Source organism: Candidatus Berkiella cookevillensis (assembly GCF_001431315.2).
GTDB classification, from domain to species: domain Bacteria; phylum Pseudomonadota; class Gammaproteobacteria; order Berkiellales; family Berkiellaceae; genus Berkiella_A; species Berkiella_A cookevillensis.
In genome coordinates, this window is the sequence record NZ_LKHV02000001.1 from 288,357 (window position 1) to 346,027 (window position 57,671).

General features: G+C 39.3%; 50 protein-coding genes and 1 tRNA gene (2 of these 51 cut by a window edge). 33 read left to right on the top strand and 18 right to left on the bottom strand.

All coding sequences use genetic code 11. From position 1 onward, the window contains the following. The 3 genes in view from hldE to CC99x_RS01240 are tightly spaced (at most 3 nt apart) and all read left to right on the top strand, a layout consistent with a single transcriptional unit that may run on beyond the window. Positions 1 to 1,258, top strand: the 3' portion of a protein-coding gene (gene hldE / locus CC99x_RS01230; RefSeq protein WP_057623747.1) for a bifunctional D-glycero-beta-D-manno-heptose-7-phosphate kinase/D-glycero-beta-D-manno-heptose 1-phosphate adenylyltransferase HldE. The gene continues 191 nt to the left of window position 1, outside the view; only the last 1,258 of its 1,449 coding nucleotides appear in the window; the start codon falls outside the window, past its left edge; it ends in the stop codon at positions 1,256 to 1,258. Beyond that, positions 1,255 to 2,205, top strand: a complete 951-nt coding sequence (rfaD, locus tag CC99x_RS01235; RefSeq protein ID WP_057623391.1) for an ADP-glyceromanno-heptose 6-epimerase — start codon at positions 1,255 to 1,257, stop codon at positions 2,203 to 2,205. The genes hldE and rfaD overlap by 4 nt, the downstream gene beginning before the upstream one ends. A 3-nt stretch (positions 2,206 to 2,208) precedes the next feature. After that, positions 2,209 to 2,433, top strand: coding sequence for a hypothetical protein (locus CC99x_RS01240; protein ID WP_057623393.1), 225 nt, complete (start codon positions 2,209 to 2,211; stop codon positions 2,431 to 2,433). A 3-nt stretch (positions 2,434 to 2,436) separates the two neighbouring features. Here the strand turns inward: CC99x_RS01240 and CC99x_RS01245 are convergent, their stop codons facing one another. Both CC99x_RS01245 and CC99x_RS01250 read right to left on the bottom strand, forming a co-directional pair. Beyond that, the gene (locus CC99x_RS01245) at positions 2,437 to 3,015 is read right to left on the bottom strand and encodes an ankyrin repeat domain-containing protein (protein WP_057623396.1); all 579 of its coding nucleotides are present in this window, start codon (positions 3,013 to 3,015) and stop codon (positions 2,437 to 2,439) included. A 230-nt stretch (positions 3,016 to 3,245) separates the two neighbouring features. Then, positions 3,246 to 4,034: a hypothetical protein gene (locus tag CC99x_RS01250; RefSeq protein WP_057623398.1), complete on the bottom strand. Its 789-nt coding sequence runs from the start codon at positions 4,032 to 4,034 to the stop codon at positions 3,246 to 3,248. A 212-nt stretch (positions 4,035 to 4,246) separates the two neighbouring features. Here CC99x_RS01250 and CC99x_RS01255 point away from each other — a divergent pair, with 212 nt between their 5' ends. Beyond that, entirely contained in the window at positions 4,247 to 6,151 is a 1,905-nt protein-coding gene (locus CC99x_RS01255; protein ID WP_057623400.1) for a DUF294 nucleotidyltransferase-like domain-containing protein, read from the top strand. On the opposite strand, the gene CC99x_RS01260 is transcribed toward CC99x_RS01255, so the two are convergent. Then, positions 6,103 to 6,849: a polysaccharide deacetylase family protein gene (locus CC99x_RS01260; protein WP_158003190.1), complete on the bottom strand. Its 747-nt coding sequence runs from the start codon at positions 6,847 to 6,849 to the stop codon at positions 6,103 to 6,105. The two genes, CC99x_RS01255 and CC99x_RS01260, sit on opposite strands and share 49 nt — an antisense overlap. Then, entirely contained in the window at positions 6,846 to 7,598 is a 753-nt protein-coding gene (locus CC99x_RS01265) for a glycosyltransferase family 2 protein (protein ID WP_057623404.1), read from the bottom strand. The genes CC99x_RS01260 and CC99x_RS01265 overlap by 4 nt, the downstream gene beginning before the upstream one ends. A 132-nt stretch (positions 7,599 to 7,730) precedes the next feature. Between CC99x_RS01265 and waaA the strand changes: the two genes are divergently transcribed. Together waaA and CC99x_RS01275 are read left to right on the top strand one after the other, a co-directional pair. Then, complete coding sequence (waaA, locus tag CC99x_RS01270) at positions 7,731 to 9,029, top strand: lipid IV(A) 3-deoxy-D-manno-octulosonic acid transferase (protein WP_057623406.1); 1,299 nt, start codon at positions 7,731 to 7,733, stop codon at positions 9,027 to 9,029. A 100-nt stretch (positions 9,030 to 9,129) separates the two neighbouring features. After that, on the top strand, positions 9,130 to 9,918 hold the full coding sequence (locus CC99x_RS01275; RefSeq protein ID WP_057623408.1) for a leucine-rich repeat domain-containing protein: 789 nt from the start codon (positions 9,130 to 9,132) through the stop codon (positions 9,916 to 9,918). Here CC99x_RS01275 and CC99x_RS01280 read toward each other — a convergent pair whose 3' ends face one another. The 3 genes from CC99x_RS01280 to CC99x_RS01290 form a co-directional block, all read right to left on the bottom strand. After that, positions 9,919 to 12,036, bottom strand: coding sequence for a protein kinase domain-containing protein (locus CC99x_RS01280; RefSeq protein ID WP_057623410.1), 2,118 nt, complete (start codon positions 12,034 to 12,036; stop codon positions 9,919 to 9,921). 208 nt (positions 12,037 to 12,244) lie between these two features. Continuing rightward, positions 12,245 to 13,543, bottom strand: coding sequence for a TolC family outer membrane protein (locus CC99x_RS01285; protein ID WP_057623412.1), 1,299 nt, complete (start codon positions 13,541 to 13,543; stop codon positions 12,245 to 12,247). Between the two features lie 10 nt (positions 13,544 to 13,553). Next, positions 13,554 to 14,213, bottom strand: coding sequence for a protein-L-isoaspartate O-methyltransferase family protein (locus CC99x_RS01290; RefSeq protein WP_057623415.1), 660 nt, complete (start codon positions 14,211 to 14,213; stop codon positions 13,554 to 13,556). 165 nt (positions 14,214 to 14,378) lie between these two features. On the opposite strand from CC99x_RS01290, the gene CC99x_RS01295 reads away from it, so the two are divergent. The 4 genes from CC99x_RS01295 to parC all read left to right on the top strand — a co-directional run bounded on the left by CC99x_RS01295 (position 14,379) and on the right by parC (position 19,767). Further along, entirely contained in the window at positions 14,379 to 15,008 is a 630-nt protein-coding gene (locus CC99x_RS01295) for an NUDIX domain-containing protein (RefSeq protein WP_057623417.1), read from the top strand. Next, positions 15,001 to 15,426, top strand: a complete 426-nt coding sequence (locus tag CC99x_RS01300) for a DUF1249 domain-containing protein (protein ID WP_057623419.1) — start codon at positions 15,001 to 15,003, stop codon at positions 15,424 to 15,426. The genes CC99x_RS01295 and CC99x_RS01300 overlap by 8 nt, the downstream gene beginning before the upstream one ends. Before the next feature lie 18 nt (positions 15,427 to 15,444). Further along, entirely contained in the window at positions 15,445 to 17,340 is a 1,896-nt protein-coding gene (parE, locus tag CC99x_RS01305) for a DNA topoisomerase IV subunit B (RefSeq protein ID WP_057623422.1), read from the top strand. A 180-nt stretch (positions 17,341 to 17,520) separates the two neighbouring features. Further along, positions 17,521 to 19,767, top strand: a complete 2,247-nt coding sequence (parC, locus tag CC99x_RS01310; RefSeq protein WP_057623424.1) for a DNA topoisomerase IV subunit A — start codon at positions 17,521 to 17,523, stop codon at positions 19,765 to 19,767. Positions 19,768 to 19,871: 104 nt separating this feature from the next. Here the strand turns inward: parC and CC99x_RS01315 are convergent, their stop codons facing one another. The 3 genes from CC99x_RS01315 to epmB all read right to left on the bottom strand — a co-directional run bounded on the left by CC99x_RS01315 (position 19,872) and on the right by epmB (position 23,334). Further along, positions 19,872 to 20,489, bottom strand: coding sequence for a hypothetical protein (locus CC99x_RS01315; protein ID WP_057623425.1), 618 nt, complete (start codon positions 20,487 to 20,489; stop codon positions 19,872 to 19,874). An 82-nt stretch (positions 20,490 to 20,571) separates the two neighbouring features. After that, the gene (locus tag CC99x_RS01320; protein ID WP_057623428.1) at positions 20,572 to 22,230 is read right to left on the bottom strand and encodes a cyclic-di-GMP receptor FimW-related protein; all 1,659 of its coding nucleotides are present in this window, start codon (positions 22,228 to 22,230) and stop codon (positions 20,572 to 20,574) included. A 102-nt stretch (positions 22,231 to 22,332) separates the two neighbouring features. Continuing rightward, positions 22,333 to 23,334 carry an EF-P beta-lysylation protein EpmB gene (gene epmB / locus CC99x_RS01325; RefSeq protein WP_158003191.1) on the bottom strand — a complete coding sequence of 334 codons (1,002 nt, stop codon included), beginning with the start codon at positions 23,332 to 23,334 and terminating at the stop codon, positions 22,333 to 22,335. Between the two features lie 66 nt (positions 23,335 to 23,400). On the opposite strand from epmB, the gene efp reads away from it, so the two are divergent. Together efp and epmA are read left to right on the top strand one after the other, a co-directional pair. Further along, the gene (gene efp, locus CC99x_RS01330) at positions 23,401 to 23,970 is read left to right on the top strand and encodes an elongation factor P (RefSeq protein ID WP_057623430.1); all 570 of its coding nucleotides are present in this window, start codon (positions 23,401 to 23,403) and stop codon (positions 23,968 to 23,970) included. A gap of 309 nt (positions 23,971 to 24,279) precedes the next feature. After that, the gene (gene epmA, locus CC99x_RS01335) at positions 24,280 to 25,230 is read left to right on the top strand and encodes an EF-P lysine aminoacylase EpmA (RefSeq protein ID WP_057623432.1); all 951 of its coding nucleotides are present in this window, start codon (positions 24,280 to 24,282) and stop codon (positions 25,228 to 25,230) included. A gap of 48 nt (positions 25,231 to 25,278) precedes the next feature. On the opposite strand, the gene asd is transcribed toward epmA, so the two are convergent. Then, positions 25,279 to 26,124, bottom strand: coding sequence for an archaetidylserine decarboxylase (gene asd, locus CC99x_RS01340; RefSeq protein ID WP_057623434.1), 846 nt, complete (start codon positions 26,122 to 26,124; stop codon positions 25,279 to 25,281). A 277-nt stretch (positions 26,125 to 26,401) separates the two neighbouring features. On the opposite strand from asd, the gene orn reads away from it, so the two are divergent. Genes orn through mutL form a run of 5 tightly spaced genes read left to right on the top strand, consistent with a single transcriptional unit; the run spans position 26,402 to position 32,167 of the window. Then, the gene (gene orn / locus CC99x_RS01345; RefSeq protein ID WP_057623436.1) at positions 26,402 to 26,965 is read left to right on the top strand and encodes an oligoribonuclease; all 564 of its coding nucleotides are present in this window, start codon (positions 26,402 to 26,404) and stop codon (positions 26,963 to 26,965) included. A gap of 6 nt (positions 26,966 to 26,971) precedes the next feature. Then, positions 26,972 to 28,480: a bifunctional ADP-dependent NAD(P)H-hydrate dehydratase/NAD(P)H-hydrate epimerase gene (locus tag CC99x_RS01350; RefSeq protein ID WP_057623439.1), complete on the top strand. Its 1,509-nt coding sequence runs from the start codon at positions 26,972 to 26,974 to the stop codon at positions 28,478 to 28,480. Further along, the gene (gene tsaE, locus CC99x_RS01355; protein ID WP_057623440.1) at positions 28,477 to 28,953 is read left to right on the top strand and encodes a tRNA (adenosine(37)-N6)-threonylcarbamoyltransferase complex ATPase subunit type 1 TsaE; all 477 of its coding nucleotides are present in this window, start codon (positions 28,477 to 28,479) and stop codon (positions 28,951 to 28,953) included. Before CC99x_RS01350 ends, tsaE begins: the two co-directional genes overlap by 4 nt. Before the next feature lie 34 nt (positions 28,954 to 28,987). Then, the gene (locus CC99x_RS01360) at positions 28,988 to 30,376 is read left to right on the top strand and encodes an N-acetylmuramoyl-L-alanine amidase (RefSeq protein ID WP_057623442.1); all 1,389 of its coding nucleotides are present in this window, start codon (positions 28,988 to 28,990) and stop codon (positions 30,374 to 30,376) included. A gap of 51 nt (positions 30,377 to 30,427) precedes the next feature. After that, on the top strand, positions 30,428 to 32,167 hold the full coding sequence (gene mutL / locus CC99x_RS01365; RefSeq protein ID WP_057623443.1) for a DNA mismatch repair endonuclease MutL: 1,740 nt from the start codon (positions 30,428 to 30,430) through the stop codon (positions 32,165 to 32,167). On the opposite strand, the gene CC99x_RS01370 is transcribed toward mutL, so the two are convergent. Further along, a complete protein-coding gene (locus CC99x_RS01370) occupies positions 32,137 to 33,720 on the bottom strand; it encodes a tetratricopeptide repeat-containing sulfotransferase family protein (protein ID WP_057623445.1) in 1,584 nt (527 codons plus the stop codon). The two genes, mutL and CC99x_RS01370, sit on opposite strands and share 31 nt — an antisense overlap. 186 nt (positions 33,721 to 33,906) lie before the next feature. Between CC99x_RS01370 and miaA the strand changes: the two genes are divergently transcribed. Next, positions 33,907 to 34,845, top strand: a complete 939-nt coding sequence (gene miaA / locus CC99x_RS01375; protein ID WP_057623448.1) for a tRNA (adenosine(37)-N6)-dimethylallyltransferase MiaA — start codon at positions 33,907 to 33,909, stop codon at positions 34,843 to 34,845. 17 nt (positions 34,846 to 34,862) lie between these two features. On the opposite strand, the gene CC99x_RS01380 is transcribed toward miaA, so the two are convergent. Further along, entirely contained in the window at positions 34,863 to 35,699 is an 837-nt protein-coding gene (locus CC99x_RS01380; RefSeq protein ID WP_057623450.1) for a queuosine precursor transporter, read from the bottom strand. A 124-nt stretch (positions 35,700 to 35,823) separates the two neighbouring features. Here CC99x_RS01380 and CC99x_RS01385 point away from each other — a divergent pair, with 124 nt between their 5' ends. The 7 genes from CC99x_RS01385 to CC99x_RS01415 all read left to right on the top strand — a co-directional run bounded on the left by CC99x_RS01385 (position 35,824) and on the right by CC99x_RS01415 (position 42,103). Then, entirely contained in the window at positions 35,824 to 36,540 is a 717-nt protein-coding gene (locus CC99x_RS01385) for a hypothetical protein (protein ID WP_057623452.1), read from the top strand. A 111-nt stretch (positions 36,541 to 36,651) separates the two neighbouring features. Next, positions 36,652 to 36,915 carry an RNA chaperone Hfq gene (gene hfq / locus CC99x_RS01390; RefSeq protein WP_057623751.1) on the top strand — a complete coding sequence of 88 codons (264 nt, stop codon included), beginning with the start codon at positions 36,652 to 36,654 and terminating at the stop codon, positions 36,913 to 36,915. Between the two features lie 33 nt (positions 36,916 to 36,948). After that, positions 36,949 to 38,250, top strand: coding sequence for a ribosome rescue GTPase HflX (gene hflX, locus CC99x_RS01395; protein WP_057623454.1), 1,302 nt, complete (start codon positions 36,949 to 36,951; stop codon positions 38,248 to 38,250). Positions 38,251 to 38,270: 20 nt separating this feature from the next. Next, positions 38,271 to 39,503 carry an FtsH protease activity modulator HflK gene (gene hflK / locus CC99x_RS01400; protein WP_057623457.1) on the top strand — a complete coding sequence of 411 codons (1,233 nt, stop codon included), beginning with the start codon at positions 38,271 to 38,273 and terminating at the stop codon, positions 39,501 to 39,503. Beyond that, positions 39,500 to 40,432 (top strand): protease modulator HflC, encoded by a 933-nt coding sequence (gene hflC / locus CC99x_RS01405; protein WP_057623459.1) that lies wholly within the window; start codon positions 39,500 to 39,502, stop codon positions 40,430 to 40,432. Before hflK ends, hflC begins: the two co-directional genes overlap by 4 nt. Before the next feature lie 139 nt (positions 40,433 to 40,571). Next, the gene (locus CC99x_RS01410) at positions 40,572 to 40,766 is read left to right on the top strand and encodes a DUF2065 domain-containing protein (protein WP_057623461.1); all 195 of its coding nucleotides are present in this window, start codon (positions 40,572 to 40,574) and stop codon (positions 40,764 to 40,766) included. Between the two features lie 38 nt (positions 40,767 to 40,804). Further along, positions 40,805 to 42,103: an adenylosuccinate synthase gene (locus tag CC99x_RS01415; RefSeq protein ID WP_057623463.1), complete on the top strand. Its 1,299-nt coding sequence runs from the start codon at positions 40,805 to 40,807 to the stop codon at positions 42,101 to 42,103. Positions 42,104 to 42,241: 138 nt separating this feature from the next. Here the strand turns inward: CC99x_RS01415 and CC99x_RS01420 are convergent. Then, a tRNA-Leu gene (locus CC99x_RS01420) sits at positions 42,242 to 42,328 on the bottom strand. A gap of 33 nt (positions 42,329 to 42,361) precedes the next feature. Here CC99x_RS01420 and rnr point away from each other — a divergent pair. From rnr to alr, 7 genes are all read left to right on the top strand, one after another. Then, the gene (gene rnr, locus CC99x_RS01425; protein ID WP_077065338.1) at positions 42,362 to 44,719 is read left to right on the top strand and encodes a ribonuclease R; all 2,358 of its coding nucleotides are present in this window, start codon (positions 42,362 to 42,364) and stop codon (positions 44,717 to 44,719) included. Then, positions 44,712 to 45,443 carry a 23S rRNA (guanosine(2251)-2'-O)-methyltransferase RlmB gene (gene rlmB / locus CC99x_RS01430; RefSeq protein ID WP_057623465.1) on the top strand — a complete coding sequence of 244 codons (732 nt, stop codon included), beginning with the start codon at positions 44,712 to 44,714 and terminating at the stop codon, positions 45,441 to 45,443. The genes rnr and rlmB overlap by 8 nt, the downstream gene beginning before the upstream one ends. 171 nt (positions 45,444 to 45,614) lie before the next feature. Beyond that, positions 45,615 to 45,971, top strand: a complete 357-nt coding sequence (gene rpsF, locus CC99x_RS01435; protein WP_057623467.1) for a 30S ribosomal protein S6 — start codon at positions 45,615 to 45,617, stop codon at positions 45,969 to 45,971. 14 nt (positions 45,972 to 45,985) lie between these two features. Further along, positions 45,986 to 46,225, top strand: a complete 240-nt coding sequence (gene rpsR, locus CC99x_RS01440) for a 30S ribosomal protein S18 (RefSeq protein ID WP_057623469.1) — start codon at positions 45,986 to 45,988, stop codon at positions 46,223 to 46,225. 47 nt (positions 46,226 to 46,272) lie between these two features. Beyond that, positions 46,273 to 46,725 carry a 50S ribosomal protein L9 gene (gene rplI, locus CC99x_RS01445; protein WP_057623471.1) on the top strand — a complete coding sequence of 151 codons (453 nt, stop codon included), beginning with the start codon at positions 46,273 to 46,275 and terminating at the stop codon, positions 46,723 to 46,725. Between the two features lie 39 nt (positions 46,726 to 46,764). Continuing rightward, on the top strand, positions 46,765 to 48,171 hold the full coding sequence (gene dnaB, locus CC99x_RS01450; protein ID WP_305790529.1) for a replicative DNA helicase: 1,407 nt from the start codon (positions 46,765 to 46,767) through the stop codon (positions 48,169 to 48,171). Beyond that, positions 48,161 to 49,240, top strand: a complete 1,080-nt coding sequence (gene alr, locus CC99x_RS01455; protein WP_057623473.1) for an alanine racemase — start codon at positions 48,161 to 48,163, stop codon at positions 49,238 to 49,240. The genes dnaB and alr overlap by 11 nt, the downstream gene beginning before the upstream one ends. A 15-nt stretch (positions 49,241 to 49,255) precedes the next feature. Here alr and CC99x_RS01460 read toward each other — a convergent pair whose 3' ends face one another. The 3 genes from CC99x_RS01460 to CC99x_RS01470 form a co-directional block, all read right to left on the bottom strand. After that, entirely contained in the window at positions 49,256 to 51,763 is a 2,508-nt protein-coding gene (locus tag CC99x_RS01460; RefSeq protein ID WP_057623475.1) for a hypothetical protein, read from the bottom strand. 203 nt (positions 51,764 to 51,966) lie between these two features. Next, positions 51,967 to 53,268: a hypothetical protein gene (locus tag CC99x_RS01465; RefSeq protein WP_057623477.1), complete on the bottom strand. Its 1,302-nt coding sequence runs from the start codon at positions 53,266 to 53,268 to the stop codon at positions 51,967 to 51,969. A gap of 169 nt (positions 53,269 to 53,437) precedes the next feature. Then, the gene (locus CC99x_RS01470) at positions 53,438 to 54,106 is read right to left on the bottom strand and encodes a hypothetical protein (protein WP_057623479.1); all 669 of its coding nucleotides are present in this window, start codon (positions 54,104 to 54,106) and stop codon (positions 53,438 to 53,440) included. Between the two features lie 261 nt (positions 54,107 to 54,367). On the opposite strand from CC99x_RS01470, the gene CC99x_RS01475 reads away from it, so the two are divergent. Beyond that, complete coding sequence (locus CC99x_RS01475) at positions 54,368 to 56,419, top strand: hypothetical protein (RefSeq protein ID WP_057623481.1); 2,052 nt, start codon at positions 54,368 to 54,370, stop codon at positions 56,417 to 56,419. Positions 56,420 to 56,642: 223 nt separating this feature from the next. On the opposite strand, the gene CC99x_RS01480 is transcribed toward CC99x_RS01475, so the two are convergent. After that, a protein-coding gene (locus tag CC99x_RS01480; protein WP_057623483.1) for an amino acid permease crosses the window boundary here: on the bottom strand, positions 56,643 to 57,671 show its 3' portion. It continues 375 nt past the right edge of the window; the window shows 1,029 of its 1,404 coding nt (coding positions 376–1,404); its start codon lies off the right edge, out of view; the stop codon is at positions 56,643 to 56,645.

Sequence of the window (57,671 nt, forward strand, 5' to 3'; positions counted from 1 at the left end):
GTGTACCTTGATTGCGGCTATTGGTCAAGATGAAGCAGGCGCAATGCTTAAAAAGATGCTCTTATCACAAAAAGTAGATTGTGATTTAATCGAATCTACCTATATGAGCACTATTACAAAATTAAGAGTGATTGGTCGACAACAGCAGTTACTGAGATTGGATTTTGAGAAATATTATGCGTGGTCTGCCAAATCTCTTGAGCATAAATTAGAAGCAAAATTATCGAATGCAAAAGTGTTAATTATTTCTGATTACGCAAAAGGCATGATTGCAGAGCCACAAGCATTGATTCAATTTGCCAAAGCAAGAGGCATTCGTGTGGTTGTTGATCCTAAAAATGAAGATTTATCTGTCTATCAAGGTGCTGATATTCTAACACCGAATATGAAAGAATTTGAAGCGATGGTTGGTGAGTGTCATTCCGATGATGATATTGTAATGCGAGCACAAGCTTTGATTCATCAATACAATTTTGAAGCTTTATTAATTACGCGTGGCGCACATGGTATGACTTTGGTTGAAAAACATAATAATCAATATCACCATATTCCTGCCAAAGCCAGAGAAGTGTTTGATATTACGGGTGCAGGCGATACAGTGGTTGCTGTATTAGCTACGTGTTTAGGTCTAGATAAGGATTATTTGTTTTCCGCAAAATTATCCAATGTGGCAGCCGGTATTTCCGTTGGCAAGTTAGGTACAGCGACCATTGGCGTAGAGGAGTTGGATCGTCACTTTAGTGAGACGGATATAAATCGCAGTATCAGTGGCGTTGTCAACAAAAATCAATTGCTTTTAGCACTTAAGAAGCATAAAGCGCAAAATCAAAAGATTGTGATGACCAATGGATGTTTTGATTTATTGCATACAGGGCATTTAGCCTATCTGCAAGAGGCAAAAGCATTGGGTGATTGTTTAGTTGTGGCAGTTAATGATGACGATTCTGTAAAACGATTGAAAGGCGAGTCAAGACCCTTGAATCGCTTACACGATCGTATGTTGGCATTAGCAGCACTCAAGAGTGTTGATTATGTGGTCAGTTTTTCTGAAGATACACCACGTGCATTGATCAGTGATGTTTTACCAGATGTTTTGGTAAAAGGTGGCGATTATGAGACAACTCAAATTGCCGGTGCCCAAGAAGTCATGGCCAATGGTGGTGAGGTTAAAATTTTACAATTCGTGGATGGGTATTCGACAACTCAATTGGTTGAGAGAATCCATCAAAGTAATCAGCAAGTAGGAGAAGTCGTATGATTATTGTAACAGGTGGTGCTGGTTTCATTGGGTCCAATATTGTCAGAGGTTTAAATCGCCTTGGTATTGATAATATTTTAGTAGTAGATGATCTCACGGATGGTAAGAAATTTGCTAATCTAGTGAATTTGAAAATCAAAGATTATTTGGATAAAGATACTTTTTTAGCACGTATTAAAGCCAAAGATGATTTTGGATCGGATATAGAAGCTATTTTTCATCAAGGTGCTTGCTCTACCACCACAGAATGGGATGGTCGCTATATGATGGAAAATAACTATGAATATAGCAAAACTTTATTAGACTATTGTTTGGCACGAGGCATTAATTTTCTCTATGCTTCGAGTGCGGCTGTTTATGGTGATGGAGAAATATTTAAAGAAAACGTTGAACATGAGGCGCCACTGAATGTTTATGGTTATTCTAAATATTTATTTGATCAATATGTGCGCCAAATAATAGATACGGCGAATATTCAAATTGCAGGTTTTAGATACTTTAATGTGTATGGCCCGAATGAACAACACAAAGGCTCGATGGCTAGTGTGGCTTTCCATTTGAATAATCAAATAAAAGCAAACAACGCCGTTAAATTGTTTGAAGGTTGTGATGGTTATGGGCATGGTGAGCAACGCCGAGACTTTGTCTATGTTGATGATGTGGTTGATGTTAACCTGTGGTTTTATCAACGCCCTCAATTAAAAGGTATTTATAACTTAGGCACAGGACATTCTCAGCCTTTTAATGATATTGCACATTCTGTGATTAAATGGCATGGCTTTGGTACGCTGGAATATATTCCATTTCCTGAACATTTAAAAGGAAGCTATCAGAGCTTTACGCAAGCAGATATTACTAAATTGAGAAATGTTGGTTACGAGGCACCGTTTAAGCGCGTAGAAGAAGGCGTTGCTTTGTATTTGGATCGCATTAATAAAAAGGTTTAAGCGATGCGTTACAAAGGAATGGTCGCTAAATACGAATATGTGGTTAGTGTGGGCGTGTTTGTCGGTGAGATTATCAATTGTCCAGACGTTGTTAGTTTTTCTGCGCAAACACTCGCGCAATTACAGAGTGTGATGCAAGATGCAGTTGATAATTACTTTGCTTATAAAAAGGAAGTATTGGCTTCGCAGTTTACTTTGCACGCACAAGAAATACATGCGCTTGCTTAAAAACTATAATTTGCTTTGTCGGGTGCGTTTTAATTTATAAGCTAAGAAATCTACCACTTTGCTATCTCTTTGGTAAAGTTCAGTCTTATGCAGTTGAAAAGGATAAGGTGTGATATGGGCTGTTGGACTTTGCTCTTTATTATGCATTTTTTTTGATAAGGGTAATCGTAAAGGCCAGGCAAATTTAGGCTTATAATTAGCTTGCTGATTGATTACTTTAGCGATAGCAACAAAGCCATGTTTGAGCGCTAAAGAGGCAGGGTTTAAGCCATCCCCATTTTCCAAAGTGATATCTGCCCCCCAATTTAACAGTAATCGAGCTGCAACTAAATTGCCTGTCAGTGCTGCATAGTGCATTGGTGTCATGCGATGATAGGCGCTGTCTCGTGCATAGGCATCGATGTTGGCACCATTTTCAAGCAAGGCGCAAGTAACATCGAGATAATTTTTTTGGATGGCAATATGCAGTGCGGTTTGTCCTGATTCATCATATTGGCATACTTGATAAGGGACAGAATTCTGTATCAAAGTCATTGCTAATTCTATATGCCCTTCATTCAGTGCTTTGATGATGATCGTCACAGCGCGCCTCTTGAACAAAAATACTACTTATTCTTTATATTCTAAGGGTGCCGACTAACAAAGTAAACTGGTTTTTATTCCAAAATTATAGAATTAGCTGTAAATAAATACTGAATCGTATAGTCATGGCACATGCGTTTTACCTTGAGCTACTGGAGTGTTACGAGCACATGAGGATTGCGAGGTGGACGAAGATAAACACCCTTGAATGCTCATGTGCGAAGACTATATTAATTATGCATCATCATACTGATGCCCATACCCCAAATGGGGCTTAAGCGATACTCTAGGTAATTAGGTACCTGTTGATGATCTTTGAATTTAATCTTATTCCATTCTACTAATGCATAAGGCTTCATTGTAAGGTGTGGCGTTAATACCCACACATAGGCAAGCGATAATTTTGCTTTGCTTACATCAAGATTTGTCACTGGTATAGGCACATGAATTTTAGCATTCAATTCATATTGATATAAAAACGCATAAGTCATATCAAGCCCTAAGCCAAAGCCTGTTGCAAAGAAAGAACGTTTTGATGATAAGGGGCCAGAATTAAATTCATAATGATGATCTAAAGCATGCATTGTTGCCATAGGCGCAATTGTGAAGGTATTAAATGGTTTGAAAATTCTTGCAAAATCTACTGAGTAGAGTTGATCTTCTATGTCACTAGAGAAGTATGAGCCTTGTGGAATAGTTATGCCATGCGTAATAAGCTCTGATGATAATATGGTTTGTCCATCATATCTGAGTGGAAGGTAGTTAAAATTTATTTGAAAGGGATCAAATCTGAGCCATGCACCTATGCTGGTATAAACTTTGGAGTCAATATTCAGCTCTTCAAAAGAGGGACGTTTTAAACTAGTGGTTTCAAGATGCCCACCTTTAGGGGTTTGTTGGAACCCACGAATATCTGCTTTGTTGAGTTCGGCATAGATTCCAAATTCTGATGCTGTGTTACCCATAGCGCTAAAACACATTGCTGTGCCACAGGCTATAAACTTTAAGAATGTTTTCATTATTATTTTCCTTATTGACTTCTTAGTTGTTTAGCAAAAAAACTATCTTGCGTATCAGCCCTTAATACAAATCTGAGTCTTTTGTCCCAGATAAGCGAGTGATTAATCACTTATATGGGATTTTATACCATCAATCTTACTTCATTAGGGGGAAATAAAATTTATAAGTAACATAGCAAACTCTTTTTGTTGTTATTTACTACGAGGTTTATATGTCTGGCAAAACTAAAAAGCAACCCGCAAATGGGTGGTGGCAAAACTTTACTCAAAAATTAGGTGCGGCTTTCGAAGGCTTGTGCACTTATATTCCCAATCCTTTAAAAAATTTGATTGGTTTAAAACAGGTACCTAAAGATAGAAAAGCGCTATCTGAATTTCGCACAAAATATTATGACAAAATCTGGGAAGAACATCAAAAATCAACGCCAGACTTTGTTGCACTGACTAAAAATATTTCTAATGATTTTAGAAGTCTTATTACAAAAATGATTGCAGAAGAAGTTACTCATTTAGGAAAAGCACCCTGCGAGTTTAGTTTGCTGGCTCTAGGCTCTTTAGCGAGAAAAGAATGTGGTCCTGTTACTGATTTAGAGATTGGGTTTTGCATTCAAGAAAAAACAATTGAAAGTTATGAATATTTTTACAAGCTTTCGCAACGTATTGCAGATAGACTCTTTCTTTTAGGGGAGCATCCAGATTTAGGTGAAAAAGGACTACGTTTAGATGAGGCTGATAATGCGCCGCCGTATCTGAAGTTTTTTGCTCGAAACGCAACGCCAGAGCAAACACAGCAATTATTGCAAGAAGCTATTGAAAATAGAGAGTTTGATAAAATTCCTTTTGCGGGAAGCAGAGCCTTTATTGGTACACCAGAAGATTTTGCAAATTATGCAAGAGAGGGATTTAAACAAGATAAAAAAGCACTCCGTCAGGAAAAAGATAAATTAATTGCACAGCATATTACGGGTAAGGGATTGTCTAGAGAAGAAGAGAATGCGCGTATGTTTTGGATTAATCAAATTGTGAGACCCTTTAGTGCGCGTGAAAATAGAATTGTACAAAGCTTTGGTACACAATTGGGGCGTAACATCACGCATGTCTATGGCAACAGGAAATTATATAATGCCTTCCTTGCAAAACGAGAGCGAGTATTGAGTGAGAAAAAAATCGGAGAACCGTTGACGCAACGTCAAATAATTGCGCGTAGTAAATTAATGAAAGAAGATATTGGTCAACATATTCGAAAAGGAACCAGTATTTTCTTAGAAGGCACATTGGGTAAAACGCTTGATATTAAGAGAGAGCTTTATCGCTTTGTTGAGCAATTTGTAACAAATTTGGGCTTTTACTACAAAACGCATAATCAAAATACTTTTGATGTTGTGAATGAATTGGTTGCTAGAAATATTTTGGATAGTGATTTTGGCGATCAATTAAAAGATTATATACAATTTTCTTTAGGTTTACGTTTAAAGAAACAAGCTATTTTGAAGCGACAAGGATTTGCTACTTATCTTTCTGAAGAGAAATTCTTAAAAGATAAAGAAGATTTAGAAGAGAAAATAGAAGGCTTGCAAAAATCTATAAAATACTTAACCTCAGCAGAAGCGAGCAATGATGCCATTGATGTTCAGCGTAGGCAGTTATTTAAGTTAGAGCATGATCTGGAACATATGATAGATATGCGCCCAGGTAATATCCTATCACCAGAAGATATTCAGAAGCTTGAGACAAAATATGCGCCGTTAGCCAAGATGATTTTTGATAAAGCACAAGCATGGGTGAAAGATCCAAATGCATTGAAGCCTAAAGAACAAGTTGTTGTGAAACCCCTTGAAAAAATTTCTACAGCTTCAAGGCCGCAAGATACATTAAAAAATACAGTATCACTCAATATGATTGAAAAACACAGCGTGCAAGAGATGGGCTTTAAGCTTTTTACACCTCAGTTGAACAAAGCAAGACGTGCTGCGCAGGTTGTAGCTGGCTTGACAAATTGCTCAGCAAGAAAAGCGAGGCATAATAAGCCAAAGCAAGCGGATACTAAGCATATTTCTCATCAAAGAAGCTATCTGCCACGCAAACGATTTAACCAATATTTCATATTGAGTTTATAGAAGAGTTGTGGCGTAAGCGGAAGTTTATGAGGCCAATGTTTTTCGGCATCGAGTCGATACAGTGGCCCTTTTTGCCAACCATGATTAAGCGCACTTCCAATACGGAAATCCCAAGCGTAGTGCTGTTTCACGAAATGATGTACAGTGCTATTAAAATCACCATAGGGATAAATGAAGCTATCAATGCTTTTCTGAAGTTGCTGCTCTAAGATTCTTTTAGAGCCTACGATTTCTTTATGGAGATCGCAGCTTTCTTCTGTAACATGAGGGTGAGATGCACTATGCGACGCAATAGTCACATAAGGCGAGTTGGACATTTCTCTTAATTCTTGCCAGGTACAAAAAGGCACTTTTTTATGCCAGATGCCATTTTCCATACCTTTGGGATAAGGCACGGATAGCCTTGTCTGTGCGCTTAGCGTTGTTTCTTCAACAATATAATCTGTGGATACACCTAAGAGCGCTCTTGCATTATATTTTTTTAAGAGTGGATAGGCATAAAAATAGAAATCACAATAGGCATCATCAAAGCTAAGGCAAATATTCATTTTTTGAGTAGATAGAGCGTCTCCAGGCATAGAAAAAGAGAAATTTTCTGATAAATACTGCAAATACTGCTCAAAAATATCTTTATCAAACTGCTGGCTGTTATCATGAACACGATGGAACATTAAAATAATAAGGTTAGCGTTCATCATTGGCTTGCATTTTTCCATAAATACATCAATTTAAGATATCGATAATAGGTACCTTGTGCATTAGAGAATGCAAGCATAAAACCCTCTTTGCCATCTAAAAAACCATATTTGATAATATAACCTCTGATAAATGCCCAACTTGCATGCGCAAGTGCTGTTGTAAAACCTGCCTTTTTACCAGATTCAAATTTATGGCGTGCGCTTTGGGTTGAGTAATCATTGAGCTTATGTAGTAAATGCTCAAGACTGTGAAAAGGGTGATGATGGATAGAATGCTTTAGTAGTCCGATCGAGCCATTAATCTGTGCATGACAATGAACAATATCTTCGGTGAATCTACCTTTGTCACGCCTAAATAATCGTAAATGCTTTTCATTACGCCAATCACCAAAACGAATCATCTTGCCACAATAACTGGATTGATAAGGGATTTCAAAGGCATCGAAAGAGGTATGCGTCAGTGTGGCTAAGATTTCCTGTTTTAGATTTTCGCTGACGCGCTCATCTGCATCTAAGCACAATATCCAGTCTCCTGTTGCTTTTTGCAAGGCTCTATTTTTCTGTGGGCCATCGCCTGGCCAGTCTGTAACGGTGATGTGTGGCGTATAAGCAGAAGCAATAGCAACGGTATCGTCGGTGCTGCCGGAATCAAAAATAATAATTTCATCAGCAAATTGTACAGAGGCTAAGCAGGCCTGGATATTATGGGCTTCATTTTTGGTTACGATAATGACACTGAGTCGCGACATGAAAATACAAACTCGCTGATAAAACGTCTAATTTAAATATGCTTTTCTATTCGGGTCAAGCACGATATGGCTTTAGCCCAGATTTTTAGAAGAGAAACGGGTACAATAAGCCATCTTTTACGAGGAGGGCGCATGGCTTGGCATTGCTTTCGTTGGTTGTATAGCTTGCTTATAACGCTGTTACTACCATTTATTTTTCTGCGGTTATGGCTTAGAGGCTTTAGCTTGCCTGCCTATCGCTTGCGTTGGGCAGAGCGCTTGGGCTTTGTGCCTTTTCCACCAATGGATAATTTAATTTGGGTACATGCTGTTTCTGTTGGCGAAGTGATTTCGGCTATCCCATTAATTAAAGGTTTATTGTTAAAACATCCCACGGCCTCTCTTTTGGTAACCACAACCACACCCACTGGCTCTGAACGTGTGCAAGTTGCTTTTAAAGATATTCTGGGTAAGAGAATTTATCATTGTTATTTACCCTATGATTTCCCTTTTGCGTTCCATAACTTTTTTTCTCGGCTCAAAACAAAACTGTTGATTGTTATGGAAACAGAGCTTTGGCCGAATCTATTACACAATTGTTATCGCAGAAATATTCCGGTTGTCATTATCAATGGGCGCTTATCACCAGTCTCTGTGAAGCGATATCGCTGGCTAGGCGCCATGATGAAAGAAATGTCGCGTCCGATTCAGCAAGTCGCAGCGCAAAGTGAAATGGACAAGGAGCGCTTTATTTCTCTAGGATTCGATGCACATAAAGTAAGTAATACGGGTAATATCAAATTTGATTTTGAATTACCTGCTTATTTACCACAAGAAGGTGAAAAATTAAGGCAGCTATTAGGGCAAGAGCGATTTGTGTGGATTGCGGCAAGCACACATGAAGGTGAAGAGAGCGCTGTATTAAAAGTATATCAATCCCTAAAAACACAATTTTCAAACTTATTACTTTTTTTAGTGCCGCGTCATCCAGATCGTTTTGAAAAGGTTGCAAGTCTTTGTGAAGACGCAGGCCTTCGCATCAAACGTCGTAGTAAAAAACAAATGCCGGAGCGCGATACGGATGTGTATTTAGGTGACACCATGGGTGAATTGCCCTTGTTTTATGCAGCTAGCGATCTTGCCTTTGTGGGGGGAAGTTTGCAGCCCATTGGTGGTCATAATTTACTTGAACCTGCGGCATTGGGTTTGCCCGTATTATCGGGGCCTCATTTATTTAATTTTGTTGAGATCAGTCAAAAATTAGTGACTGCGGGTGGCACTGTTGTTGTGCAGGATGCTTTGGCCTTAGAGCAGCAATTAAAGATCTTGATTGCAGATACACATAAAAGGCAATTATTAGGCCAAAATGCTAAAGAAGTTGTGCAAAATAATAAAGGTGCTTTAGAAAAAGTATTAACATTATTGAAACAAAAAATTGAAGCTGTGAAATAGGTAGTAAACAAACTTGATGTTTTGCTTTGGCGCGGTATAATGCTCAGGTTCTAAAATTTAAAATCTCTGCTTTAAAGCGTGTATGTAGCTGGAGTTGTTGATGCGTATATATGAAATAAGTGATTTTGCGATTGATGAAATTGAGCAAGGGCGCTTTGCCGCCTTGAAAGCTGAGCTTGATACATATCAGGGCCTTTCTTTAGCAGGGGTTTCGATTACAGAAGAAAACATTGGTTTATATTGCCAAGCCTTAAGCGCATTAGCGCCTCATTCACTTCGCTTTTTGGATATCAGCCGTTGCGCTTTAAGTGATGCCTTATTAGCACAACTATTACCTGTCATCCATTCATTGGAGATATCAAAGCTTAAAGTATCTTCTAATCCTTTAACAATGACGGGATATCAACAATTACTAAGCCCTATCAGCAGTGTAACGCACCTTGTGTTAAGTCATTGTGCTTTAAATGACAGTCATGCTTTGTTGCTTGTGCCAGCCATCGTTGCTTGCACAAGATTAAAGACTTTAGATTTACGCAACAATCATTTAAGTGATAATAGCTTTAACTTATTGGCAGAACAGCTTCCTGCTTTGACACTTTCTAGTTTGCGTTTAAAAGATAATCTACCGACAATCGATTGCGTATATCGTTTTGCAGAAAAATTAGTGCAGTCTGCTGCGCATACAGGATTAGCGTCTATTGATTTGTTAGAAATAAGAGACGATAACAAGATGCGCGCATTGTGTGATCGTTTTGTGAGCGAAAAGCTGGCACCCATGCGTGCATTGGTGCATGCTCTCAAGCATTTTTCACTCAGTGCGACGGTTGCAACAAGCTCATCATCTGATATGTCATCTGCGCCAACACACCGAAGACGATTTAGTCAGTAATTATTTGCCGAGCGTTGGTTTTTGGACGGCATCTTTTTTTTCTTCCTCTTGGAACTGCACTGTTTTAGGAGAGGACGTTGTTGAGTCGCTTGCATGTTTGATAAAGCTTGGAAACATTGTTGTTGAAGATCGGCGACTTAAGCTTGAAGCATGTTCTGCACTGGGATCGCTGCGTTCAATGCGTTGAGACATTCTTCGGCTTGGTGGTGGTTCATGTACTGCGCGTTTTGGAGGGGCATCGATATCTTGAGCAATGTTTGCTTTTGATGAGGGAGATTCTCCCCGTCGAATCTCGGGTGCTGCGAAACTAACTGCTTTAGCGCTACTTAAGCCCTCTAGGCTTAATGAAGGCATAGATGGGCGTTGTTGTTGTGGTTCTGCCACAGAAGAAGAGGCAACCGTTACGTCTTCTGCTTTGCGTACCACGGCCTCAGGCAGTTTCAGGCTTGCATGCATTTGAGCAAATATTTGAGAGAGTTGAGGAGGAAGAGAGAGACCTTTTTGATCTAAATCTGCTTGAATTGCCCCAATATTGTTTGAAATAACTTGTAACACTTTTGAATCTTGCAGTAGTCCTGCTTCATAGACGTGTGCGTAACGTGTTGTTAACATCTCTATTTTGTCGTGTAAATTGAGCTTCGTTAAAAATTTGGTGTTTTGTTGCATGAATTGCTCTGTTTGAAGCAATAGCATTTTGGGTTCTGACTTTAAATCATTGATTAAGCTGAGCAAAGCTTCTTTTTCCGCAACATTTTTTCTATCCGATAAGTCATTCACCTTTTTTTCCAGCGTTTGTAAAATTGCAAAGAGTTGTCTGTCATTTGCTGAATTATCGCCCATTAAATCTCGTTGTCTGGTTGTTGTTACAAGATGGTTAAGTGCTTCAGACAAGCCTCTATGTGATTGTATGAAATCACGATTATTTTCTAATATCAATTGCGCATTGTTCATAGCAATAGAAAACCTAAGATGGCTTAAAAGTTTTGCTTTTTCAGTCTCTGTAATGCCTAGTTCGGCAGCTGTACTTTTATTTAAGAAGCCAATAGTACATTTTTTGATAGCAATAGACGCATCCAGTAATGTGCCTCTTTTATTGGGATCTGCTTGCAGAATGTTGTTTACAACAGCAGCAAATAGAACTTTGCTGACAGCATCTTCACCGGGGGCCATCAATGCTTTACGAAGTGCTTCCTGCGTTTTTTCTTCTGCTTCAATATTTGAATCGCCAGCGGTTATTAACGCGTCTTTAAAAGCCATGGCATTGAAATCAGAGAATACCTCTGCTAGAACCAAACCGGCGGCAAAACTATCTGATTTTGCGCTAAAGGCTCTTGTTGCAAAGGCTGCAAGCTCAGGTGCTGCATATAGCATATTGGATAGATCTGGGCTTGGGATATGAAGCGCGTCAAAATTGTCTGGGATGGGACCTTGTACATGTAGATTTTCCCCGTAGTCGATAATAGAAAGTTTTCGTGTTGCTGAATTCCAAAAAATATTATCGGGTTTAATATCCCTATGCAAAATGCCATTTTGATGAAAGTCGCTGTGCAATGAATCTATAAACTCCATACCGATAAAAAACTTTGTTAGCATATCAAGATGCTGTTTTTCCATTGTGCCCGCATCATTTTCACGATAAAGCATCTGCTCAAGGGTTTGTCCTTGAACCAATGTCATAACGGTTAGTGCTGCATAATTATATTCGGGCATAACTGTGCTCGGGCCTGAGGCGCCTGCTTGAAGTTTGCCAAGTCTTCGGAGTGATTCTCTTTCTATATCTACAATTTTTGCTTTATCTTCTCCTAATGCACGTGGGATATTGCTAAATTTAATGGCAACTGCTTCACCCGTTTCTAAACTAATACCTTGATAAACAGAGCCAAAGCCACCTTTTCCAAGTCCTGCTGCGATCAGGAAAGGCTTGCCATTCACCAGTACAAATTCTTGATTTTCGGGGTCAGAACCTTTGAATTGGCGACTGAGTGGGGTACTGAGCGCAATGCGATAAAAGCTGCCATCTGCGGGAGGATTGCTTGCCTGTATCTGACGAATATCGTCTTCGCTGATTCCCTGTGCTTGTAATACACCAATATTTTGGGGGCTTAAAGGAATAGGCATAGCGGACTCAATGATAAATGAATAGACATATAAATAGCCTAGCACGCAAAAAAAATTAGTTAAATAACAAATTAATGTGGTGCTTTTTTAATGTAGATTAATCAATGTCTTAAAATATGTGCTTAGATGAGTTTGCAAGGAAAAGAGAGTATAAATGTGCAGGCGACAAATTGTGTTGATACACGTATTATCGCCTGAAAAATAAGGACTATTTATTGATAATGATTTGGTTTACTTGGAACAAATCATCTTGTGTTAAGTTGCCGGCAGCACGTTTTAAACGTAAGCCTTCTAGCAAATAATTGTAGCGCGATACAGAATGATCTCTGACTGCTGAGAGCAAATCAGATTCAGCATTGAGCACGTCTACAATGGTTCGCGTACCCACTTCATAGGCAGCTTGTGTTGCATTGAGCGCACTTTGATTGGATTTTACTGCCTCATTTAAAGCATTTACTTCCGAAATACGCGTTAAAACACCTCTAAAGGATTGACGTGTTTGGCTGTCTGCTGCGCGTTGTGTTGCTTCTAATTTCATTTGTGCTTCATCATAACGTGCGCTTGCTTCTTTGGTGCGAAAATATGCGCCACCGCCTTCAAACAGCGGAATGCTTACATTCAAGCTGATGGAACGGCTTAGATTTGTATTATCGAAGGGAGGTGTGCTTTTATTACGTTGCACAGAAGCTGTCGTATCCACTTTGGGGAAATGCCCAGCTGCTTGAATACCGATAACAGCCTTAAGTTGCTTGCTATTTTCGTGTGCGGCAACAACATTAAGATTTTGTACATGGGCTGTTGTGACCCATGCTTCTTGATCATTGGGTTGAGGCGCCTGTAAATCCAATGCTTGTGTACGTGGGTAAGTCACAATATCTTCTACGGGGATTTTTATAATTTCTCTTAGTTTTTCATATTCATTTGCAACTGTGTTTTCAGCCGATATTTCTCTTGCTGCGGCACTATCATGTCTTGCTTTTGCTTCGTGGACATCGGTAATAGGAATAAGGCCGACTTCAAAACGTTGTTGAGTTTGCTCTAATTGTCTTGCAAACGCTTTACGTTGACCTCTGGCAAAGAGCAAATCATCTTGCGCACCTAAAATAGCAAAATAGCGCTCAGAGACACGAATGACCAAATCTTGAATACTTGCCAAGTAAAGTGCATAAGCTTGTTTTTGAATATGATGTGCTTGAGAAACTTGTCCCCATTGCTCTGGATGGAAAATAGGTTGTGTTAAGGTGAGTCCATAGTTACGTGTATTGTAGTGATTGGACGATACTAAGGCATTATTGTTGCCTGTGGTTGTATAGCCACCGGATAAATTAGGTAACATAACAGCAATTGCTTTGGGTAGTGCTTGTTGATTTGCGCGTAGCGCATCTGCTTGCGCTTTGAGTGTAGGATCATTATCTAAGGCTAAAAGATAAATTTGTTCTAAATCGAACGTTGCTTGTGCTTGTAGACAAAGGCACATTGAAATAGCAAAAAGAAAATGTTTAAGCATAATAAAAACCTTAAAATACAAATTTCTCAGGTTGTGCGGCATGTAAGAGTGTTGGTACTGCTGTCTCAAACAAAGAGCGCGTGACAAAATTGTTTTGGTTACGCTCAATCAAGACGGCTTGTATTGCAGGCGCTTGACCACAAAAAGCAAAGAGTCGTCCACCTTTTTCATTCAGTTGTTGGCACAGTGTGTCAGGAACGCCGAGTGGCAGAGCGCCGGTGATAAAAATAGCGTCATAGGGCGCCTGAGGTTCATAGCCTTCTAAGCCATTGCCTTGCTTTAATAAAACATGTTCCATTTCTCGATTGCCAGATAATTTTCTTTGCGCAACAGTTAAGAGTGTTTCAAAAATTTCAATGCTAATGACTTGGGCTGCGAGTCTACCTAAACAGGCAGTGATGTAGCCTGTGCCTGTACCGATTTCCAAAACAGTATCAGAGGCTTGGATATTAAGTGCTTGCAAGGCACGTCCAACAATTTTAGGCGCAAGCATGGTTTGAGCTTCCGACAAGGGAATATCCGTATCGCAATAAGCTAAATTTGCATATTGGGGAGGAACAAAAGTTTCCCTAGCAATTTCTTGCATTACATTTAATACACGTGCATTTGTCACGAACCAAGGACGCACTTGTTGTTCTATCATGTTGTGTCTGGCTTGCTGGAAGTCCATCTTCTAACCTAATAATAATTTGTATGAAGTCGACGCTGAATAAGCAGGCATCCTATCATAATTTGCTTCCATAGCAGAGTAGTTTTAATTATGGTACTGGCTATGGCGACGAGGTCTCAAAAATAAGTTTGAGGTCTAATGAATTACTTTAAAGGTGAATCAAATATGAGCAAGTTACCTTGGAAACCAGCGTTTACGCCCGCAGATGTTGATATACAAGAAAGCAAGTTGGTTTACGATGGGCATTATCAGGTGTATGAGTTGCACTTAAAACATAAGGGCTTCAACCGGCAATGGGGACCTCTTGTTGTCAGAGAGCAGATTGATAGATTTGATGCGGCGTGTGTTATTTTATTTGATCCTCAAAATGATCACATTGTAATGGTTGAGCAAATTCGCATTGGTTTAATTAACCGCGCAGATAAGCCAAGTCCATGGATTTTGGAGATCGTTGCAGGACTGATAGATCAAGATGAAACGCCTGAGCAGACTGCCGTACGTGAAGCACATGAGGAAGCAGGTTGTGAGGTCATAAAGCTTATCCCCATTTGCACTTTTTACAATACACCCGGTGGTTTTACTGAATTATCACACGTTTATTGTGGCTTAATTAAACCCATTCAACATCCCTTGATCAACGAGCCTGAAGAAGATGAAGATTTGAAAATCCATGTTTTCACATGGTCTCAAGTTAAAAAGCTAAGAGATAACGCTTGGATAACCAGCGCCTCTACTCAGATCGCAGTGCAATGGTTGGAAAAAAATCGTGAGGATTTAATCGCTACTTATGGCTAGTTTGCAGCGTGCGCAAGGTTATGAGCGATATTTTTGGGAATGTAATCAGAATTACCATTTAATGTCTAAGCTGTTACCGCTCGCCTTTGAAGTGGGGACACATTTATCGCTGGGATGTATGCAAAATGGTAAATTAAAGGCTTACGTCTTGCAAAGACATGCATTTACAGATATTTTCTGTTTGCAGTCTAGCCTTATAAGTCATCTGTCTTGGTTAAAAAACTATGTTATTGAACTAAGGCTGTATCATGATGTCTCTTCGGCTGAAATCACAGGTTTTCAAGTGCATTCGGAGTGCTTGGTAGATGGATGCGCGGTTGATTTTAAGCGTTGCATTGATCTCAACCAAAAATGGCAATTAAATTTGTTTCTCTTTGAAACATTAATGTATTTTACAAATCAAAAAGCTAAAAAATAATTTTACAGTGAGCAGACAATGGCAAAACGAGCCTATACCGCTGAATCAATTGAAGTATTATCTGGATTAGATCCGGTCAAAAAAAGACCAGGAATGTATACGGATATCTCCAGACCCAATCACTTAGCGCAAGAAGTAATAGACAACAGTGTGGACGAAGCATTGGCTGGGTTTGCAAATGAAATTACTGTTACTTTGCATGCAGATGGTTCTCTATCTGTGCAGGATAATGGTCGAGGCATGCCTGTAGATAAACATCGTCAAGAAAAGATGACGGGTGTTGAATTGATATTAACGCGCTTACATGCTGGGGCTAAATTCTCAGATAAAGATTATCATTTCTCAGGTGGTTTGCATGGTGTGGGTGTATCGGTTGTAAATGCCTTATCCTCTTTATTAGAAGTGCAAATAAAGAGAGAGGGTAAAATTCATCACATCACTTTTAAAGATGGCCATAAAGCCTCAGATCTAAAAGTCATTGGAAGCTGTAAAGCTAAAGAAACTGGGACACGTGTGCAGTTTTGGCCAAATGAGCAATATTTTGACACTGTAAAGTTCTTAGCTTCTAAATTGGAGCATATTTTAAAAGCAAAAGCCGTGCTATGCGCGGGTTTAACGATACATTTTATACAAGAAGAAACCGCTTCTCATCAAACCTGGCATTATGCAGATGGTATGGAAGCCTACTTAGAAGAAGCTTGCCAGCATGAAAATAGAATGCCAGCTTCTCCCTTTACAGGCACCTTTAAAAGCGAAGAAGAAGAGGCTATGTGGGCGGTGTTATGGATGCCTCCTGGTAGTAATATCGAAGGTGTTACAGAAAGCTATGTCAATTTAATTCCGACAGCTTTAGGCGGCACGCACGTAAATGGATTACGCATGGGATTATTAGATGCGATGCGTGATTTTTGTGAAAAGCGAAATTTATTGCCTAGAGGCTTGAAATTAGCACCAGAAGATATTTGGGATAATTGCTATTACGTGTTATCAGTCAAAATGCGTGATCCACAATTTGCAGGGCAAACCAAAGAGCGTTTGGCCTCACGCCAGTCTAGTGCCTTTGTTCAGGGCGTTGTGAAAGATGCTTTTAGTTTGTGGTTGCACCAACACGTCAGTGAAGGTGAACAATTAGCACAAATGGTGATTAATATTGCAAGCGCGCGCGTGCAAAAAGGTAAAACAGTTATTCGAAAGAAAATCACACAAGGGCCTCAGTTACCAGGGAAATTGGCAGATTGTTTGGCTTCTGATATCTCTCGTTCAGAATTGTTTTTAGTAGAAGGGGACTCTGCGGGTGGTTCAGCAAAGCAAGCACGTGATCGTTCCTTCCAGGCGATTATGCCTTTGCGTGGTAAAATCTTAAATACCTGGGAAGTCACTTCTTCTCAAGTCTTAGCTTCTCAAGAAGTACATGATATTGCATTAGCCATTGGTTTAGGGCCTGGTGAAGAAGATCTCAGCAAGCTACGCTATGGTAAGATTTGTATTTTGGCAGATGCGGATTCAGATGGTTTACACATCGCAACCTTATTATGCGCTTTATTTTTGAAACACTTCCCCAAATTAGTAGAAGCTGGCCATATCTATGTTGCTATGCCACCCTTGTTTAGAATTGACATCGGCAAACAAGTTTTTTACGCCTTGGATGAAAGTGAAAAGCAAGGAATACTTGACCGTATCAGTGCAGAAAAACTAAAAGGCAAGATTAACATACAGCGCTTCAAAGGCTTAGGCGAAATGAATCCGATGCAATTGCGCGAAACAACCATTGATCCCAATACAAGAAGACTATTGCAATTATCATTACCCAATGCAGTAGAGGCAACACAACAGTTTGATATGTTATTAGCTAAAAAGCGTGCTGGGGATAGGCGGGTATGGTTAGAAGAGAAAGGGGATCTCGCCGAAATTTAGTTGTCGTAGGATTTGTTCTTTAGGGGGTGTTGCTTTGTCTCTCGCAATCCTCATTTACTTATTTGTAAACTCCGGGTGCTCGAAACAAAGCGCCTACCCTAAAAAGCAACTTCTACGACTGCCTGTATTCTTCTATTTTTCGATAAAAAAATTAAATGAGAAATTAAATAAAGGTAAAAAATGGCAAAGCAAAGACCGCCAGTCATTGAAAATATTGAACAACAAGCAATTAATTTGTTTTCTGAAAAAGCATATTTAGATTATTCCATGTATGTAATCATGGATAGAGCATTGCCGCATATTGGTGATGGTTTGAAGCCTGTGCAACGTCGAATTGTTTATGCGATGTCAGAATTGGGCTTAAATGCGAATCAGAAATTTAAAAAATCTGCGCGTACCGTGGGTGATGTGTTGGGTAAGTATCATCCGCATGGTGATTCAGCTTGCTATGAAGCAATGGTACTGATGGCACAAACCTTTTCTTATCGTTATCCCTTAATTGAAGGGCAAGGAAACTGGGGTTCTCCTGATGATCCTAAATCATTCGCAGCAATGCGATATACGGAAGCGCGTCTTTCTAAGTATGCAGATGTGTTGTTGGGTGAACTTGAACAAGGGACAGTAGACTGGAATCCAAATTTTGATGGCAGTTTAGATGAACCCAAGATCTTGCCCGCACGTCTTCCTAATTTATTGCTAAATGGTACTACGGGTATTGCTGTAGGTATGGCCACAGATTTTGTGCCACATAATCTGACAGAAGTTGCGAATGCTTGTATTGGGCTATTAGAAAATCCAGATATGTCATTTAATGACTTGATGAAGATTATGCCAGGCCCTGATTTTCCAACAGAAGCAGAGATCATTACGCCAAAAGCTGAAATCAAAGAAATATATCAGACCGGGCAAGGCTCCATTAAAGTTCGCGCTAAAATAAAATATGAAAAAACAGGCGATATTGTTATCACTGCCTTACCACATCAAGTATCGGGCGCAAAAGTATTAGAGCAAATTGCGGCACAAATGCAGGCTAAAAAATTACCCATGATTGCTGATTTACGTGATGAATCCGATCACGAAAATCCGTGCCGTTTAGTGATTGTTCCAAGATCTAATCGTTTTGATCAAGAAGCTTTGGTTTCTCATTTATTTGCCTCTACCGACCTGGAAAGAAATATTCGCGTTAATATGAATGTGATTGGCTTAAATGGTAAACCACAAGTAAAAGACATGTTGAGCTTTTTGCGAGAATGGTTGACATTTAGGACACAAGTTGTTGTTAAGCGACTTGAATATCGCTTAGAAAAAGTAAAAGCTCGATTACATATTTTAGATGGGTTATTAATTGCCTTCTTAAATTTAGATGAAGTCATTAAAATTATTCGTACAGAAGACAAGCCCAAGCAAGAGTTGATGAAACGATTTAAACTTTCTGAAATTCAAGCCGAAGCTATTCTTGAGATTAAATTACGACAATTGGCGCGTTTAGAAGAACAAAAAATAAAAGGTGAACAAAAAGAGCTGGCACAAGAACAGGATATGTTGCAAAAAACTTTACAATCTAAACAACGTTTGCAAACTTTGATCAAAAAAGAATTACAAGCGGATATTGATGCCTATGGCGATAAGCGCCGTTCACCTATTGTTGTTAGGGAACAAGCAAAAATATTAGATGTCGTAGAACGTCTTCCTTCTGAGCCAGTAACCATTATTCTTTCACAAAAGGGTTGGATTCGTTCTGCAAAAGGCCATGAAGTATTAGGGCAAGATCTTAGCTATAAAGCAGGAGATGAGTTCTTAATGCAGCTCAAAGCCAAAAGTAATTCAATGATTTATTTCTTGGATACAACGGGGCGTAGTTACTGCTTGATGGCGCATCAATTCCCATCTGCGCGCGGTTTTGGCGAACCTCTAACAACCAAAATAAAGCCACCCACAGGTGCTCTTTTCTCTGGTATGCTTTCTGGTATTGATACCGATCTTGTCTTTTTGATTTCAAATGCGGGCAATGGCTTTATTAGCAAAATAGCCGATTTAGAAACCAAAAACAAAAGTGGTAAGGCTTTACTCAAAGCAGAACCTGCCACAGCATTAAAGCCATTGTTAATTCCTGATATTAGCATGCGTGTTGCAATTCTAACCTCTGCTGGAAAATTAGCCGTGCTTGATTTGGTGGATATTGCACAGATGAGCAAAGGTAAGGGCAGTAAAATTATTAATATTACCGCTCAGAAATTTGCTGATGGCACAGAGCAAGTGATTGATCATATGATTTTTTCTCGTGGTGAAAGCATTCAGATTAAGACTAAAAATAAGAAATTAAAGCTAAGTCCTCGAGAGTTGGATCATTATTTGATTGAGCGTGGTAAATCAGGGGTTGCTTTACCCAAAGGATATCAAACAGCGACAGGGTTTGATGTCGCTTGAGATAGTTCTACTAATGAACGAAGTGAGATTTTCTTCCCTTGACGTCAAGGGAAGAGACTTGCTTAGAGAGTCGATGGATTGTTTAGAAAAAATAATGTTACAGGCTACAGTCGGTTTTTCTTATTGTCAGGCGCAGGTTCTGGTGCATCAATGACTTTATCTGCAATTTTTGTTGATTGAATCTTAAGCTCTCGCATTTGATCGAGAGAGTTTTCAGTTTTATCAAGTCCCAAGAAACCCATATAATTTCTTAATTCATCTTCGCCATCAGGATTCATGCCCAGTAATTCATATTTTTGTCGCAAGGATAAGCTGAGATCAGGATCGCTTAGATCAGTCCGGGTTGTAATGCCCTTCATTGCCAATATTTGGTTTAAGTGTGCTTCCAGTTGTGGACTTCCACCTCGTAATTCAGCATGAATCATGCTTTCTGTGCTGTTAGGATTAGGCGTTGTTTGCATTTGCTTGAGTGCAGATAATGCACCACCGGCTTGTTGAGCCAACATATTGCCGATAATTGCTCGAAACTCTGGATTATCTGCTTTCTCTTTTCCATACTGTTGTTCTAAGAACTGATAAAATTTTTGATCAGTCTGATGCAGATCAAAATTAGGGTGAAAGTGAGGGGAGCGAGAGTTGAGCGCATCACTGGCCTCTACTGTGTCAACCTGATTGTTTTTTGCTGTACGTTCAACAGCACTTAGTTCTTCTTCAGCTGCCATAATATTTTCCTTCTGCACTCATAGTCTAATAATAACCTATAAAACTAACAAAGTCATTGTTAGAGAGTGTATATAAACCTGATTAGTTGTTTGTTGAGCTTTGATTTATTTCATTATTTATCTTGGGAATCAATGACTGTTCTAAAAAATCAATTTCCCAAAAAGCATAGCAAGGAGATAGACCTAGATTTAAATTCAGCTGACAAGGATAGAGTGTATCCTCACTTTTTAACTGAAGCTGATCAGCTGCTTTAAATCTGAGAGTAGGAGTAATCAGCACTTGAGTATTGTATGGACTGTTTGCATCAGGTGTAATAAACAATGCGTCTAGCGAGCTCTGATCTCGAATGAGAATTTCAACAGCTGTAGCTTTACGCGATAAAACTTCAACACCAAAGAGTATATAATCAAAATCAGTGATTTGTACCCAGCGGATGATGGCGATTTGCCATGTTGATGCATGATTTTCGTTTTGCTCTAAAATACCCACAAGCTCACCGACTTGTAATTGTCCTGCTTTATTTTGTGCCCATTTTATGCAATAACCACTATCACTTTTATCCACCATAGAGCAGTTTAGTAAAGTGGGTGTTTCTTTAAAATTTTCAGCTAAGCTTTGAGGTAAAGGAAATGCATCTAAATTAATTTCTTCAACGCTGATCTCGTCAGGCATATTGAGTTGCGAGCTATTGGCGGTTTCGATAAAAGAGTGAATAGCATGTAAACCAACAGCCACGGTGAGTGCGCCTGGCATACGAACTCTCACTTCCTGGCGTTGACTAAAATTTTGCCAAATATGCAGCAATACGTCCAGCGTCGTTTTTGAGAGTGATAATTCTTGTGCAGTAAAGATAATATTATTTGTATGGGCGGATGCATTTTCTTTATAGTCTATGAGAAACTCAAGGCGTTCTACAATTTTATCTAATTCAATATAGCAAGGGGCTGAGCCTTCGCTTGCATCCAATGCGCAGTAATGTGGTGGGGCATCTTTTTCTAAATCAATTTTAAACAAATGGTTTTTTGACTGTTTATTAAAAGAAAGTTTTAAAAGTGGCGCCCAATTTTCTAAGGCATAATATAGCTTTATAAGATCTTGTCGATGATAGCGTAAGGGATTGGTAAGCGATAGCAAGACTAAATGCTTATAAAGATTAGAAATATTTTTGAAAATACTTTGATAAGTGTTTTTCTCTGTAGATTCATCATAATGCGCTTCTTGTGCACGAGCGATAGAATACAGTCTATGCGTTTCAAGCCAAATATAACTGGGGGGGTGACGATAAATTTCAAAAGATAAAAAAATGATTCGACAGCTTTGCTGAATGGATGCATGCACAACTTCCATGAGTGTTTCTTTCTTAGAAAGATTGGTATTTAAGTCTTCTAGTATTAGTTTATATTCGTTAAAAACCTCTAAGTGCAAACTGAGAATGATGCGATGCATTTCGATAATTTTTTTATTAAAAATAGGGTTTTTTCTGTATAATTTTAAAATAGATTCACAGAGAAAATTAACCGTTGGTTGTATAATCTCTAGCATTTCAAGCCGCTCAAGAGGAGCAACATGGCTGTTATGTAATACGATTAGAATTTCATGGCAGGACTTAATACTTTCTTTTAGATGATTAAGTGGCAAACGGGTGCGCCATTCCCTGACGTCTTGGACACTCAAAATATTATATGTGTTATCAACACGTGATGGAATAATCAGTCCTAATTTACCTTTCTCGTATTTCATAGTACACCATTAATATAAACAGTCATTGGCGCTTGCTTGCCTATGCGTTTTAGGCCTTTTTTGATATATCGGCGGTAAATGAGAAAAGGTTATATTTTTTATTTAAAGTGGAACTTTAGCCGGCTCGCCAGGTACTTCTTTTACAAATTTAGGCACTAAATAACCAGGTAAATGATGGCGCAATGATTGTTCAAGTGCAAATGCTTGTGTTTTATCCACCGCAAAATGTCCAGTGCCTTGAACAGCATCTAATAAGTGAACATAGTAAGGTAAAATGCCATGTGCAAACAGTTGCCAGCTCAGATCAATCAAGGTTTGTGCTTTATCGTTTACGTCTTTTAAGAGCACGCTTTGATTTAAAACAGGGATTTGTGCTTGCTGTAATAAGCTTACACCGGCTTTGATTGTTGCACATAATTCTTGTGCATGATTGACATGATAAATCATAATTTTTTTAAAGCGTGATTGATTTAACATATTCACAAAATGAGGGGTGACGCGTTCTGGAATGATAATAGGGAAGCGCGTATGGAAGCGAATAATTTTAATATGTTGTACATCTTCTAGATATGCTAAAAACTCACCAATACGCTCATCCGGCAGCATTAAGGGATCGCCACCGCTTAATACAATTTCTTGGATACCAGGATCAGCTTGTAAGTATGCTTTAATAGCAGGCCACGTTTTCGTGCTGACTCGATTTGCTTCATAGGGAAAGTAGCGTCTAAAACAATAGCGACAATGAACAGGACAAGATTGGGTCAGGGTGAGTAAGATACGGCTTTTGAATTTATGTAAAACGCCAGGGATGGGATTAACGGCCTTTTCTTGTAATGGATCTTCTGTGTAGTTATGAGTTGGCAAACTCTCTTCTTTTGAGGATAACACTTGACGTAGCAAAGGATCTTGTGGGTTCGCCTTTTGCATTTTTGCCGCAAAACTCATACTGACACGCAAAGGAAAGTGCTTGTCTATTTGCCAATCCAATTGTGAAGGCTGTAACTCTAGAAATTGCAGCAATGCAGTGGGGCAGGTAATCAGCTGCTTTACAGCCTCTTGCCATGTGTTCGGCTGTTCTGTTAGAGGGGATTGCGTTATACTCACGGAAATTTTTATCTCACAATAGTCAGAATCCCAATCTTAACAAGTTTTTAGGGGGCGAGCGAGCAAATGGCAACATACAGTACTAATGAATTCAAAAGTGGCATGAAAATCATGTTAGAAGGTGATCCCTATAGCATCTTGGAAAATGAGTTTGTAAAACCTGGTAAAGGGCAAGCTTTCAACCGTGTTAGATTGCGCAACTTAAAGAATGGTCGTGTTTTAGAGAAGACTTTTAAATCCGGTGATACCGTTGAAGCAGCTGATGTGGTAGACGTGGATATGCAATATTTGTATTTCGATGGTGAGCGTTGGCATTTTATGCAACAAGAAAGCTATGAGCAATATGAAGTCGATGAAAAAGTAACAGCAGATAGTGCGAAGTGGCTCAAAGAACAAGATATGTGTGTGGTTACACTTTGGAATGGTATACCTTTAGCTGTGGCACCACCTAATTTTGTTCATTTAACCGTGACAGAAACCGATCCTGGCGTACGAGGTGACACCTCTGGTGGTGGTGGCAAACCCGCAACCTTAGAAACAGGGGCCGTTGTACGTGTACCTTTATTTATTCAAATTGGTGATTGCCTTAAAGTGGATACGAGAACAGGTGAGTACGTTTCTCGTTCTAAAGAATAGTCACTCTTCACCTAAACATCCACTGCTGTTAATGCTCTTCCTTTGCAGCAAACGTTTGATATTTAGTTTAAGCTTGGAACTTGCTCGTACCTTCTCCTGTTGACGGGAGAAGGTGGCGCGAAGCGACGGATGAGGGTAGATAAAGAGTAGTTCACACGCTACATTTAATTTAACCCTCACTCGCCCTTCAAAATTGGTAGAGGGGAAAATATTCGCTACGCGAACAAATAAAAATTCTAATATATCTTTATTAGTTATATTTTCGGTTACGTTCTTACCTTTTATTTATAACTTATACATGAAAACCACATGACAGAAAAAATAACCTGGCAATCTGCCGCTACCAATACTGCACTTAAGCAAAGAGCACAATTTTTAAGAGATATCCGAGGCTTTTTTGAATCTCGCAATGTCTGTGAGGTGGACACACCCGTATTGATGCAAGGCGTGAATACAGATCCCTTTATTGATGCTTTTAATGTAGCAGATAGATATTTGCAAACCTCTCCAGAGTTTGCAATGAAGCGTTTGCTTGCCCAAGGAATAGGATCTATTTATTACTTAGGCAAAGCTTTTCGTAATGAAGAAATGGGACGCTATCATAATCCTGAATTTACGATGTTAGAATGGTATAGGCCAGGTTGGGATCATCAAGCGTTGATTGAAGAAGTAAATGCGCTCTTTATGCAACTTCTAGATACACCTAAGGCACAGATCCGATCCTATGCACAATTGTTTGAAAGCATAGAGGTCAATCCACATCAGGCAGATGTAGCAACTTTAAAAGAAGCGGCGTTGCGTTTGCAACTTGCAGAAGTGCCTTTTTCTGATTTAGATCGAAATGGTTGGTTAGATTGGTTATTTTCGCAAGCAATTGAGCCTACGATGGATCCTGATGAACTGTTAATTGTGACTGATTTTCCAGTACATTGTGCACAACTAGCAAAATTGATTCCACATCCTATTCACGACAAAGTAGCAGCGCGCTTTGAAGTTTTTTACAAAGGTATGGAATTAGCAAATGGCTATTTTGAGTTAAGCGATCCCAATGAACAACGCAAGCGTTTTGTCGAAGACAATCAGAAACGTCATGCGCATCAGTTGTCTATGATGCCGGTTGATGAAAAATTACTGGCTGCATTATCTGTGGGTATTGGGGATGTCAGTGGTGTTGCAGTAGGGGTGGATAGATTGCTTATGATTAAATTAGGTGCTAGCCACATCAAAGAAGTTCTACCATTTTACTGGGAATATTCTTAAAAACTGTCTCAAAAATAGTAATTTTCTGTTTTGAGACAGCTTCTATGATTAGAAAGTAGCGATAGATTCACCCATCAGAATGCTTTGGTTATTTTTAAGTGTTTCAAGTGATTTGATATGCTTTTCAAATAATACAATCGCAGTACTGCCCATAGCAAAATGTCCTACTTCTTGGCCACGCGCGATTTTGACTGCATTTGGTTTATAGTCGACTTCTTTCATTTGCCCATCGTTTCCGGGGGCTACTTTGCCCATCCAACTGGTATGTATATTTCCAACCAGCATTGCGCCGACCAAGATCACTACGAATTTTCCACACTCACCTTCAAAAAAAGCAACAACACGTTCATTGCGCGCAAAAATATGCTCCACATGCTCAGCGGTTGATTGATTGACTGAAAATAAACGCCCAGGAATGTAGCGCATTTTTAATAAATTGCCTGTGCAAGGCATGTGCACACGGTGATAATTATAGGGCGCTAGATAAAAGCAATAATAATGACCATTGCTAAAGGTTTGCGATAAATCATCTTTACGCCCAAGGAGTGATGACAGTACATAAGCGTGATTTTTGGCACGTAATAAGGTGTCTTCTTCGATGCGTCCAAATTGATACAATGTAGAGTCCGCTGGCGAGATTAAATGTTGTGGATTTTCTGAGATAGGTCTAGCATCTTCTTTTAGTTTTCGTGTGAAAAAATCATTAAAGGATTTGTAAGCATAGGGATCTTCAATCTGAGCTTCAGACATATCAACATGGTATCGACTTAAAAAATAGCGAATTAAATGGTTCTTAAGCTTTGGCCGTTTTGAATTTGCAAGTAAGCCTGCAAAGCGAGATAAGCCATGCTGAGGGACCAAATACTGACGCCAGACATCATACGGAACGCTCACAGATATAACCCTTATTTTTGAAGTTAACCAACCCATTTTGTTGGCATAGCCCAATCTTATACCATATTTTTATAAAGTTTAAGTATCGTGCTTGCTAGATGCTTGGCTTTGCTGTTTCAGACTACATTTTTAATTTAAAGATATTGCTGAGGCTGAGGTAAAATAGACAATGGATATTAATAACAAGCTAGAAAACTGATTATTATCATCGCAAATGTATCTTAGTTGCAAAAGACACAATGTCGAGAGAGATAAGATTATTGAATTGAGAGGAAAGATGGAAAGTAAAAGCCAACGCTTTATTTGGGTCGATTTAGAAATGACAGGGCTCGATCCACAAGTTGATCATATTTTAGAGATGGCAACGATCATTACAGATGGTAATTTAGATCTTGTTGCAGAAGGCCCGAATATTGCTATTTATCAGCCAGAAACTGTTTTAAGCAAAATGGGTGAATGGTGTACAAATCAACATACAAAATCTGGACTTGTTGCTAGAGTGAAAGAAAGCAAAATATCTTTACAAGATGCACAACGCTTAACGCTTGATTTCATTAAGCAGCATGTTGGCGAAAGAATGTCTCCCATGTGTGGTAACACGATTTATCAAGATAGAAGATTTTTGTATCAATGGATGCCAGAGTTGGAAGCCTATTTCCATTATCGTAATTTAGATGTAAGCACGATCAAAGAATTAGCCAAAATATGGGCACCAACCGTACATAAAGGTATTGTGAAAACGGGTACGCACCTTGCTTTGGAAGATATAAAAGAATCTATCGCAGAACTTAAGTTTTACCGTGATAATTTCTTTAAACTAGAGATTGAAACCACAGGATAGTGATACATGGAAAGCCTTCCAACATCGCTTTATACGGCACAAGCCGTGAGAGAAATTGATCATGTGGCAATTGCGCACGAGAAAATATCTGCTTATACCTTGATGAGCCGTGCAGGACAAACAGCGTTTGAGATTTTTAAGAAGCGTTGGCCCATGGCTCAGAAAATCCTTGTATGTTGTGGTTCGGGCAACAATGGGGGAGATGGCTTTGTTTTTGCACGAATTGCCCAAGCGGCTGGTTTAAGCATCACTGTGTATGATGTAAAGCCAATTGATATGCAGCGCTTAAGTGTAGAAGCGCGACAAGCAAGAGAGGCATGGTTAAGCAGTGGACACGCTGTATCTCCTTTTAATGAGATTGATTTTTTAGAAGTTGATGTTGTTATTGATGCTATTTTAGGTACTGGCTTGCAAAATGAATTGGATGAGGCTTATGTTCGCGCAATTACCATAGTCAATCAAGCCAAAGCACAGCAAGGGATCGGGGTTTTTGCTTTAGATGTGCCTAGTGGTTTAAATGCTGATACGGGCACAATATCGACCGTTGCCATCAAAGCAGATGTTACTTTGACCTTTATCGGTCTTAAAATAGGTCTATTCTGTGCAGATGCTTATGATTGGGTAGGACAGTTATATTTCGATGATTTGGGTGTGGATGCCTCTGTCTATCGTATTGTGCGACCACGTGCACACCGATTTGATTATGAAACAATACAAGAGAAGTTACCTTTAAAAAAGTTAACACAACACAAAGGACAAAATGGCCATGTGTTGGTTATCGGGGGGGGAGAGATCCATTATAGTGGCGCTGCTTGTTTGTGCGCTGAAGCCGCTTATCGCAGTGGCGCTGGTCTTGTATCCGTTGTTGTGTCGCCAGAAGCATTGCCACTTATGGCAAGAGCGGCACCTGAGTTAATGATTTATCCTTTAGTGAAATTCTCAGAATTAGAAACGCTTATTGAGAAAGCAGATGTGATTGTGATAGGGCCTGGTTTGGGACAAAATAAGTGGTCAAAACGTGTCTTCTCTCTTGTGAAAACAGTGCATCATAAACCACTCATTGTAGATGCGGATGCCTTAAATTTATTGGCTTGCGATCCTATGCATAACCCTCATTGGATTTTAACACCTCATCCCGGTGAGGCAAGTCGTTTACTCAATCATTCAATTACTGATGTACAATCCGAGCGCAGCAGTGCAATAGAAGCACTCCAGCAAAAATTGGGTGGGGTTATTGTCTTAAAAGGCGCTGGCACACTCATTAAAAGTGCAGATAGGCCACCTTTTTTATATAGCGAAGCATTGCCCGTATTAGCAACGGCGGGTACAGGAGATGTTTTGGCGGGTATCATTGCTGGGCTGCGAGCCCAAGGTCTCTCTTCTTTAGAGGCCAGTCAATGTGGGGTTGCTGTGCACGGACAAGCTGCCAAGCAAGAGCAAGTATTAGGCGATAGAGGGATGATGGCCAGTGATTTATTTTTGCATATCCGATCATTATTAAGTATTTGTTCATGATAAATTTTGTGCAACGAGAATATATCTTAAAAGAGGAGGCAAATGTTTTAGCATTGGCTAAAATGCTGGTGCTTGCCTTACAAGAAAAGAATATAAATTCACTGGTGATCTTTCTCAAAGGAGATTTAGGTGCAGGTAAAACGACATTTACACGAGGCTTTTTGAATGGGCTTGCCTTTAATGGCACAGTAAAATCACCAACCTATACCTTAGTCGAACCTTATGAGCTTCAAGGCCAGCAACTCTATCACATGGATCTCTATAGACTTCAAGATGAGGTGGCATTGGAAGAAATGGGAATTGCAGAATATTTCCAAGAGGAAGCGTACTTTTTAATTGAATGGCCGCTCGAAAACAGCCGTATTTTGCCACAACCAGATTGGGTTATTTGCTTTCACATGATGGCAAAGGGTAGAAAATTGAACATACAAGCGATGAGTGAGAAAGGTAATGTTGCTTTACAGAATATATAGCACTAAGTCATTTTTAAGTCTTTTCGTTTTCTCAATGGCATTGGTGTTTTTGGGTATGCGTCTTGCTATGGGGGCTACAACCATTCAGGGAGCACGTGTATGGGCTGCACCTGACAATACGCGTGTTGTTTTTGATATTTCTGATCAAGTGGAATATAAATTATTTACTTTAAGCAATCCAAATCGTGTTGTGATTGATTTCAAAAATGCAGATTGGAAAGCTAAAGGTGCACCTCAGCTGAATGACTCCAATATCAAAAGCTTTAGGCATGGGGTTCGTGACACGCATGATCTAAGAGTGGTATTCGATTTGCATGAAGCCGCAAAGCCAAAAAGTTTTATACTGGCACCCAACAAGACTTATGGCCATCGCTTGGTTCTTGATTTAGAAAGCACAACGAAGAAAAGCGTAGAGAAGGGTATAGAAAAGAATACCGAGCAGATAATATCAGTACCTGAAGTATCATCGTCATTACCGACTCCTATTAAGCGACCTCAAAAACAACAGAATAATAAGCGCTATATTGTTGCCATTGATCCAGGGCATGGAGGAGAAGATCCTGGTGCTGTGGGTAGAAGATTTAAAACCAAAGAAAAAGACATTGTTTTACAAGTCGCGAGAATGCTAGAAAGAAAGGTGAATGAAACACCTGGATTACAAGCTTTCCTGATTCGAAATGGTGACTATTATGTTGGATTGCGGCAGAGAATAAACAAAGCCAGAGGGCAAGGTGCCGATCTTTTTGTGTCGATACATGCTGATTCATTTAAAGATTCAAAAGCAACAGGCGCATCAGTTTTTATCTTATCAGAGAAAGGAGCAAGTAGTGAGGCCGCTCGTTGGTTAGCAGAATCTGAAAATAGAGCTGATTTAATAGGTGGTATTAGTTTAGATGATAAAGGGGATGTGTTGGCACAGGTGCTGCTTGATTTATCTCAATCTGCGACAAAGGCTGCGAGTTATGAATTAGGGCAATCTGTCTTAAATAGTTTAGGGCGTGTGACTAATTTGCATAAAGCGTCTGTGCAGCAGGCTGGTTTTGCTGTTTTAAAATCACCCGATATACCTTCTATTTTAGTAGAAGTAGGCTTTCTCTCTAATCATATTGGAGAAGAAAATCTACGCAAGGCGGCGCACCAAGAAAAAATAGCAAGTGCATTGTTAGAAGGTGTAAAAGCATATTTTGCGCACCGTGGACAACCTCTGAATAAACCCGTGCCTAAGCAAATGGATGGGGGGCAAATCGCAAAAGTATATAAAGCGCATAAAGTACATGAAGTCAAATCAGGTGAGACTTTGCAAAAAATAGCACTTCGGTATAAAACCAGCACAACAGCGATTGTGTCACATAACCGCTTGAAATCTCATATTCTCCAAGTCGGGCAACAACTCAAAATCCCTGCTGAATCATCAGCAGGTTAAGGCACACTATGAGAAGTAACTACTTGTTCTATAGACAAAGGAGAAGGTTCATTGAGAATTAAAAAACTTTCTTCTCTATTGGCAAATCAAATTGCAGCAGGAGAAGTCATTGAACGTCCTGCTTCCGTGCTCAAGGAATGTGTTGAAAATAGTTTGGATGCTGGTGCAACGAGAATTGATATTGAAGTTGAAAATGCGGGTATGGGATTGATCCGAATTAAAGATAATGGCTGTGGTATTGCAAAGGATGATTTAGCGTTGGCCTTGGATAGGCATGCGACCAGCAAGATTCAGCATGTGGAGGATCTCTTTTGCATTGATAGTTTAGGTTTTAGAGGGGAAGCATTAGCCAGTATATCAAGTGTTGCGAAAATTAGGCTGATTTCTCAAAACTCTGATGATATGAGTTCTGCATGGGAGCTGCGTGCAGAGCAATCACAAGATGCACAAATATTCCCCACCAGTCATCCTGTCGGCACCACCATAGAAATTAGAGATTTATTTTATAACGTTCCTGTGCGTAGAAAGTTCTTAAAAAGTGAGAAAACAGAGCTTTATCATTTATTGGAAGTATATAAGAAATTTGTACTTAGTGATTTTGAGGTTGGCTTCTCTTTCAAAAGTAATCAGCGTAGATTTAAATCCTATGCGCCAGCAACAAGTGATCAAAATAAATTATCACGTATTAAAAATGTCTGTGGTTCAACTTTTTTAGATCATGCCATTAAAATAGATGTGATTTATCAGGCGATGCGCTTGTGGGGTTGGGTCGGGCTGGTTGATGTTGCCAAAAGGCAAGCAGACAACCAATATTTCTTTGTGAATAAAAGAATGGTACGAGATAAGTTGATTAATCATGCCATTAAAAACGCCTATCGCTTGATGGGGCATGAGCGCTCAGATCTTTATCCCAGTTATGCGCTTTATTTAGAGTTACCTTGTGATCAGGTAGATGTAAATGTGCATCCTACTAAGCATGAGGTACGCTTTGTTGAAGCGGCATGGGTGCATGATTTTATTGAAAAATGTATTAAAGAAGCTTTGCTAACTGCGCCTATTGCCATTGAAGCAGAAGCAACAGATTCAACAGCATCTTCAATAGAACCAACAAAATTTACCGATAAACAGATATATACGGAGTATTCAGAGAGAAAATTTTCTGCTCCTTCCGCTGTTTCTTCTGCTGCTATTCATGATAGATATCCACAACCCAAAACCATTGCCATGCAGCAAAGTCCTGTTTTACCTAAAATGCATGAAGTGATATCTCCTGTTATACCTGCGCCGGATAACAGTCAGCGATTTTTTATGCTTCAGCAAGAGAAGCATATTTATTTGTGTGATTTGGTACAAGCGCAGTCTAAATTGTTTTTTCATTTCATCAATACACCTTTAGCCTTGGAGATGAAAAAAGCGGTTTTATTTCCAATTGAATTGCCTATCGCCTGTGGTGCTATTGAAACAATGACTGGGTTGGGTGCTGTTGGTTTTGAGATACGCCAAACAGGGGAAAAGGCTGTTATCACACATATACCATTTTTTATTGATGCGAATGATGTTCTAGAAATCGTGGCACATATTCGTGCTTTAGAAAATAAGCATGTGCCTGCAATCAAGGAAATATTACTCTCCTATGTGGATGCTCAAGCTGTTTTCAAGATCCCACATGGTTGGTTAGAGTTTTTCTTCATACAGTGGTTATCACAAACTGCAAAAGGGCCATGGATCTGCTTGGAAAAACATGTGCTTATTCAAGAAATTCAAGAAAATAATTTTAATTTTTCTAAATGATAGTTATATTGACTAAAATAGTTTTGATATTGTTGCCATAAATGAATTTCATTATCATGCAGCGCATCTTGAAATTGTTTCATTCCTTCTGGCATTTCTTTGCCTAAGCCAGTAAATTCATAAATATCCTGAATGGTTTTGGCTGGATCTTGAATAAGCGATTCGTATTGGATGGTTTTTATGTCAAGTTTTAAGGTTTTTTCCCAATAAGTCATGATACGCCTATATTCGATATAATATTGAACGATATTAGCAATATCATAAGCCCAGAAATTGCCTGTAGAGAAATATTTAAAGAATATTTGCAAGATATGATCCAGTGGATCTCTCACAACATGGATAAGCTTCGCATTTGGAAACATCATGGCAATAAAACCTAAATATCTAAAATTGCATGGTGTTGTATCTGTAAAATAGTCAAAGGCTTGAGTAGGAGCTATCTCAAAAATGCCATTTTTCATTGCTCCTTCGTTGCAGCTCCTTTTGTGCTGCTCATTGACATCTGCGTAAACTGCGCTGCTCAAAGAATCTGCGCCTTGGCTGAACGAAAAATTACTATTTTTGAGATAGCTTCTAGCACGCATTGCCATTTGTTTTTTGTAATGCTTGGCTAAGTTTTCTGTGAGCGCTATCGTTAAATCTCTCTTCATGTCTGAGAATAAATTTATATAATGATTCTCTCTGCCAGAATTAAAAACCAGTTTATCAATCATGCCAAACTCTTCTAATGCGAATACCATTTTATGTTTTGATAAACACTTCTCAACCAGTGTTTTACCAGAGCGTGGTATGCCAATGATAAAAATTGGCGTTTGTTCGCTGGCCTCACGTTGCACAGAGAATATTGACTCAGGGAATAGCTTAATAATGGAATCAATTTTTTGCGTGTATTGGCTTACATTAAAAGAATGCGTCTTATGTTTAAAAAAATTACCCACGCTGTAATAATCGATTGCTTTGTCGATGATATTACAATCACGAAATATTTTACCCAGAGAAAAATAGCATTGTGCTTTTTCTTCATTGGATAGTTTTTGATGTTGCATGATTTGTTCAATATGGTGTCGATCAGGATGATCGATGCTCTCGTATCGAATACAGAGGCTCATGTTTCGATAGGCTTTGGTGGAGTTAGGATTTAACGCCAGAATACTGCGATAGCATTTTTCAGCGGCGTCTAACTTTTCTAAATGCCGACAGGTTGCACCTAAATTAAGAAAATAATTCTCTCGATTTGGATTTAAGAGAATCGCTTTTTGAAAACTTTCTTCTGCAGAGATTAAGTGATTGAGTGCAAGATAAGTAATACCTATGTAATAGTATAATCGATCATCTTCTGGAGATAGCTGAATGGCTTTTTGAAAGTTTTCAATGGCTAGGTCAAATGCCTCTGTTTTGTAGAAAGATTTGCCAAGTAAAGCATATGACGTTACCAATATGTCGGTATCTTGGTGACTCTGTAAAAGTGGCGTAATCAAATGGATCGCTTTGTTGTATTGCTTTGCGATGATTAATTGATTTGCTTTTTTTAATGTTTGATTGAGTAGTGACATAGTCTATAAAAAATCAGTTGAACACCTACATACTCTGCATTGAGTATAGCCTGTCTATCATTTTATTGAGAAAATCCTTCCAATGCCAAGCAGTTTTATATTTAAAGAGTGTTAGCTAGCCTTGACGCAGTTTACTTGATTCGATAGGATTCACCCTCTTTACATCTTTAGCAGTTTATCGCCCTGATGAATCAAGTCATATGTCTTTTAGGCCCTACATCCTCTGGTAAAACCGATCTTGCTATTGCTTTGAGTCAAAAGCTACCCGTAGAAATAATCAGTGTAGATTCAACCCAAGTTTACTGTGATTTAAATATCGGTTCGGGCAAACCGAGTCGAGAGATCTTAGAAAAATCACCTCATCATTTAATCGATATTTTGCCACCCGATCAAGCCTATAGTGCAGCACAATTTGCAGAGGATACTAATAAATTAATTGTGGCTATCCGTCAACGAGGGAAAATTCCTTTGTTAGTGGGAGGAACCATGATGTATTTTCATACCTTGATAAATGGTTTACATACACTACCCGCAGCAGACCCAGCTTTAAGGGAAAGTTTAGAAGCAGAAGGGCATCAGATTGGTTGGTCTATGATGCATCAGAAATTGCAGCAAGTTGATCCTGAGGCTGCATTGCGTATAAAACCCAATGATAAGCAACGTATACAGCGTGCACTAGAAATTTATCATACAACCCAAAGACCGATGAGTAGTTTTTTGCATGAGCAAAAAGCCCCTTCCTCTTTTTCTTTTCTTAGCTTTGCGTTGATTCCTTTGCAAACAGATAGGGCGGTTTTGCATCATCGTATTAACCAAAGATTCCAAGGGATGTTGGATCAAAGCTTTGTTGAAGAAGTGCAGCATTTACGTGAGAAATATGTATTACATGAAAATTTACCAAGTATGAGGGCTGTTGGTTATCGCCACGTTTGGCAATATTTAGAAGGTACCATTAGTTATGATGTGATGCAGGAGGGGGCAAAGGCTGCAACACGTCAATTAGCAAAACGACAATTGACATGGTTGCGACGTTGGCCAGGCATTGTGAACTTGGATTTTATGGATGAAAAGAACCTCAATATTGTGAGCGAATACATTGAAAAAGTAAGTAAGAGCACACGCTAATTCGGCTTGCGCTCAATTCAACCAGGTTGCTTTTCTACAAATTGAAGCTGTGGTGACATGACCGTCTTCTTTTTAATGAGCCAGACGAAGAAGTAGCATGGAATCGTATCCAGTAATGCCGCAAAGAATTTAAAGCCATAACTTGAGAGAATAACCGTCACCAGTGAGAACTGGCTTGTATCAGATTTCCCCCATGCTAAATGTTTTGTCATAAAATAAGTGCAAGTGAGTACTAAGCAGGTATCTACAAATTGACTGATAAAGGTTGAAACATTATTGCGTAACCATAAATGTTTGTTTTTGGTTAAATTTTTCAAAAAATGAAATATATAGACATCCAGGTATTGGGCAACAAGATAGGCGAGCATAGATGAGATAATCGCTGTCATCGTTAGAAAGCGAATATAGTAAAAATGGCTCTCTGGATTGGTTTGTGTTGCAATGCTTGCATCTGGAATTAAGGGGGCAGGTAAGCCACAAAGCCAAAATAAAACAAGCATTGCCAGATTTGCAATCAGTCCTGCGGTGACTAAACGATTTGCGGCTTGTTTTCCATAGCATTCACTGATGATATCTGTGCAAAGAAAGGTTAAGGGGTAGGGTAAAACCCCAATCGGTAGCGTAACAAAGAGGTTATAGTGCCAAAGTGAAAAATCGATGGTCACAAAACGGCTAATGTTCATCACATTAATAAGGCACAGTGTGCTGATAAATACCGCAGAAATGATTAAATAAATAGAATGATGTCGGCTGTCAGCGAGTGGCAAATAAGAAGTGCTTGGATTCATATACAACAATAGAAACAGCAAAACTAGTGAAGTCGCAATGGTACCTTCTTTCAGCGGATAACTCAATCATCCTTACAAGACTGTATTCCTTAAGCATTTGTAAAAAAAGAAATTTATACTCTAAAGCACCGAATAATTAGCCACGAGGAACACCCTACTGGCGGCGTGAGTTGTTATGGGGGATTGTCAGATGCTAGGGCACACGCTATTGTGTAATTTAAGACAAGATCCTCTGACTGAACGAGAGAATGGTTCAATGACTCAAAAACGCTGGAAGCTCTATGGAATTATTGGCTGTATTATTTTGGCATTGATGCTGGGCGTGGGAAGTTGGCACCAAAAAGTCACTATTACAGAGAATAAGCTATCGCTTGGATTGAAGACCATTGGCCCAGCAGTGGAGAGACGACACCTCGCTATCCAAAATTTGGTTGCGCACCTACAAAAAGATGAGCCTGATAATCAGCAGTTACAAGCGATAGCGAACTACATGGATGCTTTAGAGAAAGCCCCATTTTCCTATGATAAATTGTTGGTTGATAGTGCGACGAATCAAGCTTTTGTTGCTCAAGAACAAGAAGTCACAAAACTGGTTGAAGATCTATTGACCTATGGTGCTTCTAAGGAATCCTTGCGTAGAAACTTACCTTATTACAGGCAGGCGCGTAATACTTATTATGTTAGTTTGCAAGTTTATAATGTGCAAAATACGCTCAATGAAGAAGTGATGTATTTTAATCGGCAGATAACAGGTGTTTTCAAAGGCACACTCAATAAGATTTTTTTCCAGTATCGTGTGCGTCTAAAATTAGAGGATATGGTGAGTAAGGCGATCGAAAAATACCAGCGATACACCGTGATGCCTTCTGCAAAACCCCCTAAAGAAGCGCTGAAGCCTGGGCGATAAGTTTATTAACTGTTCTAAAGGCATTTTGCATTCAAAAGTTGCATGGTACTATGTGCAATAGCCAGGGATTATGCAAATAAGCTAGATAATAAAATAATAAGGAGCTACCACATGTCAAAGGGGCAATCTTTGCAAGACCCTTTTTTGAATGCACTTCGAAAGGAAAAAATACCCGTTTCTATCTATCTGGTAAATGGCATCAAATTACAAGGACAGGTTGAATCATTCGATCAGTTTGTGGTTCTCTTGAAAAATAGCGTTAGTCAGATGGTGTATAAACATGCTATCTCCACAGTGGTTCCAGCAAGGAACGTAAGCAGTAAGCTGCCAACTCCCGGTCAAAACGGCGATGACTTTAGCCATAGTGAAGATTGATAAAGCAAAATGAGCGTTTAAGGAGCTGATGTATTGTTTGAGCGCCCAAAAAGTGGTGAACGGGCGGTTTTGGTCCATTTAACCTTTCCTCATATTAGCGAATCTTCTGACTCTGCAGAATTTGCCGAGCTTGCAATGGCCGCAGGTGCTGAACCTGTGGCAAAAATCTTTGGGCGTCGTCCAGCGCCGGATCCCAAATTTTTTATTGGAAAGGGTAAGTTAGAAGAAATTAAATCTGCTTTAGCTGCATTTGATGCAGCGCTTATTATTTTTAATCACGAGCTTTCTCCTGCTCAAGAGCGAAATGTGGAGAGAGAAACACGTTGCAGAGTATTATCCAGAACAGGTTTAATCTTAGATATTTTTGCTCAGCGTGCCCGAACATTTGAAGGTAAATTGCAGGTTGAATTGGCTCAGTTAAACCATATGTCGACACGTTTAGTGAGAGGCTGGACCCATTTAGAGCGACAAAAGGGTGGCATTGGTTTACGTGGACCTGGTGAAACGCAATTAGAAAGCGATCGTCGATTATTGCGTCGTCGCGTTGAATTCATTAAGCAAAGACTGGATAAAGTAAAAGTAAGCCGTGAGCAAAGTCGTCGTGCGAGAACACGTCAGGCTATCCCGACGATTTCGTTGGTTGGTTATACCAATGCTGGAAAATCTACCTTATTTAATGCGCTAACAGGTGCACATGTGTTAGTTGCAAATCAATTATTTGCGACCTTAGATCCAACCTTGCGTGCCATTGAACTACCTGAAATTGGTAAAGTCATTTTAGCCGATACGGTAGGGTTTGTAAGTCAGTTGCCACATGGTTTGGTGGATGCTTTTCGAGCAACCTTAGAAGAGGTAGCGCAATCTGCTTTATTGATTCATGTTGTCGATGCACATGATGACAAAAGAGATGAGCATATACATCAAGTTAATTTGGTTTTAAATGAGATTGGGGCAGATGATCTTCAACAAATTGTTGTGATGAACAAATCTGATTTAGATGAGTCATTTACTCATGGGGAAAACGAAGATCAAGGTAATCTAAATAACTATCCGCCCCATCAAATTGCCACTTCTGCATTAACAGGGCAAGGCCTTGAGCAGCTTTTACTGGCAATACAGAAGGCGCTTAGCCAAGAAACTGTTATAGGGTGGATACAAGTTGCAGCAAATGAGGGTAAAATGAGGGCTTTGTTTTACCAAAATCACGCCGTAGTAGAAGAACTGCCACAAGAAGATGGTGGTTTTAACATGAAAATTAAGGTAAGTGGCATTAAATGGCGTCAAATGTGCCAGGTATTCACAGAATTGTCATCTAAATTACAAAATATACCATAAGATAGCATAAGGGGTTCGGCATGTCTTGGAATGATCCAGAAAGGGATGAAAGAGGTAAGAAAAAAGATCCCTGGGGGAAAAACGCAGAAGCGCCACCAGATTTGGATGAAACATTACGTCAATTCCAACAAAAGTTGAGAAAAGTATTTGGGGGCGGAGAAGGCGGAAATTCCGGTGGTTTCTCTTCAAATAAAGGGGCGCCAGGCGCGAGCATGTTTGGGATGGTTGTTGTTAGCATCGTTATCTTTGCTATTTATGTTGTGAGTGGTATTTTCATTGTTGATCCACCAGAAAAAGCAGTGATCACTCGCTTTGGGCAATACATCAAAACCGTGGGACCAGGCCCACATTGGATTGCACCATTGATTGAAAGTAGAAAAATTGTAAATGTGGAAAAGATTCATTCTGAGACACATTTAGCACACATGATTACCAAAGATAAAAATATTGCAACCGCAGAGATTGCCATTCAGTACAAAATTGATAATCCAGAGGATTATTTGTTTAATTTACCTGACCCCAGAAATACGCTGACATTAGCAATGCGCAGTGCCCTGCGTTCTGGTGTTGGTAGAGTCACGATGGATGAAATTATGACAGAAGGTCGTACCGAGACTTCGCTATATATTCGCGATCAAATTCAGAGTATTTTGAATAATTATGGTGCTGGTATAAAAATTACGCGAGCTAATTTGCGTAAAACAACGGTACCAGAAGGCCAAGTGCAAGAAGCCTACGATGATGCGAATGCCGCAAGACAAGATCAAGAAAAAGTGATCAACGAGGCGATGGCTGAAAAAATTAAGCAGATCAATGGTGCAGAAGGTGAGGCTAAATCCATTATCAATGAAGCACAGGCTTATCGCGAAAGTAAGGTATTAGAAGCACAAGGTAACACGCAACGATTTCTTGAAGTTTTGCCTGAGTACAAACTTGCGCCTGATATTACGCAAGAAAGGCTTTATATTGAAACCATGCAAGAAGTCTATGCAAATAGTAATAAAGTATTGATAGACGTAGATAGCGGCAATAATATGGTTTATATCCCTCTGGATAAAATTGTAGATGCCAATAAAGCATCAAGAAAAGATTTGTCGGACTCAACGACTTCTTCAACACAGCAATTAAGAAGTGGGCCTCAATCTGCTGTTTCTGATTATTCAACTACCAAAAGCGCCACACGGCAATCCTCATCGGCTCGTCCGACCTATTCAAACTCATCACGTCCAGTGAGAGAGGGGGCATCTTCATGAATGTTACAAAAACATTAATATTAACAATTATTGCTATCTTTGTATTAGCTGCAGGTTTGAGCCTTTACACCGTTAATGAAACTCAGCGTGCGATTGTGACTCGATTAGGGCAATTACTTGAAGATAAAGATGGCAACGTAAAGGTATTTGAGCCTGGTTTGCATATTAAGATGCCTTTTATTGATCAAATTAAGTTTTTGGATAAGCGTTTGCAAACGACCGAGTTAAGCGAAACAAGAATGCCTACCAAAGAAAATGAGTTCTTGATTGTCAGCTTATTTACAAAATGGCATATCAGAGATTTTAAGAAATTTTATAATGCTAGCGGCACTATCTTAAATGCAGATCATAAAATCAAAGAGCAGCTTGATGAAGTATTGAGAACAGAGGTTGCTAAGCGAAAAATTGATGATCTTGTATGGGAAGAGAGAGATATTTTGATGGATCGCATTCAAAGTGCTGCGAATGAAATGGCTAAAACACTGGGTGTGGAAGTTGTCGATGCGCGGGTTGTACGTCTTGATTTGCCTGATTCTATTCAGCAAAAAGTATTTACACGTATGGAGACAAACATTCGTAAGTTGGCAGCTGAAAGAAGAACCGCGGGTGAGCGAAAGGCAAGGGAAATTGTTGCTGAAGCTTATAAAGATGCTAATGTGATTCGTGCTAAGGCCAAGGAAGAAGGCTTGAGAACCCAGGGTGAGGGCGATGCAAAGGCGACCAGAATATATGCAGAAGCCTATAAGCAAGCACCGGAATTTTACTTGTTTTACAGACGATTGGAAGCCTATCGAGAGACATTTAAAGGTAATAATGATATCCTTGTCCTAAAACCGGATGATGATTTCTTTAAATATTTCCGAAGAGGGTCTACTAAATCAAAAGCACAGACACTTAACAGCGGAGCTGAAGAAAAAAGAGCTGGTTAACTAGTTTTTTGTTTGGGTACGGGCGCAATACGCGCCCGCATTTATTTTAGGGGTTTAAGGATGCGAGTGCGCAGCCAACAAAACCTAAAATTTGAATGTTGAAGAGTATTAGTCGAAAGAGAAGGTGTGAGTCGTTACGATGTGGGAAGATTTATTTGTAGCCTGTGCATTGGTACTGGTCATTGAAGGGCTGATGCCTTTTATAAGTCCTGTAAAATGGCGCACCTTTATGCTACGTGTTTCTGAGCAGCCAGATAAAGCGCTGCGTATTATGGGTTTGGTAAGTATGCTATCAGGAGTGCTCTTATTATTTCTGATTCGCTCCTTTGATTAGATGTAGAGTTTTGATAAATGAGTATGAAAGGTCTCGAAATGAATAAACGAATGGTTGTATTGGGGAGCCAATGGGGTGATGAAGGAAAGGGAAAGCTCGTTGATTTAATCGCCAACAAAGTAAAATATGTCGTGCGCTTCCAAGGTGGTCATAACGCAGGACACACTTTAGTCATACGGGGCGATAAGACCGTATTACATTTAATCCCTTCTGGTATTTTGCATGATCAGGTGATGGCTATATTAGCGCCTGGCATGGTTATTTCTCCAAGCGCCTTGGTTAAAGAGCTTGATCAATTAAAGCAAAAAGGCTTTGAGGTTGAGAATAAGCTTTTGATCTCTGATCAAGCGACTTTATTATTGCCTTATCACGTGGCTTTAGACAAAGCGAGAGAAAAAGAAAAAGCTTCACAGAAAATTGGTACGACCCAGCGCGGCATTGGACCTGCTTACGAAGATAAAATTGCAAGAAGAGGCTTTAAATTTGGGGCGGTCTTGTATAACCAAGATATTGAAACCGATCTGAAAGAAGTCTTGGATTATCATAATTTTGTATTACAAAATTACTATCAAGCGCCAGCGGTCAGTTTTGATGAAATTAAGCAAGAATTAGATTTAATTCGTAATCGATTACATTCAAAAATTACAGATACAACTTCATTATTGCACCAAGCCATTGAAGAAAATGCAGCGATACTCTTTGAAGGCGCACAGGGCACATTGTTGGATATTGATCATGGTACTTATCCTTTTGTGACATCGTCTCATACCATTGCAGGTGGGGTTGCCGTGAGTTGTGGTATCTCTCCTAATGCGATTGGAGAAATTATTGCAGTAACCAAAGCATACTCAACCCGTGTGGGTAGTGGTCCCTTTCCAACAGAATTAATAGATGAGACAGGGCAATTTATTCAAAAGCAAGGTAATGAGTTTGGTGCTACAACGGGGCGCCCTCGACGCTGTGGTTGGTTTGATATGGTAATGGCTAAATATAGTGCAAAAGTAAATGGCTTTACGGGTATAGCGCTAACAAAGTTAGATGTTTTAGATGGATTACCTGAAATCAAAATTTGCGTTGCCTATCAATACAAAGGTGAAAAACGACTGACACCGCCAAATCATGCCGTTCCTTTAGAGCAATGCGAGCCTATTTATGAAACACTACCTGGTTGGCAGCAATCAACCAAAGGTATTGTTGAATGGGAACAGTTGCCTGAGAATGCACAGAAATATATCAAACGCCTAGAAACACTTGTAGGCGTTAAAATCGTATTGGTATCGACAGGTCCCGATCGAGAGGATACCTTATGGTTAGACAAAACGATTTGTCAGATGTAAACTCTAAATATAAGCATTTGAAAGAGGGCGCTATGCGCTCTCTCAATCTTAGAGTATTTTTAGAGAGTTTGATTGCTCAAGATACTGTAATCAGTCTCAAGAGTACTTTAAGTATAACAGTAGATTGGGACAGGCAATTGGTGCCGAGAAAAGGACTCGAACCTTCACGGGGTTACCCCCACAAGCATCTGAAGCTTGCGTGTCTACCAATTTCACCACCTCGGCCTAATTTTCACAAATATTATCACAACTTTTAATATGAAAAAACACACAGATCCTTCCAAAGACCCTTTTTTAGACAGAGAATCAGAAAAATACGAAACGCCTGTTCCCAGTCGTGAGTTTATTTTAATGGCTTTAAAGTCATTCAAGCATCCGGTAAAAGCTAAACAACTGATTCATCATTATCAATTGAGCGATCCTGATCTAATCGAAGCTTTCAATCGACGGCTGAAAGCAATGATCCGGGATGGACAAGTTGTTAAATTACGCGCAGGTTTTGTGATCGTAGAAGCACAATCTGTAGTACAAGGCAAACTGGTTCTTTTCAAAGAGGGAGATGGTGTTTGTGTTACAGAAGATAACCAATCTATTCCTATTCAAGAACATGGATTACGTGGTTTTTACGATGGCGATAAAATATCGGTTCAAGTAAGAAAATTAGCAGACAGTAAGGAAGTTGTTGGCAGGATCAATCAGTTGCTAGAAGCAACCGTTCCAACGGTTGTGGGACGATTTTACAAACATCATAAATTGTTTAAAGTGCAGTCATTAGATCGTAAAGTATCTGCTCATATTACCATTCCTAAAGGGCACAATGCTAAGGCTAAGCCAGGTGATATTGTATTGGTTAGAATATTAAGAGAAGAGCGCTTCCATACCCATTATGAACCTGTGGGTGAAGTCATAGAGATTTTAGGTGACTTTGCGACAACGGGTATTGAAATTCAGATGGCGATTAAGAAGTTTAATTTGCCAACTGTGTTTCCACAACCCGTACTAAAAGCCTGTGAAAAGTTACCTGCTCAGGTTACGCCTCAAAGTAAGCGTAATCGTGAAGATCTCACCAAGCTTTGTTTTGTAACGATTGATGGTGAAGATGCAAAAGATTTTGATGATGCGGTTTATTGTGAATCGCATGCAAATGGTTGGCGTTTGTGGGTTGCTATTGCAGATGTAAGTCATTACGTTAAACCCAATACGCCGCTTGATAAAGAAGCAAAACTAAGAGGGAATTCAACCTATTTTCCTGAGGCAGTCATCCCCATGTTGCCTGAAGCCTTATCGAATGATTTATGTTCATTAAGGCCATTAGAAGATAGGCTCACTGTTGTCTGTCAAATGAGTGTCAATCTTGAAGGAAAAGTAACGCGTTCTGTCTTTAAGCGCGCGGTTATTAATTCTAAGGCACGATTAACCTATACCAAAGTAGCTGCCATTTATGCAGGCGATAGTACTTTAATCAAAGAATATGAACGGCAATTACCTTCTTTAAAAGCATTGTTAGAGGTTTATGAAGCATTAAACAAGCAGCGTAAGCTGCGTGGTGCTTTGGATTTGGATACCATTGAAAGTAAAATTGTTTTTGATGATAAAGGTAAAATTGAAAAAATAGTACCTGTTGTGCGTAATGTTGCACATAAGGTGATTGAAGAGTGTATGCTTGCGACTAATGTGTGTGCAGCAAAGTTAATTTTACGCCACAAAAAGCCTGGGCTATATCGTGTTCATGATACTCCGCCATCGGAAAAATTGAAGCAATTGCGAGCCTTTATCCATGAGTTGGGCTTAAGTTTAAATGGTAAGGATAAGCCTAAACCAGCGGATATTGCACAATTGCTGTCAGAGGTAAAAGAAAGAGCTGATAGGCATTTAATCGAGACTGTTATCTTAAGAAGTCTGAGTCAAGCACAGTATCGACCAGAAAATGTAGGGCATTTTGGTTTGGCATATCCGCATTATGTGCATTTTACTTCGCCTATTCGGCGTTTCCCTGATCTCGTTATCCATCGTATTGTTTTAGATATCTTAGAAGCAAATACAAAAACGACTTATGATTTTGAAACTTTAGCTAAAATGGGTACTCATCTGTCTCAAACAGAGAGAAGAAGCGATGAGGCCACCAGGGATGCTGTTTTTGCTTTAAAATGTCACTATATGCAAGACAAGATTGGTGAAGTTTACGATGGTGTCATAACAGGTGTGACGCATTTTGGGATCTTTGTTGAGCTAAAAGAGATTTTTATAGAAGGCTTAGTGCATGTCAGTCAATTGGGACGAGAATATTTCCAATACGATCCCATCAAACATCGTATGCTGGGGGATGTGACGAGGCAATCGTATCAGCTAGGACAATCAGTCAGGGTTAAGGTTGTGCGCGTTGATTTAGAAGATAAGAAAATTGATTTTGAATTAAGTAACGAGCACGTTTCAAGCAGAAAAGAAAAGGCTAAAAATAAGAAGAGAAATCACAATAGCACAAAACAAAAAAGCGAAGGATTTTCTGAAAAAAAAGGTAAAAAAGCTGCGCCTAAGGATAAAAAAGCTAAAAAATTAAAAGGTAAAGGGAAGAAAGTAAAGAAAAAAGCAAAGCGGGATAAAATTTTTAATGACTGATTATATATATGGTATTCATGCAGCAAAGGCACTCATAGAGCATCAACCGCAAAATATTAAAACCATCTATTTTAGTAAAACCTCATCGCAACGTATTAGCGAGTTGGTTGCTTTAGCGCAAACGATGGGGATTGCTGCTCAAATAGTGAATCCACCGAAATTAGAGAGCTTGGCCCAAGCAAGAGAGCACCAAGGCATTGTCTTAGCGGTGAAGCCTTTTGCCTTGAGAACAGAACAAGACTTGAAGTTAGATTTGGCTAAGCAATCAGAAAAAGCCTTTTTTCTGATTTTAGATGCGATTCAAGATCCCCACAATTTAGGTGCTTGTATTCGAACAGCAGAAGCCCTTGGGGTGCATGGCTTAATTTTCCCTCAAGCGAAGTCTGCGAGTATTACGGCATCCGTCAGAAAGGTTGCTTGTGGCGCAGAGATGGGGTTGCCACTGTATCAGGTAACTAATTTAGCTAGATGTATAGAGCTGCTAAAATCTGAAGGTATTTGGGTACTAGGGGCTGTTGTAGATGCGTCACAGACTTTATATACATGCGATTTAAAGCGAAGTATCGCAATTGTAATGGGCAATGAGCAAAATGGTATACGGCCACTGACTCAAAAAAGTTGTGATGAAGCTTTCTCTATCCCCTTATCTGGTATGACACAAAGCTTAAATGTGTCTGTTGCAACGGGTATTTGCCTGTCAGAAGTGGTTCGACAAAGGCTTTGAGCAAGACTTTGGGCATGCTTACAAATTCTCAAGCTTTCTTGTATAATGCGGCGTTCATTTACCAATATGGTTTTTGTTAGTTAACTACTCCTTGCGCCTTGTCATTTTTAATTCATCCTTAAGATTGATAAAGAAATTGGGGCGCTTATTTAAATCCGTGAGGAGATTATTATGAGTCATTATGAGATCGTTCTATTAGTTCACCCTGATCAAAGTGAACAAGTTCCTGCTATGATCGAGCGTTATCGTGGCATGCTTGAAAAAGCCGCTGGTGCGATGCATCGCTTAGAAGATTGGGGAAGAAGACAATTGGCTTACCCCGTTAAGAAGGTTCACAAAGCACATTACATTTTGATGAATATTGAATGTAATAACGACATTTTGAATGAATTAAAGCATTCTTTTCGTTACAACGATGCTATTTTGCGTAATCTGATTATTAAGCGTAAAGATGCAATTACGGATATGTCGGCTATCTTACGTCCTGAAGACGAAAAAGATAAAAACAGTGAAGAATCTAACATTTAAGTAGGGGTGTAACCATGGCAGCAAGACGCGTTCAAGGTAATAAAAGAAAATATTGTCCTTTTTCATCTAAAAAGATTCCTGTTGAATTTATTGATTATAAAAATTTCAGATTCTTAAGAAAATACATCACAGAAACAGGTAAAATTGTTCCTAGTCGTATTACGGGCGTTAAAAATATCTATCAACACATGCTAGCGCGTGAGATTAAGTATGCTCGCTTCTTAGCGTTAATTCCTTATTGCGATAGACATTAAAGATTTTTCCGTATGATCTAATACGACAATTTGATAAGGGTTTCATAATGCAAGTTATTTTACTTGAAAATATAAGAAATTTAGGGAAATTTGGTAGCAAAGTAACAGTTGCTAACGGATATGGCCGTAACTTCCTCATTCCTAATGGCAAAGCAGTACCTGCAACCAAAGAGAATTTGGCAAGCTTCGAATCTAAACGTGCAGACTTAGAAAAAGCAGCACGCGATAGATTAAGTAATGCTCAAGAAAGAGCTGCTGAAATTAGCAATATTCAATTGAAAATTTCAATGTTAGCTGGCGATGAAGGTAAATTGTATGGTTCTATCGGTACAATTGAACTTGTAAAAGCATTTAAAGAAAAAGGCATTGACGTAACACGTCAAGAAATTCGTTTACCTAATGGCTCTATTCGCGAATTAGGTGAATACGAAGTCGAACTTCAGCTGCATGCAGAAGTGGTTGCTCGTGTTAAGTTGAATGTTTTGCCAGAAATGGGTTAATACCCCTTAAGTTTAAGGGATGATTGAGGTTAAACGGTGCTGGAAGAAAAAAAATTGAGCCAAGCTCAAGACAGCGAGCACAGTAAACTGAAAGTACCGCCTCACTCTATTGAGGCAGAACAGGCTGTTTTAGGCGGTTTGATGCTGGATGATAAAGCATGGGATCGGATAGCAGATAAGCTATCTGAAGACCATTTTTATCGCAGAGATCACCGCCTTATTTATCAAGCCATGATCAAATTAAAATCTGAAGGTCAGCCTTTAGATGTCATTACTGTTTCTGAAACTTTGCAAAAATTAGAACAATTGGAAGCCGCTGGTGGCTTAAGTTATTTGGGAGATTTAGCAAAGAATACCCCGACCGCTGCTAATATTGTTGCTTATGCGGATATCGTTTCTGAACGTTCTATTTTGCGAGAGTTAATAGAAGTTGGAAGCAATATTGCAGACAATTCTTTTAATACACTTGGCCGTTCGAGTCTTGAAATTTTAGATGAAGCTGAAAAGCAAGTCTTTGATATTTCTCAACGTCGTTCACGTGGAGCTGGGCCTCAAAGTATTCGACATGTAGTTGCTACGGCACTTGATCACATAGAAAAGCGTTCCCACAACAAAGCTGCTATTACAGGTGTAGCAACAGGATTTACGGATTTTGATAAAATGACAGCTGGTTTACAAGCCGGCGATCTTGTCATTATTGCGGGCCGTCCTTCTATGGGTAAAACCGTATTGGGTATCAATATTGCAGAGCATGCAGCCTTAAAGGGTGATAAAACAGTGCTCGTTTTTAGTATGGAAATGCCCAATGAAGCCATCGCGATGCGTTTACTGTCTTCGCTTGGGCGTTTAGATCAAAATAAACTCAGAACAGGTAATCTCAATGAGCAAGATTGGCAGCGTGTTACCTCTGCTGTGAGCCTGCTGAGTAAAACAAAGATTTATATAGATGACAGTGCAGCATTGTCCCCGATGGAGCTACGTGCTCGTGCACGACGTGTTGCCAAAGAAAACCCTGATTTGGGTTTAATTGTTATCGATTATTTACAGCTCATGCGTGGTAGTAATGCGGGTGAGAATCGTACTGCAGAAATTTCTGAAATCTCACGCTCACTCAAAGCCTTAGCAAAAGAACTCAGCGTGCCTGTCATCGCTTTGTCACAGCTTAATCGTTCTTTAGAACAGCGACCCAACAAACGACCTGTTATGTCTGACTTAAGAGAGTCAGGTGCAATTGAGCAGGATGCAGATTTAATTGTTTTTATTTATAGAGATGAAGTTTATAACGAAGATAGTCCCGATAAAGGCACCGCAGAAATTATTATCGGCAAACACAGAAACGGTCCTATTGGCATGGTACGACTCACTTTCTTGGGGCAATTTACCAAATTTGAAAACTATATGGTAGAAGCCTACTCGCACGACATGGGAGAGTCGTATGGGGCGTAAAGTATATGCAGAAATATCTAAACAAGCATTAATACATAACTTTCATGTCGTTAAGCAGAAAGCGCCAAATAGCAAAATATTGGCTATGGTAAAAGCAAATGCATATGGGCATGGTATTGTGTCTGTTGCAAAAATATTAAAAGCAGCAGATGCTTTTGGTGTTGCCAATATCGAAGAAGCACTCATTTTAAGACAAGCCGGTATTGAAAATCCAATTGTACTTATGGAAGGTTTTTTTGACAGTACTGAATTTGAATGGATTGCACAATATCAATTTATACCTGTGATTCATTGTATTGATCAAATAGAAGCACTCGAAGCACAGCATTTTTCTTCTCCCATTTCCGTTTGGCTTAAAATGAATACGGGCATGAACCGTTTAGGATTCTCGCAAGAAACTTTTCTATCGGCCTATGAACGCCTAAAAAAGCTCCCCTTTATTCATATTATTGGTTTTATGACACATTTCCCTCAAGCCGACGAAAGAGAAAACCCCTTTACTGCGCAGCAAACAGAGATTTTTTTAGACACCATAAAAGATCTACCTGGTGAAAAATGTTTGGCAAACTCTGCGGGTATTTTGGCTTGGCCACAAACGCATTACGATTGGGTACGACCTGGTTTAATACTCTATGGTGCTTCTCCCTTTGCAGACAAAACCAGTGCAGATTTGAATTTAAAGCCAGCAATGCAATTAACCGCTGAGGTTATCTCTATTCAAACCATCGCAAAAGGCCAAAGAGTAGGCTACGGTGGCAAATGGGAGTCGCAAAGTAATGCAACGCGTATTGGCATTGTTTCCATTGGCTATGGGGATGGCTACCCGTGGCATGCACAATCGGGTACACCGATTTTAGTGAATCGTCATTTAACGCATATTGTCGGTCGTGTTTCCATGGATATGTTGGCGATGGATCTTACGCATTTGCCAGATACAAAGGTTGGTGATCCTGTGCAATTGTGGGGAGAGCATCTGTCTATTGAGCATGTTGCCAAAGGTGCAGGCACCATTCCATATGAGTTATTTTGCCGTTTAACCGATCGCGTTAGTATTCACGTGGTCGATTAAATCTTTCGCTGCTCCCTAATTTCTTCTTTGTAATACAAAAAGATGTTCTTTCGCGCTGGCTTGCTTTATTTCTTGAATAGACTGCTTGGCAGTTTCAATGATTTCTTTGCCATCTACTTTTAAAGATTTAATATTTTCAATATCAATGCCGCTGTCATGCATTTTCTTGAGCTGTACTTGCCAATCATAATGATGCGTCATTTCAACACTAAATTCTAAAATCTCATCTTGAGCAGGTTCGATGGCCGCCGTTGATTGATACAAGGCTTCTGTTGCGGTGGTATCTGTATGTGCTGTACTGAGACGAATCGCATCTTCTTCTTTGCTGATCTGTACTTGTTTGCTTGTATCTTGTTTATCTGTAACCATAATAGTGGTTTTGTTGGGTATATTAATTTCCCAATTTGTTTCTTGAAATATACTGGTTAATTTTGTTGTTAAATTTAATGGAAATTGACTTTCCTTGTCTTGAGAAAAAGCAGTCAAGATAGGGGTTTTGGGCTTAATAACAGATTGCGTTGCAGTCATAATAGGCTGTGTTGCACTTACACTCGGCTCTGTTATCGTCTCACTGGGTTGTATCTTTTTACGTCGTACCTGTATGCCTACTTTTGGATTGGTTGGGGATTGGGGGGGAGGCTGCAACTGAACTGTGGGTTCAGGATCAACTTTTGCTTTAGTTGCTTGAGATGGATGGGGCTGTGTTTTAAAGGTTTCAGCGCTCATTGTTGTAACAGTGTAACTTCCTTTCATTTGAGCACTTAAGATCTTATCAGCGTTTTGATCATAGGCATGAATGTATACTGCAACATTATTGCCTTTAACAATCTTAGCAACCGCATCCATTGCTTCTTTCATTACCGTAGGATGATTGTTAAATGCGCCTTGTCCAACCAGGGTTAAATGTAAAGGCACAGTTTGACCTGTTTCACGACTACGAATCACCGCCAGCTGTGCTAAGGCGGCATACTGAGCGACTACTAATTTCTTACAGATCTTATCTTCCACACTTCCTTCTGTCGGTTGTGTGGTTCCCTGAAAGGACGGTGCAGCACAAAAGACTTGCATCTGTTTGGCACCTGATGATTCACATATTGTCCATTGAGGTAAAACTTTTATTTTTTCTATATTATTACTTATATGATCCAAGAGTAATTGCTTGTCGTTTTGATCTGTTATTGCATAAATTTTCAAATAACCATGATTGTATAATTGTGGATACTTATCTAATAATGTTTTAGGTAATAAATCAATTAATGCATGGTTTAATGTTCCAGCTTGTTTGGCAGCTTTTCTATGCAAGGCTGAAGAGGCTGACTCTATAGATGCTTGTGGGCCTTGCGTTTTATCTTCTAAGTAACTTGTCACAGGAAAATCATAGGCTCCAGGAGATTCTTGAAAATCAAATTGGCTTGCAACTTGTAAAAGTGCTTCTTGGCCAAGGGGCGTTTTATGCAAATCATTGACACCAACGCCTCGCACAATTGTAAATTGAGGTAAATCATGGCTGTCAGTCATGCTTTGAGCGTCATAGGCAGAACGAATATCTTTTGCTGTAACGGTTTGTGGCGGTGGTATAGACTTTAATTGCTCAATAATTTCCGTTTCATTATGACCAAATGTAGTTTTGATCCAATCTCCCTGTCTTCCACCACCTGCTTGGGGGAGTGGCCAAGGATTCTGGAGCGCTGTAGGATCCTTTCTCATCACCCAAGATTGTGCTGTAACTTTTCCTTTTGTATATGCCGTACTTCCTATATTTGCGAAATGCGCTACGTTGGCAGGTATTTTGAATTCTTTCATGAGACTACTGACACTCTGTGTACTCTCATGTGTTTTTAATTTCGTTGCTTGTGTTGTTGTTGGGGGCACAATGGGTTTGGTCGGAGTACTTGGCTTTAATTTTGATGGCACCATTAAAGGTACATCTTGTTGCTGCCCTTTTTGATAGGCTTGTTGCAAAACAGGATCGGAAAAATCTCCTTGAGTCATTTTGGTCATTTGAGCGTCAAACCGTTCTTTGAATTTACCTTTCCAAATTGCTTTACTGACGCCGCCACCCACAGCATAGGTTCCATCTTTTGTTGCTTGATTTTTAAAGCCTAATACTTGCCATCCAGCCCCTAAATGTTGCGCGATATTGGCTAGATCGCGATCCACTTGATCCATACGAATGACGCCAGAGCCACCCGAATGCTGGCTTGTGGCAACAGGTAAAATATGTGCTCTGTCTTGCCAGTTACGTTTTTTAATTTCTTCTATCACAATGCGAATGACTTCCGCTTGATTACTGCCGCTTATACTATATTTTCCTGTTGTATAACCTTTTATAATCTCTTCAGCTTGATCATTGTTGGCAGAATAGGTAATAGCTACTTTAGCATTAGGATTGGCTTTTAAACGGCGCTCAAATTCTGCAATAATTTTATTGGCTTGTATTTGAGATGAAATGCCCTTTCCTTTACTATCCAAAAAATCAACTTGGAAGGGTTCTATTTTATTAGGTTGTTGAGGCCCAAGCATGACTTACTCCCACGACGGTTTAGCTGTGTTATGAGACGATACTTTCTGTTAGGACAGAGTGTGTGTTCATTAAGTTTCATTTGAGGGATTTTTGAGAAAGCTTGGGGTAGTATAAAAGAGCGGTAGATAAGGGTTTGATATTTAAAATAAAAATGCCCCATGTGACTGAGGCATTTTGAGTGTGGTTTATTATTTTTTAGAGCTTATATACCCAACGCGCTTTTCGTTGCCCTTGTCGTTCCCATTGATTGACTCAATTCTGGAGTGATACTGCTATCATCTTCAGTGCTAGATGTGGTTATGGTTGCTTTCTTTGGGAAGACTAAAATTTGTGGTGCGCTTTCAGAAACACTTGTTTCACTTGTAAAAGAAGAAAAAGCATCACCGAGTGCGTCGCTAAACATTGCTTCGAAGCCCAATGGGTCAGAGGCAAATGCTTTGCCTTTATGGTAGAGCGCTCTTACATCATCAAAGCGATAATATAATACAGAAGCAGGTACCAAGACTAAAAAAGCTGCAGTTGGATGTTCTTGTATCATGCCGTAAATAAAATTATTTAACATATTAATATAAGTTGAATGTGGTAGAGGATATCCAATCATGCTTGCAAAAAGTCCTGTGAGAGGTAACCATGAAGCCCATTTGGCGCCTATCACTTTTTTAAGTCCCGTATTGATTGTTTGGAAGGCAAGCATATGGCTTACCATGCCTGGAAATTGATAAAGCATGGCCGATGCGAACATGGCTGTTGTAATAATATTTTTGCCGGGTGTTGCTTCAGGGCCATTTAAAAGAAGGGCATAGTCTTTTTTCAGTTGCACAAGTTGGTTGATATGACTTTCTTGAAAATCATAGCCCATGCGACGTGCTTCTTCGGTTAATACTGCTTTTAAACTTACTTCAGAGATATTTGCACTGAGTAGGTTCTTAATGATTTCTTTTAGGACAGGGAAATGCTCATTTTTCTCAAATAGATCTTTTAAGCTTAAAAGATCTTTGGCAATGCTTGAATTGATCTTAAGGCCAAAATTTTTGGCCAGAGATATAATTGCATTGCTTTTCTTTCTGTCTGTATCTTCTACAGAAGAAAGATCAAAATCTAAGAATGCGGGGAAAAACTCAGTAAGGAGCGTGGGATGAGCAAACTGTTGTAGGGCGATCAGTTCGTTCATCAGTGCCTCATCTAAGGGAAGGTTCTGATTTTTCGCATAGCTTGATAGTTTTTGTGTTAATTCTTTTTCGTCAATGCTGGCGGAGCTAAATAGCATTTCAAGGGTGGCATTTAGCTTTGATAGACCTAATTTACCAGCAACGGCATTGCGAAGGGGGACAATATAATCGTCTGTTAATTCTGCAACAAAGTTTTCAAAGCCTTCCGTATTCGTCTCTAAGCCGAGTTCTTCTGCTTTGCTTAAAATATTACTATGAATATCTCTTGGAGTAGAGCCTGCTGAGATACCGGCGATGATAAGTGCTAGAAAATTTTGCTTGGTTATATGAGACATTACACCCTTCCTAAAAAATAATTGTCATTGTTAGCTGATTAACTATTTTACTGGTGTTTATGCAAGACGCACTTGTTTTATGACCAGCCGGTGGATTGCACAGACAATTGGTTAAATATTGTTTTAAAAAGCGAAAAATTATAGTCTCTCTTTATCTTTGGCTCTAGGCTTATTTAATCCCTCTACTTAATTTTACAGAAGGAGAATGTGTAATCGGGCTTGAGGCAGTTTGGCCGCTTGTCGACAGCTTTAAAGATGGACTAAGAGTTAAGGGGGTAGGTGTGTTATTTGTCACGGCCTCTAAAGTCGGATCGTGTAGCTTCAAATTTTCCAACTGTGAGATAAGATATTCAATGGTTCCCTCTAATTCATGGTTTTGCGCATCATTTTGCGGCGTGTTTTCAGGGGGGGAAAAAATATGCATGATTGCTTTTCCCCATTGCCATAATTTGCCGACACTTTTATAAATAATGGGCGCTAAGAAAGTATTCAATATATAAGGACCATATTCATAGCCTAGATGGCTTATATGTTCGCGTGATGGAATGTATAAGGTATAATAACGTAGATCATACCAGCGATAGCTCCCATATAATTTGATGTATAAAGTTTCATAAATTTCTCTTGCTGCGATTGCGGTATAAGGGCCTGAAAACCAGTGAACAGCAAGTACCATTGCCAGTGTACCTAAAATTTTGCTACTGATTTCTAGCCAGTTCGGTGTATTTTCCATGGTCGGCAAGTCGTTTTTTAAGCGTTCAATATCTATTGTGCTCTGAAGCGTTGATTGTAGATTATCTCTATTAATATCAATGTTTTTTCTGTTTTTAGGCGTCATCTTCTCTATGCTCGTCGTTATTATGATGGCGTTATTTTTTTTGTTTTAGCATCTATTGATTGTTCTTTTGCGTCATTAGAGAAGATATCTTTAGCAAGATTCACATATGAATAATGTGAATCTTGCTATGAACTGTTAGTTTTTGAGATATAAATTTGGAATTTGCTAGACAAACATATAGTCCGACTAAAGTCAGATTGACAGAAATAGGCTTAACTTTATTTAATAAGTTAATGTCTATGATGTAAGTAATAAGTGATTATGCACGATTTAAAGCTGTCTACCCCCGTACAAAATAAAGAGTTCACTACACCTTGCGAATGGATAATCGCATTAGCGCAAGGGCATTTGCCTCATCAGCACTATACACAAAAAATGATTTTTGCGTTGCTGGGGGCAAAATCACAGGCTAATGAACGCATGATGTACTTTTTGGATTATACCGTAAAAGAAAGACTTCAGAATAATTTATTAGGGGATGTTGCAAATAAATTCATTCAGGAAACAGAGGTTTATTGTAACAAGTGGGGTTCGCCCTATACAAAAGAAAAAGTAAAGGAAATGTCGGTCTTTTTGATGACTTTTGAGAAAGACTTACGCGAAGACAAATCTTGGCCAGATCTTATTCATCTGTTGAAGGAGATAATAGCGCAGCTTCCAGAAGCTGAGAGAGAAGAGATCGATATTATCTTGCAGCAAATATTGATTGGATACAGAAATCATGTTGTACATAAAACCTTTTTTCATAAGCAGGATCGTGACGAAAGTTATTACATGTATAAGCTAAATGATTTACGTTATAAAGAATTGTTGTATCTGATGAATGAATGTATGCTTTCTGGAGCGGATGCTGATTTGTATGATGTGATGACAAAGAAGTGCTTGGCTGTATTAGAAAAAGAAGTGGAAGATCTCGTGACTTTTTCTAAGCATCAATGCAAAAAAGGCAATCATTTTTTGAGAGTAGGGTTGCACCTCCAAAGTCAAATCAATATTCTTAAACGTACCCCCGAATATGAGTTTCTCTCAGAAGAAAATAGAATAGAAGCATTGAAGAAAGCAGAAATGCTTTTAGACAATCTTAATGCTATCATGAATAAACTAAATATTTTCTTTAAAGTCATTTGTGATCAAGCTAGGCCAGGCTTTATTGTTGAAGATATTATTGCCACAGAAATAAATACACTTGTACGTGAACCCATTTTTTCGGCTATGTTAGATCTTGGGGCAGAAGCAATAGCTCATCATATTAATAGTCCAGAGAATATTCGATGGGTTCATAATGCGGTGATGGAAACACGCTGTAATGTTTGTAAGCCTTTTTTATTAGATAAGCGAGGAGATTATGCTAATTTAAAGGTTGAATTGAAAAAAGCAACAAACTATCGCGTCAGAAGAAATATCATTGAAAGACTCTTTCATGTCGTACTTGATGATGAAACGATGTTTCCGTCAGCAGCGAAATCACTGGGTGCGCAAATTACCGTTGAGCAAGAAGAGTGCCTTTTATTGTTGCAGCATGAATTTATACATGCATTACATCGACAAATAGAAACGATGCTCATAGAAGATGCCGTGGCTTTTTTAGAAAACTTTAGATATCATCCACTCATTTTGTCGCTGCCTAAAACGGGAACCCTCGCTAAGAAAAATACAATTGCGCAGCATGAATTTGATTATCTTATTGAGCATTGTCACACTAATGTAATGACACATATCCTACCGAAAGAAAGTCCTATGTTGCATCATATTGACTGTCCCATTGAGCAGGATATTTTAGGTGAAGCAACTAAACGGATGGTAGATGCCATTCAGCATCGTCGACCCGGATGGGATTCATTCAATGTAGTGATGGAGATAACCGAAAAGACTTATAAAAAGCTGTTAGAGCCAGATTTCAAGTGTGACAACGTTCTCGAAGATTATGTAACGGAAGCTAAACATCAAGACAAATGGATTTCTTTTCTAAGAGAAGAGAAAAATATCTTACTGAGACTTGAACGTATTATTGAACTTTATTATTTTGTGAGGGATAAAGCGCATTTTAAGCCTTCGGACTGGATGTTGACAAAGTTTTGTATTGGTATGACAGAGCAGGAAAAGACAATTCAGGCTTTACAAACGCTGTATTTGCAAAGTGTGGAAGAACTGATTGTGCAAAGACAGCATCAATCTGATCATGAGAAAAATCTAATGTTTGAAAGAGTTTTATATCCTTCTTTGGGGGCAGAGCTTTTTAACAATACAATCTGCCCCAGAATCAATGAACGCTCCAAGCAGGCCTTAGAAAGACTGATGGAGCGATTAGCGTAAGGAATATTCGGGGTTATTGGGAGAATATCGATGAGTATTGCAAATCAAGATCTCATTTTTTGAAACTGAGGTATCTCTATGAGTTTTCTAGTTCGCAGTGATGAATTTGGCGTTAATCAGTGCTGCTTTTTTCTTCGTTCGGCAAAGCGAACATTTTCCCCTCTCCCAAAATTGGTAGAGGAAAAAATCATTCGCTTCGCTCATCAGAAATTTTATTAGAAGCTTAGTTTTGTGCCTTCTTTTCTTTCCGCTTATGAATAAAAATAACGGGGCTTAAAAAAATCATCATGCCAATGACAATGATAGTTTCATAGAGATAGCCATTACCAATGTCCATGTGCGTGAGTGGTGGAACAAATCCGATCATAATGACGCTACAGCATGTGAGAATTCCCATACTGCAAATTAGCCACACGCCTATTTTTTTTCCTGGGATTTTAAAGGGTCTTGGTGTATTGGCTTGTGTGTATCGCAATCGGATAGTGCCTGCAAATAATATAATATACATCAGCATGGATAAAGAGGCTGCCATTTGTGAGAGCGCAAAATAAGAGGCTTCCACTGTCGGTAGTAGTAGATAAACTAAGGTTAGAATAGTGCAAATCCCGCCCTGTAGGAGCAAAATATTTGTTGGGACATTAAAGCGATTTGTCTTAGACATTGTCTCTGGAAGCAGACCGTCACTGGCAGCAGCAAACAATCCTTTTGTGGGACCAATGATCCACGTAGCTACGGCAGCGATACCGCCAATTAAAATTGCATAAGCAACCAGTGAGCCAAGCCAGCTGATGTGAAAGCTTTGTGAGAATAATGTAAATGTTTGAATAATGCCTGTTAAGTTATCTAAGCTGATGGCAGGGATTACAATAGCAATTGCTAAAGACGCTAAAATAAGACTAAACAGTATGATGCAAACGGAAATCATGAGCGCTAAGGGATAATCACGTTTAGGGTTTTTGACTTCTAAGGCATGCACGGAAGACATTTCAAGACCCAATAAACTGTAAACAATTTGTGAGAAAAACACTAATTCTGTGACACTTTTAAAGTTGGGATTCAAGGCTTGCCAGTTCATGGCAATCTCAGAGGTATTACCATTCAATAGCCAGACTATGGTAAGTGCAATGATGAGTAGCATGGGTAAGAGTGTGCCAAAAATAGAACCAATACTACTGACAAGGCTGGAAAAACGCATGCCAAACATATTTAAGAGTGTGCATAACCAGAAAGTCGCAAGAACCGTTGTCATCAT

What these genes read in the sequence shown, in the direction of transcription:
- CC99x_RS01470 (WP_057623479.1), bottom strand. Translation starts at nt 54,106, where the DNA reads ATGACGCCTAAAAACAGAAAAAACATTGATATTAATAGAGATAATCTA.
- rlmB (WP_057623465.1), top strand. Translation starts at nt 44,712, where the DNA reads ATGACTGATTATATATATGGTATTCATGCAGCAAAGGCACTCATAGAG.
- rpsR (WP_057623469.1), top strand. Translation starts at nt 45,986, where the DNA reads ATGGCAGCAAGACGCGTTCAAGGTAATAAAAGAAAATATTGTCCTTTT.
- parE (WP_057623422.1), top strand. Translation starts at nt 15,445, where the DNA reads ATGGCAAAACGAGCCTATACCGCTGAATCAATTGAAGTATTATCTGGA.
- CC99x_RS01360 (WP_057623442.1), top strand. Translation starts at nt 28,988, where the DNA reads ATGGCATTGGTGTTTTTGGGTATGCGTCTTGCTATGGGGGCTACAACC.
- tsaE (WP_057623440.1), top strand. Translation starts at nt 28,477, where the DNA reads ATGATAAATTTTGTGCAACGAGAATATATCTTAAAAGAGGAGGCAAAT.
- rpsF (WP_057623467.1), top strand. Translation starts at nt 45,615, where the DNA reads ATGAGTCATTATGAGATCGTTCTATTAGTTCACCCTGATCAAAGTGAA.
- CC99x_RS01320 (WP_057623428.1), bottom strand. Translation starts at nt 22,230, where the DNA reads ATGAAATACGAGAAAGGTAAATTAGGACTGATTATTCCATCACGTGTT.
- CC99x_RS01255 (WP_057623400.1), top strand. Translation starts at nt 4,247, where the DNA reads ATGTCTGGCAAAACTAAAAAGCAACCCGCAAATGGGTGGTGGCAAAAC.
- alr (WP_057623473.1), top strand. Translation starts at nt 48,161, where the DNA reads ATGGGGCGTAAAGTATATGCAGAAATATCTAAACAAGCATTAATACAT.
- parC (WP_057623424.1), top strand. Translation starts at nt 17,521, where the DNA reads ATGGCAAAGCAAAGACCGCCAGTCATTGAAAATATTGAACAACAAGCA.
- CC99x_RS01280 (WP_057623410.1), bottom strand. Translation starts at nt 12,036, where the DNA reads ATGCCTATTCCTTTAAGCCCCCAAAATATTGGTGTATTACAAGCACAG.
- epmA (WP_057623432.1), top strand. Translation starts at nt 24,280, where the DNA reads ATGACAGAAAAAATAACCTGGCAATCTGCCGCTACCAATACTGCACTT.
- efp (WP_057623430.1), top strand. Translation starts at nt 23,401, where the DNA reads ATGGCAACATACAGTACTAATGAATTCAAAAGTGGCATGAAAATCATG.
- CC99x_RS01315 (WP_057623425.1), bottom strand. Translation starts at nt 20,489, where the DNA reads ATGGCAGCTGAAGAAGAACTAAGTGCTGTTGAACGTACAGCAAAAAAC.
- CC99x_RS01265 (WP_057623404.1), bottom strand. Translation starts at nt 7,598, where the DNA reads ATGTCGCGACTCAGTGTCATTATCGTAACCAAAAATGAAGCCCATAAT.
- hfq (WP_057623751.1), top strand. Translation starts at nt 36,652, where the DNA reads ATGTCAAAGGGGCAATCTTTGCAAGACCCTTTTTTGAATGCACTTCGA.
- CC99x_RS01285 (WP_057623412.1), bottom strand. Translation starts at nt 13,543, where the DNA reads ATGCTTAAACATTTTCTTTTTGCTATTTCAATGTGCCTTTGTCTACAA.
- CC99x_RS01275 (WP_057623408.1), top strand. Translation starts at nt 9,130, where the DNA reads ATGCGTATATATGAAATAAGTGATTTTGCGATTGATGAAATTGAGCAA.
- CC99x_RS01260 (WP_158003190.1), bottom strand. Translation starts at nt 6,849, where the DNA reads ATGATGAACGCTAACCTTATTATTTTAATGTTCCATCGTGTTCATGAT.
- CC99x_RS01410 (WP_057623461.1), top strand. Translation starts at nt 40,572, where the DNA reads ATGTGGGAAGATTTATTTGTAGCCTGTGCATTGGTACTGGTCATTGAA.
- rfaD (WP_057623391.1), top strand. Translation starts at nt 1,255, where the DNA reads ATGATTATTGTAACAGGTGGTGCTGGTTTCATTGGGTCCAATATTGTC.
- hflC (WP_057623459.1), top strand. Translation starts at nt 39,500, where the DNA reads ATGAATGTTACAAAAACATTAATATTAACAATTATTGCTATCTTTGTA.
- CC99x_RS01370 (WP_057623445.1), bottom strand. Translation starts at nt 33,720, where the DNA reads ATGTCACTACTCAATCAAACATTAAAAAAAGCAAATCAATTAATCATC.
- CC99x_RS01250 (WP_057623398.1), bottom strand. Translation starts at nt 4,034, where the DNA reads ATGAAAACATTCTTAAAGTTTATAGCCTGTGGCACAGCAATGTGTTTT.
- CC99x_RS01460 (WP_057623475.1), bottom strand. Translation starts at nt 51,763, where the DNA reads ATGCTTGGGCCTCAACAACCTAATAAAATAGAACCCTTCCAAGTTGAT.
- CC99x_RS01350 (WP_057623439.1), top strand. Translation starts at nt 26,972, where the DNA reads ATGGAAAGCCTTCCAACATCGCTTTATACGGCACAAGCCGTGAGAGAA.
- orn (WP_057623436.1), top strand. Translation starts at nt 26,402, where the DNA reads ATGGAAAGTAAAAGCCAACGCTTTATTTGGGTCGATTTAGAAATGACA.
- CC99x_RS01300 (WP_057623419.1), top strand. Translation starts at nt 15,001, where the DNA reads ATGGCTAGTTTGCAGCGTGCGCAAGGTTATGAGCGATATTTTTGGGAA.
- miaA (WP_057623448.1), top strand. Translation starts at nt 33,907, where the DNA reads ATGAATCAAGTCATATGTCTTTTAGGCCCTACATCCTCTGGTAAAACC.
- CC99x_RS01385 (WP_057623452.1), top strand. Translation starts at nt 35,824, where the DNA reads ATGCTAGGGCACACGCTATTGTGTAATTTAAGACAAGATCCTCTGACT.
- CC99x_RS01475 (WP_057623481.1), top strand. Translation starts at nt 54,368, where the DNA reads ATGCACGATTTAAAGCTGTCTACCCCCGTACAAAATAAAGAGTTCACT.
- rnr (WP_077065338.1), top strand. Translation starts at nt 42,362, where the DNA reads ATGAAAAAACACACAGATCCTTCCAAAGACCCTTTTTTAGACAGAGAA.
- waaA (WP_057623406.1), top strand. Translation starts at nt 7,731, where the DNA reads ATGGCTTGGCATTGCTTTCGTTGGTTGTATAGCTTGCTTATAACGCTG.
- hflK (WP_057623457.1), top strand. Translation starts at nt 38,271, where the DNA reads ATGTCTTGGAATGATCCAGAAAGGGATGAAAGAGGTAAGAAAAAAGAT.
- CC99x_RS01290 (WP_057623415.1), bottom strand. Translation starts at nt 14,213, where the DNA reads ATGGACTTCCAGCAAGCCAGACACAACATGATAGAACAACAAGTGCGT.
- rplI (WP_057623471.1), top strand. Translation starts at nt 46,273, where the DNA reads ATGCAAGTTATTTTACTTGAAAATATAAGAAATTTAGGGAAATTTGGT.
- CC99x_RS01415 (WP_057623463.1), top strand. Translation starts at nt 40,805, where the DNA reads ATGAATAAACGAATGGTTGTATTGGGGAGCCAATGGGGTGATGAAGGA.
- CC99x_RS01240 (WP_057623393.1), top strand. Translation starts at nt 2,209, where the DNA reads ATGCGTTACAAAGGAATGGTCGCTAAATACGAATATGTGGTTAGTGTG.
- CC99x_RS01295 (WP_057623417.1), top strand. Translation starts at nt 14,379, where the DNA reads ATGAGCAAGTTACCTTGGAAACCAGCGTTTACGCCCGCAGATGTTGAT.
- CC99x_RS01465 (WP_057623477.1), bottom strand. Translation starts at nt 53,268, where the DNA reads ATGTCTCATATAACCAAGCAAAATTTTCTAGCACTTATCATCGCCGGT.